Source organism: Alloprevotella sp. oral taxon 473 str. F0040 (assembly GCF_000318095.2).
GTDB lineage: Bacteria > Bacteroidota > Bacteroidia > Bacteroidales > Bacteroidaceae > Alloprevotella.
On sequence record NZ_KB290716.1, the window covers coordinates 280,549 to 325,730 of the forward strand.

Sequence of the window (45,182 nt, forward strand, 5' to 3'; positions counted from 1 at the left end):
ACATAACGCTCGCTCCCTAGCGTTTCGAGACTAACTTGTTGAATTTTGGCTCTATCCAGCAATTTAATGACCTGACCATAGACTGGCTGTCCGGTAAAATATGTACTTTTAATCATGTTACTAGTGTTTTTTTTGCAACTGGGAAAGCAACAAAACAGCCTGAAATCCTGCAAGAGGATTTGAACCTTATATTTTAACCCAAAAACTTTTATCGGACAGCAATACTTGTTTTTATATTGCGTTTACCACCACCTCCCTCATGGGGAAGTGGCGTTTTTTCGTGTTCTCAGATAATTGGTGAGCAAAGTCCTCAGAAGATAGGGCGCACAATTCAAACTCATCAGCTTTCATGCTACAGAGCATTCCGCAAGGGTAAGAGTTTTCTTAGGTTTTTCCCATCCCTCACGCGCGAGCGTGCGCGCGCACTACAGCAATTTTGCACTTTTTGCTTTCACAACCTTCACAGAAAATCCTTGTAAAGTATTGAATGACTACACATTAAGAGGGATTTTTAGGGCGAGAATCTCACTCTTTCGGCAAAACAGAAGAAAAGCTGTGGAAAAAGGCTCATAAAATAACAAGAAAAACCTGGAGAGTTTTCTAAAAAGAAGCCGATAAACTCAGAAAAAGCTACGAGTAAATTGAGAGAAAGTCTGAGAAATATAGAAGAACCTCCGAGTGTTTGGGGGATATCTCGGACGTTTCTAAAAGAAACTCCGACATTGGAGCTAAAACATCGGAGATTTTATTCGTGCACTCGAAGAAGTACGAAGCGACGAGTGCATCACTGCACTACACGGAACAAAAACCGCCTTTCAAACTATCACTTTTTCCTCACGAAAATCCCCTCATCAGCAGGCAAGGTGTGAAGGTTGTGAAAGCAAAAAATGCTAAATCCCAGGGAAGGCGCGCGTGTCACACGCGCGTGAGGAAAAAGCTCCAACGAAGGGGTGCAGAACTGGAGTGAAAGCGACCTTGCCTTTCATCCGACATAGCTTGTGCCCTACCCTCTAAACCCAAATCGGTCATTAGACCGTTATAGTGCAATTCGTTATAGAGAAGATAACTTCCTGCCATCTTCTCAACAATCCAATGAAATCTGTTCAGTATCTAATGACCACTTTGGGATTAATACTGGAAGAGAATGTGCAAGTCACAAGCAGAATCACGTAATTTTGTTAATCAGACAAAGCAATTTCACCTACAACAAAAGAAAAAACTGCACTTTTTCCTCTATTTTTCATTCTTTGCCTCATTATGAACCCATATATAGATAGGGGGGCAAGATTAAAGAATAGTAGAAAAAGTGCAGTAAGCAGGTTTTCCTTAGAACGGATAGCCGATGGCGAAGTGGAACGCTAGGCTTTCACGAAACGAGTTCATGTTGTAGAATCCGCTACGTTGAGTCTGATATGGAGCGTGAAGCCCGATGCCGAGGTCGAATCGAAGCACGAGGAATTGCATGTCATAGCGCAGTCCTACCCCCGTGCCAACCGCTACTCGGCGAAGATTAGAGAGATTGAGCTCCGACTGCGGACGTTGTGCATCGGGACGCATCAACCACACATTTCCTGCATCGAGGAATATGGCTCCGTGTAGGGATCCAAACAAATGAGCACGGAGTTCTGCGTTGGCCTCTAGTTTGAAATCACCTGTTTGGTCGATGTACGAATAGTTGGTGTGCGGGGCATTGTATCCACCAGGCCCGATGGTGCGCACACCAAAGGCACGAACACTGTTGGCACCTCCTACATAGAATTGATCACCAAAGGGAGCGCGCGTGCTATTGCCATAAGAGTAGACCGCACCAGCAAAGGCTCTCGTGGCCACTGAGAAACGATCGGTGATGCGATGCGTGTAGTGCATTTCGGCAGTGGCCTTGACAAACTGAGCAAAGGGAGAACCGAGCATCTCTTTATCAGTTTGACTAAAAGGTTTGCCCGCAAGAGCGTAGAGTCCTGAGGTGACGTTACCCGCTTCCTTCACAAAAAGCTGTAACCAGAAAGGGTGTCGCACCGATGCTGGCGAACTGTAGGTGAAGAGATAGCTGATAGAGGGTACAAACTGATTGCGCATGGAGATGTAAAGCGCAGGGTTGGCACGCGTGATAGAGTCGAAGACGGCGGTCTTGTTGAGCGTACTGTTGTATTCGATGGTGATGGGTGACAGTTCGTGACGTGTATTAGAAGAACGTGACCATTTATAGGTCATGTTTCCTCCGAAGGTGACGAACTGGAAGAAACTAGAACGATTGCGCCAATCGGCATTGAGCGCAAAGGTGGTTGTCCCATTGAGAGGGAGCACATCACTGAGGCGCAATGGGGCTGGCAGACCATTGGCAGCTGCTTCGGCACGAGCCAGTTTGAGCGCACGACGTGCGCGACGTCCCATCGCAGATGGATTGAACCAAGGCATCATGAGTCGAGGAAACTTGAAGCTCAACTGAGTTCCCAATTCAAAACTATTATTGTTGCTAGAAGCCCCTTTACCAATTTGCCATTCGTAGCTCCCGAAGATTTTCCAAGCCACCGTTTCGGCTCCACGAAAAGCATTGAGACGAGAGAGTTCGTAGCTGATACCAGGGCCGGCCTGGTCATTGCTCTTGAGCGTGGCATTCATCTCAAGCCCGGACTCAAATGGATAGCCCAATGTGGCGTTGATGCGCATGTCGAGCGTGTCGCAGGTGGCAGTGGTGTCGCGGGGATAATACTCAATGTCCAATGACGAGAAAAGACCTAAAGCATAGAGTTGCTCTTGCGTGGATTTTTGATCATAGAGTGCGAAGCGTTCTCCTTCAATGTGGGAGACAGAACGGCGCCACAGTCCTGAACGCAAGGGTATCTTTTTCCCAGGGAAGAAATAGGTGTAGCCTTCACGCTTGAGTTGCCCAGTGAGTGGACTATCTTGGTTGTCGCGAATCACTACGTAGGTGTGACCCATGTGCCATGGACGGCGCGTGTTGGCTGCACGATTAGGATTAGGTTGCACACGCAAGTCCACATATCCCGTTTGGCGCACGGTGTCCGCCTGAAAAGTGGTGGTGGCTGCCGTGTAAAAATAGTAGCCATTGTTGCGCATCAATGATTCGATGCGCGATTGCTCCCCAGAAAGCTGTGCAATGCTGAAGGGATTGCCTCTGCGCAAGAGTGACTTGTGGCGAGTGCGGGACAATAGCGAATCAGCTACGGGGTCAAAGTGCCGATATTCTATAGAATCGAGATAGAAAAGCAAGCCTGGTGTGACATCGTAGGATAGTTTGGCTTTGAGAGGGTTACTGCTGGTCAAGACGTTATAGTCTACTTTCCCACGCAAATAACCATAGTTGCGCAATGTGGTTGCGGCTACTTTAGTACGCATTTGAGGAGCCACTGTCGAAATGAGGACAGGAGGTTCGGCAAAGGCCTTAAATAACCATTTTCCCACCCATGTTTCTGCATCGACGAAGGTGTTATAAGCCCATAAACCAGGTTTCCACGGACTCACATATTTGGACGAGCCAAAGAGAGATCCATTGGGTGCATAGGCAAGCACTGCTTCTACCTCAGTGCGCATGGCTTCAAGGTTTTCTTTAGCTTGTGACTCTTTGTGTTCTAGCAGTTTGCGCTCAGCAGTATTCAGCGATTTTCTGTCGCGTTGCTCCAACTCTGCGACAGAAGGCTGAGCCTTTGTCGCTCCATTTACCGCACGATCTATAGCTTCCACCGCATTAGCAATGGAAGTGATGACTCCAGCACTGTCTGCCGTGGCCTTCGACGGTTGTCCACGCTTGGCTTTGGCAGAAGGAAGATGGTAGGTCACGCTTTTGATGCCCGTGTAGAGCTGTTCTCCCTCTGGAACTTTTTCGGTGAGGGAACAGGCATGCAACACCAAGATCACCAAACAAAGCGGTGTCATGGCTTTCGTGGCGCGCCAGACGAACTGGGGGGCGCGATGAAGACTGAGGAGTATAGAAGAGATTCGCATCATGAGCGATAATAATCTAGTTGAATATAGAATAAGCAAGATGGGGACACACCACTAACGAGCTCATTGTGCAGAGGTGTTTTGTGGTTTGACTATGGGCGACGTCTTGCGCGGTTTGAAGAGGAAGAGATCTACAAGTCTATTGGATTTGCGGCGCATCACTAGACCTACTCCCGTCTTCATTAGTTGTCCTTCCAGTGGATCTCGGCTATCGCGATCATAGAAGAGGCGCACATAGCGAGTGCTGTTGGGATCGAGACGATACTCTAGCGAGATATTATCAATCACAGACTCGGCAGTGTTGGTTTGATCAGCTCCAGAGGAGACTTTACCACCGATGACCACTCGCATGCGATTGTTCAAGAAACGCTTGGAGAACTGGAACGAATAGTCGGTGGTGGAAGCACCAGAGGCACTGACCCCATTCTCCATGCCGAACGACAGGTCTATCGTCGAGAGGGCTTTACCAGCGATATTCTGGATTTCGCTTTGCAAGAAGGCATTGAGCGCATTGGAGGCCTTAAAGCCACCTACGGACAGGTTGTCGTCGGTGATGTACATGCCCGTGGCGAGCAAAGCCACTGCGGCTTTGCCACGCTCCTCGGTGGTCATAGAAGCCAACTGATTTTTGATGGTCAAATCTTCAGGGGCTTCGATGATAAACTCTAAGCCCATGTCTTCAAGTGTACGCGAGATTTTCACACCAGCTTCGAAGTTGACAGCACGCTGATGGTCATTCTCGGTGACGATGCTTTTCAAACGCTCCGTTGCTGTGATGTTGAGGGTAGGATTCATCATCTTACCTGTAAACTCTACATAAGAGCCAGGTGCGAGGGTGAAGGTGCGCAGGGGGATAACGGGCAACTCATAGTTCATCTTGCCTTCATTGAGCGTGAGACGACCAGTGATTCGCATCTCTCCTTCTGGAGGCATGCGCAATTCTAGATTTCCTTCGCCCGAAACATCAACGTAGCTATCACCATTGGGGGTGAGGAAGCATTGGAATCGTGCTCCTTGACGTAGACGAATGGTAAGAGCGACATTCAAGCTCGAATTATTCTGCTGTTGCACAGGAGCTACAGCAGTGAGGGTGTCGGAGAAGTCTGTGAAAGTGACCAAGTCTGAAATATCACTGCCACTGCTGATGGGAGAATTGGTGAGCAGATAGGTCACATCGGTCTGATCTAAGACGGTGAGCAGACCTCGCACGGTCATCTTAGAGGGCGTGCCATAGATATTGGCTGCAAAGTTGGTGAGAACTTTGCCATAGACCAACGACTCACGCTTACGCTTCGTGTCGATGACGGGGAAGTTTTTCGCAATCATGTCGATATTGAGGAACACCGCTTCTGGACGTTCCATGTTGATAACTCCAGACATTTTAAGCGGACTTCCATCGGCAGTAGTGAGGGCAAAGTCTTTCAGTTGGATCAAGGAGTTGTGAATCTCCACGGGTTGGGAGGCTAGTGTGAGATCGACTCCATAGACATGGCTATAAAGATGGGCTTTATCAAAAGTGAGCGTGCCATTGACCACTGGTTTATCGGCCGTACCGACAATGGTCAGCTCTCCATTGAGTGCACCTTTCATCTTGGTTTGTGTACCTTCGAGGAAGGCATCCATCATGCTGAGAGGTAGCGACTTGAGCTTTACATTACCAGCAAAAGAACCTTCACCTTTCGCATAATAAGTGCCTGAGGCCTCAGCGACTTCAGTACCATTAAACGTGATGAATACATCGGCTTTGTGATCACCATCTTTCGTGGGTTGATAGGATAATTCGGCTCCTAGATTTCCCATCTCGACTCCTTGATAGGCAAACTTACGCGCCTCGGCCATACCCACAGCAGAGAATTGTTTGTCCTGCTCAACGATGTGGAAATCGGCATTGAGTATACCACTCACAGGAGGTAGATAGGGCATCACGCTAGCTAGTTCGCCGAGATTGAGACGATTGATTTCTACAGAAATATCGTTATTATAGATACTATCGGGTTCTTCAGCATGCAGCATCAGAGAGGTGCCATCATCTGCCAACAAACTGACGTTGGCTTTCAAACGGCGATCATCGCCCCAGAACACGAAGTTATCGGGATTGATGATGAACTCACGATAGGCCACTATGGCTTTCTCTGGGGTGAGATGGACACGCGTACCACCTTCTGCCATTTCTACCTGAGCACCCAGTTGGAGTCCTTTTTTATTATTAGCATCGGTGAAAGTAACCTCGGCTTTAACACCATGCTCTAAAAGGCTACTCTGCAGAGTTGCCGTGAAAGGATTGGGATTTTTGCGCTTGTCATTGTGGACGGTTGCAGAAAAATGCAAACGATCTTCTATATGCTGTAGTGTTCCGTGGATGGTGTCGATGACGAGAGCTCCATGTTTGAGTTGTCCCACAGCAAGGTGACCATTGACTCCTTCTCGAGCATTGGCATCTAGATGGAGCTTAAAGGTGGAAACTTCGTAATGAAGATAGCGCAAAAGATTGCTGATGATATTATTGTGACCACCCACTACATGAAGAGCCATGTTGGGAAGCTGCTTTCTCAAAGACAACTGATCAATGCTGCGGTGCTTCAATTGAGCTTGCACCACCTTCGCCAGTTCTCCTCCCTTTTTGCCTATCTGTTCTAAGCCTCCTCGAGCGGAGAAGTCGAGGAGCATGTCGCCAGAATAGGCCTGCAACGTTGTGGTGTCAGGCTGAGAACGGAATTTGAAATCTATGTCGCGAGCTAAAATGGCGCGCTCTGGAGCAATCAGACGAAGGTGGCGCATGGATCCTTTAGCCATCATGCGCTTCATATCGGGGGTTGCTTCAAAATTACCCTTAAAGCTAGCACCAAATGTAAGGGTGTCTTCCATGCCAGTGAGACGGCGCAGGTCGAGCTTGTCAAGTTGGACATCTACAGCTGCGGCATAGCGGCGATTGAGTTGAGCGTCTATGCTGCCACGTCCTTCGATAAGGGGGTTATGTGCAGAAAAGTCCACCAAAGCGTGGGTGCCGCGGAGTGAACCTTTCAAGCGGATACCATCGAGGGGATAGCGATCATAACGGAAACAGCGAATGTCTGCTGTGGCCTGAAGATTGGTGCGCATGGCTAGTGGCGCAAATCCTTGTCCGTGCACGCCGAAACTTCCTGTAAAGGGACTGAGAGGTTGATCCTTTATGAAATGATGCAGGGGGAAATTGCGCACATCGACTTCTGCATCGTAACGCTCTGTATCGGTATTGACCGAGGCACGTGCATTGATTTGACCTTGCGCGTGCTGGAAGGTGGCATTGGTGCGATAGTTGGCACCATTGAATTGTAGATGTCCTAAAGCAGAAAGTCCATCAGGAAGATGGAAAGTCTGGGCTAAATCGGGGGGGAGCAACGGACGGATGCGCTGAGAGGACTGTGAATTGAGGGAGAAGTGGAAAGCTCCGCTGCGGTTTTTCTCCATGGCATTACGCACAAACCCATCTGCTGCTATACGCGCCAAACCTGCCACTCCCATAGTAGCTCGCTGCACGGCAAGATGGCGCATATTGCCTTCAGCATCGAGCTGCATTTCGATGGGGTTGCCTCCCAATAGTTTCCGACTCATATCGGCTATTTGTCGATGTTGTGCCGTAGATATGTGCGGTTTCATAGCCGAGAGCACGTCTATCATACCTACACTGGCTTGAGCCTTGAGTGAGAAACGTCCCTTTCCAGCAGGTCGGAAAGCAGAGAAATCGGCTACGAGTGAGGCGGTGAGTTGAGAATTAGGGGTTGCCACACGCAGATTGGGAAGACTTACCCATGTGGTGTCTCCTTCTATTTTACCTCCTAAATGTGTCAAATAGAGGTCATGTTGTCCTTCTCGCAACGAAAGATGCTGCACATTGGCCAAAAAACGTCCTTGTGCATCGTAGCTCACTCCGCTAGCTTTGAGGTCTATCCCTGTAAGATCAAAAAGTGCATCGGCTGGCAATGGACGGCGCGTCATGTTCATGCTGGCTGTTCCTTGAGAGAGGGTGAGAGATTGCACACGATAGTCTTTCTTTCCCAGGTCGAAATGTCCCTTTGCCATGCGAGCATCCTGCAAAGAAACTGCTAGATGAGAACTATCTCCAGGCATGGATAAGGCTACCCTGCTCCGCTGTATATGAAGATCTTGCAAATCAACCACCCAAACCACAGGCTTGGAGGCTGTATCTTTTTGGGCTGTATCAGCAAGCGCAACGGTGAGATCCGCTCCATCTAAATGAGCACGATTGAGCGTGAAGATGCTTTGCTTCCAGTCTACTCCTTTTGCCTCGGCAGAAAAAGACTGGATGCGACCTTTCACTCCCACATCGGGGATGAGGGTCTTGGAGTTGATGCGCGCACCTTTCAAACCAAACCCTTCGACATCGGCTCGTCCATCTAGCAACGGCCAAAAAGCCACATCGAGATGCAAGTGGTCAGTCGCAAGAAGAGTGTCATTTTCACGATCTTGCGCAATCATGCCTTGTACATCTAAATTGAGGAAGGGAGTAAGTCGCACTTCATCCACTTTGACCTTCACTCCCATGGATTCCTCCAGAGAGCTAGACACACGTTCCACAGCCCACCGCTGCACGGGAGGAAGATAGAGTGCAAGGATGGGCAACAATATCAAGCCCAACAAGATGGCCAGGATAATGCCTAAGAATTTCAGTGTTTTTCGAGGAGAAATCATTAACGATATACGCAATTTGAGTTTTTAGTGTTGGGAAGAATCTAGCGCAACGAAGGAGGAAGCTCCTCACGAAAAGGGGCATCCTCCTTGCTGCAAACATGATTAGCCTTTGTAGTGGAGGTGGAAACCTGCCACGGCTGCAATGGCTTTACGGAAAATGTCGAGACTGAAGTTTTCATTGGGAGAGTGAATGGCGTTGCTCTCAAGTCCGAAGCCCATCAAGATGGTTTTCACTCCGAGCACGCGCTCAAACTCGCTGATGATAGGGATACTTCCACCACGGCGCACAGCAAGTGGTCGCTTGCCAAAGGCTTCGGTGAACCCTTCTTCTGCTGCTTTATAAGCGGGAAGTGTGATGGGGCAAACATAACCTTCGCCACCGTGCATGGGAGTCACTTTGATTTTCACCGATTTAGGTGCAAGACTTTCCACATAATCAATGAAGAGCTGTTGGATTTTCTCGTGCTTTTGGTGAGGAACCAAACGACAACTCACCTTGGCATAGGCTTTGGAAGGCAGCACTGTTTTGGAACCTTCTCCTTGGTAACCGCTCCACATGCCACAGATGTCGAAGCTAGGACGACAAGCATTGCGTTCGATGGTAGAATATCCCTTTTCACCACGCACTTCTGCTACATCGATAGACTTTTTATAGGCTTCTTCATCAAAAGGTATGGAAGCAATCATAGTGCGCTCTTCGGCTGAAAGTTCTTCTACATCGTCGTAGAATCCAGGAATGGTGATGCGTCCATCCTCATCCACCATCTTGGCAAGAAGTTCGCAGAGCACGAGGGCTGGATTGGCAACAGCTCCTCCGAAGTGTCCGGAGTGCAGGTCACGATTAGGGCCAGTGACTTCGATTTGCCAGTAGGCTAAGCCACGAAGTCCCGTGGTGAGTGAAGGAAGATTGGCAGCCAACATGGAGGTATCGCTCACCAAAATGATGTCGCTACGCAGGAGATCGCGATGCGCCTCCAAGAACCCCACGAGAGAGGGGCTACCGATTTCTTCTTCTCCCTCAAGAATAAACTTGACATTATGGCGCAAGAGGTCGTGCTTCACCAGATATTCAAAGGCTTTTACCTGCGTGAACGACTGTCCTTTGTCATCATCGGCTCCGCGTGCCCAAATGTGGCCATCGCGAATCTCGGGTTCAAAGGGATCGGAGTGCCAAAGTTCAAGAGGTTCGGCAGGCATCACGTCATAGTGTCCATACACCAACACCGTAGGAGCTGAAGGGTCTACGATTTTCTCACCATAAACAAAAGGGTTTCCCTCGGCAGGAATCACCTGTACGTTTTCTGCCCCCGCTTCGGTGAGTAATTCTTGCCAACGAACAGCACAACGCTCTATGTCGCCTTTGCGTTCGGGATGTGCACTGATGCTGGGAATGCGGATGAGCGAGAAAAGTTCTTCGAGAAACCGCGGTTCATTGGCGGCGATATATTCTTGTATCGTAGTCATAAGAGAGAATATTTAGGTTATGATGGACTATTTCGTGGGAAGGGGCGACCAAGTCAGGGTCAATTCATTGGTGGTGACGAGACTTCCAGAGAGGTAAAGTTCATAATGCACCTGCACTTCTGCCTGCGCTTCCGTCACTTCTTGATGTAAGAAGGTGGTTTGTGTAGACATGGCAAACTCCCCTTGTGGAGTCTTGTATATACTCTCCAAAAGATCGCCCACTCGAAAGAGGAGTCGCGACTTCGTGTCGCCATCTCTCGATACTGACACCCATAGATCTGCGCCTTGGATCGCAGTTTGTCCGTGATTCTCTGCATCAGTGTAACGCACCGACCAAGTGCCGTTCTCACGAAGCGCAGCCATAGCGCGACCTTCGTAGCGAATCTCATCGTGCTCGCCCTCGGTGTTGGTGGTGCGCAAAATAGTTTTGAGAAAAACGGGATAAATCATATTTGTTATTGGGAAAAAACAGCCTAATTGAAAATAAACTGCTCTTCTTTCGAGCTTAAATCACTCTATTTTTTTTATGATAAACTGCTCAACTTATTTTATTGAAGCGACAACAGCTGCTGCTATTGAACGAGAGTCTACAATAGTCTACAATCAAGATAAACGAGAGTCTACCGTCAAGACATTAGTAGCTTGTAAAAAGCACAGAATCTCTACCTCCTATCGCGCCATTTCAGCGGCAATATCGTTGGTCAACTGCACAAACTCCGCAACAGAAAGTTGCTCAGGACGTTTCGTCAAAAGTGGTTGTGCGAGAAACTCAGCATGATCGCGGCCGCAGTTACGCTCCGCATTGAGTTGCGCAAAGAGCGGTTTGAGACTTCCGCGCATCATCTTGCGACGTTGATTAAACGCTGTCTTCACCACACGGCGAAGCAAACGCTCATCGCAACCGCAGTCTTCCACATTGTTGCGGGTCATACGCACCACAGCACTCTTTACCTTAGGAGGAGGATTGAACACCCCTGGTTCGACAGTGAAGAGATATTCCACGTCATACCACAACTGCACCAAGACACTCAAAATGCCATACGTCTTATTGCCTGGTTTAGCCGCAAGACGCTCTGCCACTTCTTTCTGAATCATGCCTGTGCAACAAGGGATGAGGTGGCGATAGTCGAGCATTTTGAAGAAAATCTGGCTCGAAATATTATAAGGATAGTTACCAGTGAGCACAAACGAACGACCTTCAAAGACATGTTCGAGGTGCATTTTCAAGAAATCGTCCTCAATGATGCCATCGGCTTCGAGCTGTGGATAAGCCTCTCGAAGGTAAGCCACACTCTCAAAGTCAATCTCAGCCACTTTCACCTCACGTTCTTTCGGCAGAAGGTATTGCGTGAGCACACCCATACCAGGCCCCACTTCAAGAATAGGGAGATCGGGACAAGCATCCACCGTGTCAGCGATGGCACGTGCCACATTCAGGTCTTTCAAAAAATGCTGTCCTAGGAATTTTTTCGGGCGTACTGATTTCATTCTACGAAATAATTTGTATTTTTGCGGTAGCAGGGCAGCTAAACATCATTAGGTTACATCCTCCATCAAGCTCCCTTGTAAAAGCATCGCTGGCGAAATCTTACACAATGATTGTATTATAAGATGCGCTGCTACCGCAAAAATACAAAAAAACTCCGATTCGAGTGAAGCAACTCCTCAACATATTCAAGATTCTATTGCCTTTTGTCTTCAGCATAGGCATATTGTGGTGGATGTACCGCGAACTCGACTGGAAAAGCGTGCTCACAATGCTCCAAGCCACGCACTGGGGATGGATGTTCATCTCACTGCTCTTTGGCATTGTGCCCCTGGTGCTTCGCGCACTGCGCTGGAAGATTGCATTACAGCCACTACAAGAACAGCCCCCCACTCGCATTTGCATTGATGCCATCTTCGTGTCCTATGCAGCGAGCCTTGTCATCCCCCGAGTAGGAGAAATCACTCGTTGTGGCACCTTGAAGAACTATGCGGGCACTTCCTTTTCTAAAGCTCTCGGCACGGTGGTGGCAGAACGTATGATAGATGCCCTCTTGATGCTCCTCATTGCAGTGCTTGCCCTCTGCTTGCAATTGCCACAATTTTTGTCTTTCTTGCAGTCGACAGGTACCAATGCACACGACATCTTGGCGCAATTCACCTCCACAGGCTACATCGTCACAGCCATTTGCATCATTGTCGGCATTGGATTTGCCATCTTCCTACTGGCAAAAGTGCCCTTCTTCCAACGAGGCAAAGACAAGATGCGCGGTTTCCTAGATGGCCTATCCTCACTGCGCCACTTGCGCCAACTTCCACTTTATCTGCTCTATAGCATCGGTATTTGGGTTGGCTATTTTTTACACTTCTATCTTGCCTTTTTTGCTTATGAGAGCACCAGTCACATAGACATCATGGCAGGATTACTCAGCTTCAGCGCAGGCACTTTTGCCGTACTAGTACCCACTCCCAATGGTGCCGGTCCTTGGCACTTCGCCGTAAAGACCATGCTCGTACTTTATGGCGTGGCGCAAGCTCCTGCCGTATTGTTTGCCCTAGTCGTTCATACGATTCAAACTGCTCTTGTCATCCTCATGGGAGCTGTGGGTTGGGCAGACCTTTTCAACCTAAAGAAAACTCTCTAAATCTGAGAGCGCGTTCACACCACACTTCGAACGAACTCTCTTAATACCTATCACTTATGAGCGAAATTCTCAAATTGCAGCCCGAAGCTATCTGGCGCAACTTCCATCTCCTCACCCAAGTGCCTCGCCCTTCTGGACACTTGGAAAAGATTCAACAGTTTCTCCTCCAATGGGCTGCCGAACGCAACATTGAAGCCTCGCTCGATGATGCAGGAAATATCTTGATGTACAAGCCAGCTACGCCTGGCATGGAAGATAGAAAGACCATCACCCTCCAAGGCCACACCGACATGGTGCCCCAAAAGACACCAGACTCTCCCCATAATTTTGAAACCGACCCCATCGAAACATGGATCGATGGAGATTGGGTGCGTGCGCGCAACACTACTTTGGGTGCAGACGACGGTATGGCCATTGCCACCATCATGGCCATCTTCGAAGACGACACCATTCCTCACGGACCGCTCGAAGCCTTCATGACCTCCGACGAAGAAACCACCATGCACGGGGTGACTTACATGAAGGACGGTCTTTTGAAAGGCGACATCCTCATGAACCTTGACAACGAAGTGCATGGTGAATTGATGACCGGTTCAGCAGGTGGTATCAACCTAAGCGCAGAGCTCGAATACCAAGAAGTGGCTCCCGATGCCGAAGATGTAGCTGTGGAAATCGTGATTGGCGGTCTCCGTGGCGGACACTCTGGTTTGGAAATCAACGAAGGTCGTGGAAATGCCAACAAACTCTTGGCACGCATCGTCACAGATGCCATTGCCAACTTTGAAGCTCGTTTGGCTTCTTGGAAAGGCGGCAACATGCGCAACGCCATCCCCCGCGATGCTCATGCAGTGCTCACCCTCCCCAAGGAGAATGTAGCAGAATTGCGCGAAGTGGTGCTCGGAGAATGGCTCACCGACTTGACCGACGAATATGGTCTCATCGAGCCTAACCTCACCCTCCAAGTGAATGAAGTAGCTATACCTGCTGCCATCGTGCCCGAAGCCGTGCAAGACAATTTGGTCAACGCCATCCTCTCTTGCCACAACGGCGTGATGCGTTTCATCCCCCACCTTCCCCGCATCGTAGAAACATCAAGCAACTTGGCAATCATTGAGATTGGCGAAGGCAAAGCCTTCTTCAAAGTTCTCGTGCGCTCTAGTGCCGACTCCATGCGCCAGTATTGCGTAGACACCCTCGAAGCTGGTTTCTCTATGGCTGGCATGAAGGTCACCACCGATGGCGCATACCCCGCATGGCAACCTTCGCCCAAGAGCGAAATCGTGGAACTCATGACCGAGGTTTACAAGGACCTCTTCAACGAAGACCCCAAAGTCACTGTGGTACACGCTGGTTTGGAATGCTCCATCATCCTCACCCACTGCCCTGGCATGGACGTTGTTTCCTTCGGCCCCACTTTGCAGTCGCCCCACACGCCCAACGAGCGTTGCAACATCCCATCTGTGGAAAAATACTGGCGTCTTGTGCTCGAAACACTCAAGCGCGTGCCTAAGAAATAAGCACCTGCACTTCGCGCAGCTTTGCTTTTTATCCCATCGCCCTCTTCAGTCTTCTCGGCTGGAGAGGGCATTTTTTGTGAAATCCTTGGTTGTTTCATAGGGAGTTCGTAATTTTGTTGCAACAAACGAACGTGTGCTTGCGCTGTCGCTCCTTACCTCGTTGAGAGCGGCACATCGACCACGCTCACCCACCTCATAAAATTCATTCAGATGAAATCTATTCGCTTAGAAATCAACAACGCCACTTCTTTCCTCGCCGCTGGTGCACTCGATGAAGTGAGCGCAAACGTACCTGACGCTCAGAAGGCACTTGAAGAACAAACCTGCCCTGGCAATGACTTCCTCGGTTGGATGCACCTTCCCTCAAGCATCACTCCCGAATTCTTGGGAGAAATCAAGGCTTGCGCACAAACTTTGCGCGAAAACTGCGACACCATCGTCGTAGCCGGCATTGGTGGTTCTTACCTCGGTGCACGCGCCGTGATTGAAGCACTCGGCAACCAATTTGAGTGGCTCACCAACGACGGCTCAAATCCCGTGATTCTCTTTGCTGGTAACAACATCGGCGAAGACTATCTCTTCGAACTCTGCGAATATCTCAAAGGCCGCAAATTCGGTGTCATCAACATCTCTAAGAGTGGTACGACCACTGAAACTGCTCTCGCTTTCCGCCTCCTCAAAAAGCAATGCGAAGACCAACGCGGCAAGGAAGTAGCGCGCAAGGTCATCGTTGCCGTTACCGATGCTAAGAAAGGTGCAGCTCGCATCACTGCCAACCAAGAAGGCTACACTTCGTTCATCATCCCCGACAACGTGGGTGGTCGCTTCTCTGTCCTCACTCCCGTAGGTTTGCTCCCCATCGCTTGCGCTGGTTTCGACATCGACGCGCTCGTGCAAGGTGCCACCGACATGGAGAAGGAATGCAGCACCGACGATAACATCGCTACACAATACGCTGCTGTCCGCAACGCCCTCTACCGCGCTGGCAAGAAGATCGAAATCCTCGTCAACTATCAGCCTAAGCTCCACTTCATGAACGAATGGTGGAAGCAACTTTATGGCGAAAGTGAGGGTAAGGATGGCGTAGGCATCTTCCCTGCTGCCGTAGACTTCACCACCGACCTCCACTCCATGGGACAATGGATTCAAGAAGGTGAGCGCAGCATCTTTGAAACGGTGATTTCTGTGGAAAATCCTCGCCACAAAGTGCTCTTCCCCCACGACGAAGAAAACCTCGATGGTCTCAACTTCCTCACGGGTAAGCGTGTGGACGAAGTGAACAAGATGGCTGAACTCGGCACGCTTCTCGCTCACGTAGACGGCGGTGTGCCCAACATGCGTGTGGTGCTTCCCGAACTCAACGAATACTACCTCGGTCAGCTCATCTACTTCTTCGAGCGTGCCTGCGGTGTGAGCGGTCTCTTGCTCGATGTCAATCCTTTCAACCAACCTGGTGTGGAGGCTTACAAGAAGAACATGTTCGCGCTCCTCGGCAAACCCGGTTATGAAGCTGAAACAGAAGCTATCCAAGCTCGTCTGAAATAAGTTTCATTTTCCATCACTATACTGCGACCCCACCGTCCTCCCCAAGAGTGAGGTGGGGTCGCTGCTTTTATCTACTGATTTCTCGCACACGGTTCTTTTCATGTCTTCTATCTACGCTTCAGCCATCGCCCGATATTGGGCGCAACACTCTGATTTCTTAACACAAGCCAAAGCATCTGTATCTCAACTATCGGCTACGAATGTAGACTCCTCTACTACCACCGAAGCATACCCTACTCTCCTCCCTCTCCGCGCCACTCTCTTCGACATGGATGGGGTGCTTTTCGACTCTATGCCTGCCCACGCCAAGTCATGGGCACAGGTTTGTCACGAATTTGGCTTCGACATCGAAGAACAAGAGATTTACATGAACGAAGGGCGCACGGCCTTTACTACCCTCAACGTGTTTACACAACGTCAATTCGGACGTGACACCAACCCAGAAGAAGTGGAACGCGTGTATCAGCGCAAGTGCGAAATTTTCAACGCTTTTCCCACGGCTCCTAAAATACCGGGAGCACAAGAACTGCTCGACCAAATTGCTGCCGATCAACTCACCCGCGTGGTAGTCACAGGTAGCGGACAAGCTAGTTTGCTCGATCGTCTCACGCGACACTATCCTGGCATCTTCGCACCCGAACGCATTGTGTCGTCGATGGATGTGAAGCACGGCAAACCCGATCCTGAACCATATCTCATGGGGTTGGAGAAAGCTGGGGTGCAACCTTGGGAAGCCATCGTGGTGGAAAACGCGCCTCTCGGTGTGCGCGCTGGTGTGGCAGCTGGCATTTTCACCATTGCGGTCAATACGGGTCCACTGCCCGAAAGCGCGCTCTTAGACGAAGGAGCGCATCTCCTCTTCCCCTCTATGCAGGCTCTTGCCGAGGCATGGCCACAACTGCGCCAGCTCTTCGGACTTACGCCCCAAGACTAAACAGCGGCACGAATCAACTTGCCCTTACTCGCCTGTCCTTTCCCTTCTTCTAGCTCCCATGACTATGATACACACCATTGCGCTCTCCCTTTTAGAAGGACTCACCCAAAACAAGACACTCACCTTGTTGCGACAAACCAACGATGCGCAACTTATCTTTGAGCAACCTGATGTGGCTTTGGCTGATTTTGCCCCGAGTTTTCAACAAGAGGTGATACACCTGTTGCGCACCAAAGGGGCAAAGGCGCTGCAGAAGGCGCAAGCGGAATGGGAGTTTTGTCAAGAACACGGCATCCGCCCCATTTCCATCACCGCGAGCGACTATCCGCAACGGCTCAAAGACTGCCCCGATGCGCCTGCGGTGCTCTTCTATCGGGGTTCAGCGGAATGGAATGTTCCTCACGTGCTTTCCGTCGTAGGCACGCGTCGCATCAGCCCTTATGGAAAAGACCTCTGCCGGATGTTTTGCCAAGAACTGGCGCGCTTGTTTCCCGATACGCTTGTGGTTAGCGGACTGGCTTATGGCGTGGATGTGCATGTGCACAAGGCTTGTTTGGAACAACAACTCCCCACCATCGGGGTGTTGGCGCATGGACTGGATCAAATCTATCCTGCGGCTCATCGCAACACAGCCTGCGAAATGTTGAAGAATGGCGGTCTGCTCACGGAGCACCCACGCGGTGTGCGCCCCTTTGCGGGTAATTTCGTCCGCCGCAATCGCATCGTCGCTGGCATGGCAGATGCCACCATCGTCATCGAGAGTGCTGACCATGGCGGTGCCCTCATCACTGCGCGCTTAGCAGGCGAATACAACCGCACGGTGTGTGCCTTCCCTGGGCGAACCACCGACAAGTTTAGCGAAGGTTGCTTGCACCTCATTCGCCAACGTCGCGCGGAGTTGGTCACCTCTGCCACTGATGTTCTCGAACTGCTCAACTGGATCGAACCAGCTCAGCTCGATGCACCAGTGCAACTCGAACTTTTCGCACCTCAACTCACACCCGACCAACAACTGATGGCGCGTGTGCTGCAAGACAACGATGGTTGCACGCTCTCACAACTCATGCTTCACACGGGTTTTGACCTCCCCAAAATCAATACCCTCGTTTTTGAACTCGAGATGCTCAACTGCATTTCGCTCTCCTCTGGTAATTGCTATCGCTGGAAACCTCAATAGCCTTCCCCCTTTCTTCCCTATTTCCTCACCATACCCCCTACTTTATATGGGTACATATCGACCCAAAGAGTGAAAAATCGGCGAAAAAGTGACAAAACTTTTTGAGACACCGCCATTTTTGCAATACCTAGATTATAAAACACATTAATTTCGGCTATTTGTAGATTTCCGACACAAGGCTCCGTAACCTCATCGTTGCGGAGCCTTGTGTATCTTCTCCCTTTTCCCTAAATCTGCTCTACCGCGCATAAGCTACTTTTCGCTCCTGTCTAGAATTTCTAAGTCCCCTTCCTTTTGTCCTGCAAAATCCCTAGTCAGTTTTAATCCCAATCGGTCATTAGATACTGAACGGATTTTATTTGGTTATTGAGCAGATGGTTGATTGTGAGTTTGAAGGCGTAGCGGGCTACGTCGAAAACAAACGAGCAACAAGATGCCAACAAGATAATGAAAAATGGCAGGAAGCGATCTTTTCAATTTCGACTAGCACTATTGCGGTCTAACGACCGATTGGGGTTTAAGCCCTACGCGCGCGTACGTAACAGGGATTTCCATTTTTTTGCTTTCACAACCTTCACAGTACCGCACAAAAACTACCTCGAAAAGCGCTATTTCTAGCGTGTCTTCTTTCCTCCGAAAATCAGGTTTTTTCCTTCCCTTCCAGCACTCAAATACCACACTTTCACGAACATTGTTCCTATTACCCTCATAAACTCCTCACTTACTGCCTCTTATTCTCAATTTTGTGAAGGTTGTGAAAGCAAAAAGTGCCAAATTTCAGGATGTGCGCGTGCGCGCACGCGCGAGAGCCCCATTTTTAACCCTCATTTTGTTGTGAATTTCTCTCCTCGATTCCTTCTCCACTTTCCCTCCCATTTGAGAGCAAAAAATCACAGTTTCCACCTCAAAATACTCCAAATATTTCCTCGTAAATTATTCGATTACCCCAAAAGTTCATTATCATCCACCAAAAACTTTGCTCTCATCAAGCAAAAATACTCTCCCATCAAGCAAAATATTTTCTCCCACAAAACACAAAAAACGTCGGAGATAATTCAAAAAATCTCCAACGTTTTTCAAAAAAAGTCCGACGTTTTTTCGAGATTCTCCCACGTTATTAGAGCATTCTCAAAATAAAACTAGACGAAATATGCGTATTAATACTATCGCATTATAAAGTTAAGCACAAAACAACAGATATACAAGTTGACAAAACCACAGCAATAGAAGTCACATAAATCAAAGTTCTACGCGCTGTCTTCTTTTGTAATTCAATCAAACTATCAAATCGTTCTTGTTGAGCATTAAGTTGTTTGCTAAAATCTTCAGTAGCATCAGAAACTACGCTTTCAAGATTTTCCCTTGCCTCTGCGCTTATTTCAAGAAGTTTATTCTTGGACTTAGCAAACTCACACTCATTATTTTTAGCAATCGACGTAAGACTTTGAGACACATGATTTGACTTTTCATCCAATCTATTCTCATGCGTTGTAATGCTATCTTGTAAACACTTGCATTTTGAATCATAATCAGAAACAATTTGCTGTTCTTTTGCAATGGCTTGCGCCAATATCTGCTCACACTTTTGAGTTGAACTGCTTAATTCGTCCTTTGCATGATTGATATTTCGACGCATTTCCTCGCGTAGTTCTTCCCCTTTCCGTTGATTTTCTTGAAGACAACGACTAATCTCTTTGCTCTTCTCCTCAAACTCTTGAACAAGTTCAGCTTTGAGCTTCTCTGTTTCTTTAAGAAGTTCCTTCTTTCCTTCTATAAAAAAACGATTTTGTTCATTCTCAAGGCTGTCAATTCTTGCTTGAATCTTTTCTACAATATCATCAACACGAGCGTTAATCTTACCTTGCAGCATTCTCAGACGATCTCGAAGAGTATAAGTACGATTCTTTAAGCCTTCTAGCATCTCCACAAAATGCTTATCTTTAATACCACTTTTCTGGATTAGGTTATCAAAAAAGTATCGTATTTCAACATCATTCGTTTCTAAATCATCGAACTTACCATAAATATCAGACTCTATCTTGACAATCATGACAATGAATTCAAGGATTTTGCTTATATGATCATTAACACCAATAAGAGCTTCGCCACAAACTTTAAAACCCTCTGATAGATCCTTATACGTTGTTTTAAATCCTTCCTCGATACTACTTTTATCGATAGTAAGATACCAGTTACGACGTATTTCAATAGATGATGTATCTTTGAGTTTTTCTAGTTTTTTCGCTAGTTCGTCCTCGCCATTTTTAACAGACTGAATCACTGTGCTTAATCTATTCTCTATCTGAGAAACAGACAAGTCTTCAGACTGATTCAAGAGAGGATAATTTCTTTCTTGCAATGTACCTTTATCCATAATTAGAAATCTTCATCATTTACAGAATCATTCTTTAGTTTCTCAAGATTAGCAATGAAATCATCTTGCTGAACTAGAGCTCTTTTGACTTTCTTATTAACAACATTGACTTCACTTTGTTTCTGCACGAAACTTTCATGAGCTATTTTCATTGTTCCAAACTCAACAGCAACCTGCTCATAGGTAGCTTTCATTTTCATATTTACCTCAAGCGAAGAGAGGGTAATCTTTGCAGACTGAATATGAATCAGCTTAGATTGTTGCTGAATTATACGAGTAGATACGCTTGGACTGAAAAATTGAGTTTTGAACCTATCAAACAAAAGCAGAACCAAACCAGAAGTAATACCAGCAAACAGCCCCGCAAAACATTCTGCAATATAAGAAGAGAATGGAATACCTAGGCTCGTGAGCCCTTTATCTATAAGTTCATTGAGACCGAAACCTAAAAGAGCGACAACACCTGCAGTAAGTACTTTTGTAGCTTCATAGAGACGCTCACCAAAAGACACAGATTTGTCAGATTTAAAGATAATCTTAAATGCAGACTTAATGGAACCCCACATTTTTCGGATAATGCGAAGCGTATTCTTGAATGTATTGAAGACAAAATCATTCAACGCTGTGAAAATTTCTGCTATTACATTGCTCTTGAAACTTTCCCACGCTGATTTCAATGTCTGTTTTACTTTATCTTTTATGATTTGCCACGACTGCTTAAACGCTCTCTTAACACGAACAAAGAATTTATCGTCACTATCAGACGAGAATTCTTTGTACATCTCTGAGACAATTGTACCAACAACATCTTTGAGCAAACCTACTAGTACACTCTTACCAACTGAAACCAATGTTGATTTTGCAGCACGCTTTGCACGAATCTTCGCTTCATGCTTTATATATGCAATTTTCTCTTCTGAAATAAATTTATTCAGCTGAGCTTTTGTGGAATCACCATGTAGGTAGCTTGTCATCTCTGAACAATAACCTTTATGACGCGCACCATCATGCACATCACGAGGTACAAGCATCATACCATCAGGTCCTTCATGAATGGTTAGATTATGGTCCTTGCGCCACTTTTGAGCTTCAGCTTTACTTTTGAAACCATAGCGCGACATCAGCTCTGCATCAAATCTATCGAAATTTGTCTTACGCACAAAAGAAGCGGTTTTAGTTCTGTCGAGTTTATCTGGACATTGTGCACGAAATTTTTCCTCCATCTCGCTTACACTATACATAGGAACTACAGGACCTACTTTATAGCTTCTCAAACCAGCAAGAGACTCTAGATTGGCTTGTTTGTTCGTCTTATAGTCTATTGTATTCCCATCTTTTGATAGTGCAGTAATACTCTTAGTGCGTTGCTCATAAGCCATGAGATCACGCTCTAAGGTCTCCTTTCCACAATCAGACATTCCCTGTGTGTGTTGGTTTACATTCTTATCAAAAGGCGTGGTGCGAGCATCAGACATCTTTCTAGACTCTTTTGAAACATTAGGGTCTGCAGAAGGGTGTGATATATCTATATCAGTTTTATCCCACTTTGAGACATCTTGTGGATTGCGCAAGTTCTCATTCTCGACTGCTATGCCCGTCATGCCTTCTAAATAGTCTAAAGCACTCTTCTTAGCACTCTCAAGCACTTCTCTGAACAAGTCTTTTTGTCCTTGAGCTTCTTTTTCTAACTCTAGAATTTCTCGTAAAGCTTGCTCTTCTTCTGCTGACAACATCGTTTTAATGTCGTTCAAATCAGCCTCCGAATATTCCAACTCTATTTCAGGTTGGTAAATAAGTAAATCACTATTCATAAATAATCGAAATCAGATAAAGAAAACATGCGATAACACATGGGATGCTCTTTTTGCATTCCTACTGCAAATATACCAAAAGAGCCAAGAATAGACCTAAGCAAACTAAAAAAACTTATATTTCACACACAAAAGCAGGAAATAAGGATAACGCCTAAGGCTCATTATTATAAAGTACAGAATAATGCTCACGTATTACTTTAAACAATACTAAAGATACAACCAGTACCAAACAAAAAATCCCTCGCAACGGAATGTTGCAAGGGATTTCCTTGGGTGACCGATGGGATTCGAACCCACGACATTCAGAACCACAATCTGACGCTCTAACCAACTGAACTACGGTCACCATGTTGCCCTTTCATCTGAAAGGCGATGCAAAAGTACGGACTTTCTGCGAAACCTCCAAATCTTTTCGGGCTTTTTTTCGCTTTCAACGCTATTTTCCTACGTTTTGGGGCTTTTCCAACTCAAAACACCTTAGAAGTGGGCAAAGACTAGTCGGAAACTTCGTCAGAAGCCGAAGTGTCTTGGTTGGTGTCGCGCTCGATGGATGGGTTGCCTTGAGCACTGAGGGGAAGTGTGAGTTTGTAGATCAAACCGCCTTCGTCATCACCAGGGAGATTGAGTTGCGCACCGAAGTGAAAACCGCGCTCATCGACACTACTAAAGGCGATGCCACCAAGTATCAAGTTCTTAGAAGATGCTACTTCAGGTTGTCCGGCAAAGAGAGCTTTGGTGAAGACTCGCTTGGCAAGGGCTTCTCCATCGCGAGTGATGGTGATGGTGACTTGGTTGTCCAGGAAAGGATCTCCAAATCTGTCTTTCACCTGTGCAAGTGAATCGCCAGGAATGCGCTCCACAAGGATGTGATATTTGTGTCCACTCCACTCCGCATCGGTGGGAATGGTCTGGTTGTCGTCATGTCCTGGACCTTGCTCTTGCGCTAAGGCAATCTGACCTGTATCGACTGACGAACCGTTGTTTTTTTTGTCGTTTTTCCCACCGCAGGCTGCCACTGTGAGGAGGAGTGCGAAGAGAGCTATCACAGAATATTTGTGTTGCATAGTCGTCAACTCATGTTTGATTTAACAGCGAAGATAGTAAATAAATCCAAGATGACAAGGCAGAACGAAAATAATTCGTTATTTTTGCTCTTCATAGGTATAATACACGCATGAAGAAATTATTCATATTGGGACTGCTTGCCCTCATGATGGCTTGCCACTCTGCAAGTGCTCCCTCCGACTCCCCTGCTGACTCCTCAAAGACGGCACAAAAGGAGACTCCCATCGACACGCTCGCTACGCTCGTGGCAAGAGTGCAACAACAAAGCAGGCTCTATGCTGCCGACTGCATGGTGCATAAGGTGGTGCTCTTCACCGATAAGAGTCAGATAGATGGCGGTTTGGTCAAATTCAACAAAGTGGGTTACCGCAAAGTAGCCATTCCCATAGATGTGACCCTCAAGGGCTACATTGATTTTGCAGATTTCACAGTCGACAACGTGTCGCGCGAAGGAGATTTGCTGGTGATTACGCTGCCTGATCCGAAGGTGATGCTCACCGCCTCAAAGATAGACCACAAGAAAGCCCGTCAATATGTGTCGCTCACGCGTTCCAACTTTTCCAGTGATGAAGTGACCCGACTCGCTCGCCAAGGGGTGGACAGCATCCGTCGCCACGCTGCGAGTTTTGGAATTGTGGAATTGGCACGCACCTCGGCAGCACACACACTGGTGCCTATCGCCACCCGACTGGGATATGCAGAAAACAATGTAGTAGTGCGTTTCCGCAAAGATTTCAACGAATCTGATTGGAAGAAGATTGTTAAACCGCTCAATAGTGACCGCTCATGAACGAGAATTTGACCACAAATCCCGAAGAACTGCAAAGTACGTTCTCGGACCCTCAAGCGGAAACAACGGAAAAGGCGGAACAGACCGCTCAACCCTCGGAAGTGGCAGACAAGAATGCGGAAGAAGGAGAGAACATCCCAGCTAAAATTGCCTCCCCTGCGGTAGTCACTGCCACTCCTCCCTCTCCTCCACTGCCTCCCGATGGAAAATCGAAACGCGGATGCTGGAGCATCTTGTGGTGGTGTCTTAAAGCGATGGTGCGTCACTGGCGCATCACCTTCTTCGTTCTCCTAGTCGCCTTGATTGGCTATGGAGCGATGGTGGCTTATCGCACACTCACCAACTCGAACGATGCTGTGGAGAAGCCCATCGAGCAATCTCCCGAAGAAATCGTGCGCCTACAAGCCATCGGTCAGTGGGAGTTTCTCTCTGTAGAATCGGAAGAACTGGTGGAACGTCACTATTCGGGACTGATGAGCGAGCGCGATTTGGTGTGCATCTACCGCGGTACGCTTCGCATTGGTGTCGATATGCGCAAACTTCCTACGGACTGGGTGGAAATGCAAGGGCGCAATGCGATTTTACCCCTCCCACAACCATCTTTATTAGACGAAGATTTCCTGGACGAGAGTCGCACGACAGTTTTCTTTGAACAAGGTGTCTTCCGCCCCGAGGAGCGCGATGCAATGCGCACAGAGGCAAAGGATAAAATGAAAAAACGCGCTATTACTGCAGAAAATCTGAGTATAGCGCGCAGAAATGCGGAAGCTCAATTCCAAAAACTCTTCCTCGCTATGGGATATGAGGATGTAGTGGTGGAATTTGAGTCTTCAACTCCAACAGAAACAAACTAAACAAAATATGACTAAACAAATTATTTTCCGGTTCTTCCCCATTGTGGCAATACTCCTTGGGGTATTCTCTTGTGGAGATGAGCCAGAAACACCATCATATCCACCAGGCAGCACTTTCAAACGCACCGTGATGGTGTATATGGCTGCGCAAAACACTTTAGGTGCTTCGGGATTTGCACGACAAGACAGTGCAGAAATGGCAAACGGTATGCGATATCTTCACGCTGGAGAGCGCGTGCTGATGTTTCTCGACGACAATAAACCACCGCGTCTCTACGAGCTGCGCAAGGGTTTGTCTGCTCCTCGATTAGTAAAAGAATGGAAAGAGGACGTGAACTCTGCCGATCCCAAAACGCTCACCGAATTGCTCACTACGATGCGCACGGATTTCACTTCCGAAAGTTATGGTTTGGTACTCTGGAGTCACGCCACGGGGTGGATACCCAGTCCTAAATCTGTGGCGGAAGAGAAGAATAATGTGGCGACAACCCACAACATAACAGCTGGCGCAGCAGAGGATTTGGCAAGTCGTGCGGCTTCATCGGTACCAAATGCTTCGTTGCTCACGCGCAATGATTTATGGCAGCCTGAAAGCACTACAACTGCTGACAACGCTCCAGCCTCTACCACAAGCAAAGAGAACTCCACTTCTCGCAAAAAACCAGCTTTTTCTGCGAAGAGCTATGGCATGGACGTGGGTAAGAACGGAAACTGGAATGCTGACGTCGCAGTCTTAGGCGCGCATCCTGATGAAATCAACATTGATGATTTGGGCAAAGCCATCGCAGCTGCAAATATCCCCCTACGCTTCATCCATATGGACTGTTGCTTGATGAGCGACATCCAAAGTTTCTACGCTTTGCGACACTCAGCTGACTATATCGCAGCTTCTCCCATTGAGATTTCTGCAATCGGTGGTTTCTATACCGATATGCTCCACTGGGGATATTTCTCCGAAGAAATCAAAGATTTGGGTATCACTTATGCCAACTATTACCTTGGCAAAGGCAGTGAACCCTATACAGATAACTTCGGTTTGGTGTTTGCCATCGTACGCTCCGACAAACTGCAGGCGGTGGCAGAGGCAATGGCAGCGGAATTGCCTCAACATCTCCCAGCCTTGAAAGCGGATGGTTCGAAGAACTTCCCCAACATGACGGAGACACAAACGTATGCTCGCTACTCTGCACGAAAGTTTTGGCGTCCTCACTACTACGATATGAACGATGCGCTTCGTCGTGCACTGCCTACAGAAAGTTGGCAACGTGTAAAGCGAGCACTAGATGCAGCGACAGTGTACAAATTCACCACACCTCGATTTATGACAGGCTTGACTGTGCTTTATCAAGGACAATACGCTGCTGATGTAATAGCAGTGGACGAAGCCAACTTCTGTGGTATCTCCATGTTTGTGCCACAAGAGACTTACACAGAGCATGCTGTGAGCAACCCTCCTAGCTGGTATCGTGCCTGCCCTCATGGTGACTTCAATGAGGAATTCCGCAAAACGGAGTGGTACACCGCTGCTGGATGGAAAGCTGCTGGGTGGTAATGCTAACAACTTCTGACACATTGCTCTACAACCTTTCCGTAGGCTAGAACCAGAATTTGAGCGTGAAAAAAAGAAGAGAAAGCGTCGAATAAACTCAACGACTTTCTCTTCGATTATTCAGACTGTGACAACCGAAAATAAAGATTTTCAAAACAAGATATAAATAGGTATATACACAATATGGGCGAAATCATCGCGTGGGTGCTCAATCACCTCAACTATTGGGTCATCTTTTTGGGCATGACCATCGAAAGTTCTTTCATCCCCTTCCCATCGGAAGCCGTCATTCCTCCAGCCGCTTGGATGGCAAACAATGGAGCACTCAACATCTTCTTGGTGGTCATCGTTGCAACCTTAGGAGCTGATGCAGGCGCACTCATCAATTATGGTTTGGCTTACTACCTAGGTCGCCCTGTCATCTACTCGCTAGCAGACACACGTTGGGCGAAGTTACTCCTCATAGACCGAGAGAGTGTGGAAAAGTCGGAGCGTTTCTTCCGTCATCATGGTGTTATCTCCACGCTCATCGGACGTCTAGTGCCAGGGGTTAGACAACTCATCAGCATTCCTGCTGGTTTGTCACGCATGCACCTGGGTAAGTTTATGATTTACACCACACTTGGCGCTGGAGCTTGGAACATTGTACTCGCTTTCTTGGGTTTTTATCTCATCCCTACCCTCTTCCCCACTGTCACCACGCCCGAACAGGTGATGGAAAAGGCTAATCAATACAGCCACATCATCGGGTATATCATTGGTGGAGTGGTGATTTTGGTGCTCATCTACCTTATTTATAAGGTGGCTTCCCACAAATCCAAGAAGCAACCTACTGCTTAATCTCTCCTTTCTGCCTTCGCGATGAGAGTTGTTCCTAGATTTCCATTGAAACTCAATGCAAGTCTTGCTCTTCCCACGAGCAAGAGTCTCTGCGCGCGCGCTTTGGTGATCAATCATCTCTGCGAACAACCCGTCCACCTCGAAGGTTTGTCAGACTGCGACGACACGCAAGCCATCCTCCAAGGCTTGGAAGCACTCCGCAACTCGGAGGATACTCCACTTCGCGTGGACGTTGGTGCAGCCGGCACTGCGATGCGCTTCCTCACCGCGCTATTTGCAGCCACCCCTCAGCTCGATGTGCTGATTACGGGTAGTCAGCGCATGAAGGAACGTCCCATCGGCGCGCTCGTCACTGCACTTCAGGCGGCAGGAGCTGACATAAGCTATGTGGAAAAGGAGGGGTATCCTCCTTTGCGCATCCGAGGTAAACAACTCAAAGGTGGAAAGATAGCCCTCCCTTCTAATATCAGTTCGCAATATGTAAGTGCGCTCCTAATGATCGCCCCCACGATGCGCGACGGACTGCACCTAGAGTTGGTGGGAAAAGTGGCTTCAGCTCCCTACATTCGCATGACGATACAGGTGATGAAAGCCTTTGGCGTGGAAGCAAAGTGGGAAAACAATCTCATCAGCATAGAAAGTGGTCAGCGATACGTTCGCACGCTCTCCCCACGCTGCGGAACTACTGAGGAAACAGAACAAGCAGCGTCCTACGCCATTGAAAGCGATTGGAGCGCAGCTTCTTACTGGTACGAAATTGTTGCACTACATCCTGACAAAGCTGCGAGAGTCTTACTACGAGGACTGAGAGAAACCAGTGAACAAGGCGACTCCGTCTGCGCAAGATGGTTTGAAGCACTCGGAGTGACGACAACTTTCACCGCAGAAGGAGCTATTTTGGAAAAATCATCCATCTCTCCGCAAGCTCAAAGCAAGAATGATAGTAGCTTATCGAAAGGCAACACACATTCTTTGCAAACTGATGATAACTTCTCCGAAAGCAACGAGTGTTTATCGAAAATAGATTGTAGATTATCGCAAGCAACTAGTAACTCATCGCAAGCCATTTGCCATTCATCGCAAACTAATCATTCTTCCTGCAAGGATGCCACTCCCCTCTTGCTAGATTTCACGGCAGCTCCCGACCTCGCTCAAACTTTTGTGGTCACTTGCGCTCTGCTCTCACGCCCCTTCCATTTCAAAGGTTTGGAGAGTTTACGCATCAAAGAGACTGATCGCATCGTAGCCCTCATAGCAGAACTGCAGAAATTGGGCAAGCACATCGAAGCAATCGGGGAAGGAGAACTTCGATATACGGCTCAAAACGACAGTTCTCCTACACAACCCATCACGATAGCCACCTACGACGATCACCGCATGGCACTAGCCTTCGCTCCAGCAGCGTTGCTTTTTCCACAGCTCTCCATTGAGCATCCAGAAGTAGTGGCAAAATCCTATCCCCATTATTGGGAACATCTCTCCGAATTACACTAAATATCAAATTCAAAAACCTATCATCGTGCTATATCTCATCCTACTTTTAATCTCCCTTGGCATCATTGCTGCTGTGGCTGAAGCCATCCGACAATGGTGGCTCAGACAAAAAGTGAAGAAAGGCGAACTTGCTGAGATACCCGCCATACAAGAGAATGCTGCAGCAGGCTGTTGCGGACTCCACGAAACCTGTGAATCGGAAAGCCTCTTGGCAGGAGTAAGCAAGGGTATTGAATATTACGAAGACGAAGAACTCGACCGCTTCAAAGGACGCTCGGGAGAAGACTATAACGATGCCGAAATCGAGGAGTTTGCAGACGTCCTCACCACCCTCAAGACAGAAGAGGTGGCTGGTTGGGTGCGCTCATTGCAATTGCGTGAAGTCAATCTTCCCATTGAACTCAAAGACGATGTCATCCTCCTTGTGGGAGAACAGCGCGAACTCTCGCACGCTTCGTAAATCACCGCGCTAGCCTCTCACCAGCTTGTAAGTAATCTCAAACTCTCCCTTCCTTTGCTGTTTAGAAAGAAAAACTCTTCTTCCAGCCTCACTACGAGAGTGGCATAAGCATCTCGCTTCTTCTACCCTATTATTCCATCATGCTATCAATCTTTAGCTACACCTTTTTCCAAAATGCCCTACTCGGTGCGCTGCTCTCTAGCGTGCTCTGCGCCTGCATCGGCACCTATGTGGTGACTCGCCGCTTAGTCATTGCCGGTGGCGGCATGGCGCACGCCTCACTGGGTGGTGTGGGGATGGGCGCATATTGGGGATTCTCCCCCATCTTCGGTGCAGCCTGCTTTGCCCTCGCCAGTGGTCTCGGCATCGACTGGTTGAGTCGCAAACGCGAAGTGCGCGGCGACAGTGCCATCGCCATGATATGGACACTCGGCATGAGCATCGGCATCCTGTTTGCCTATCTTGCCCCTGGTTTTATGACCGACCTCCCCACCTATCTCTTTGGCGACATCCTCAGTATCTCCCATAGCGACCTCCTCGCCATGGGACTTCTCACCGCAGGCACCCTACTTTTCTTCTTCCTCTTTGAGCGCAGCATCATCACCCTCGCCTACGATCGCGATTTTGCACGCACACAAGGTTTACCCGTCCGCACTTTAGAAACCATACTCACAGCTCTCACCGCCCTAACCATTGTCGGGTGTTTGCGCATGGTAGGCATCGTCATGGTCATCTCCCTGCTGTCCATTCCTCAACTTACAGCAGCCGTGTTCACGCGCACCTTCCGAGGCATGATTTTATGGTCTATGGTTGTAGGATTTGCAGACTGTCTAGGCGGTCTCTCCCTCTCCTATGTTCTCAACGTCCCTTCGGGAGCAGCCATCATCGTAGTGAGCGTAGTGCTTTACTTCGTGGTACGTGCAATAAAAGCCCTATTTCAGCGTTTTTCTTCATAGCGTAGTTTTATCCAAAAGGGCTATTAGACCGTAATAGTACTACTTGTTATTGAAAGAATCATTTTTTGTCATCTTCTATTCTCTGGTTGGGTTTAATCTTGCTCTCTAATCTCATCTAAATTTCTATATTTTTCCACGTTGAAGCGACTTTTCTATCTCCTTCTCCTGTTATTTGTCGTCACTGCTTGCAGCACCAGCCGCAACACTGCAACGACACGATGGTGGCAAGCCTTTGTCACCCGCTACAACGTGTATTACAATGCCGCCACAGCCTACCGCGAAGGAGAAGCTGCCCAACGCAGTGGACTCAAAGACGACTACACGCAGATGTTGCCGCTCTTTGGGGTGGCGTACCCTCAACAACAAAACCTCGGCAAAGGCAACTTTGAAACGGCAGTGACCAAGTGTGAGAAAGCCATTCAACTACACAGCATCAAAAAACGCCCACAAATCGCTCCCGGTCGCAACGCTTCTCCCCAGCTCAAAGCCTATCTCTCGCGCAAGGAGTTCAACCCCTTTTTGAAAAATGCGTGGTTGCTCATGGGGAAGTCCCAGTTTCAACAAGGCGACTTCCTTGGTGCCGCCTCCACTTTTGCCTACATCACCCGCTTCTATGCCCCCGAACCGCTTGTAGTAGCCGAAGCTCGCTTATGGTTGGTGCGTTCGCAAGTGCGCCTCAACTGGATGTACGATGCAGAAGATGCCCTCCGCCAAGTGGCCAAGATGGAACTTCCCAAGCGATTGCAGCGCGAGCGCGATTTGACCATGGCAGATTTCCACATCGCCCAGCAGCAGTATGCCGAAGCCTTGCCCTATCTAGGCCGTGCCGCTCGTCAGGCTTCTCACAATTTCGACCAAGCGCGATGGTATTATCTTTTGGCACAAGTCAATATGCAATTGGGACGTAAAACAGATGCTTACAATGCCCTCAACCGCTGTCTTGCGCAAAATCCCCCCTATGCTCTAGCCTTCCAAGCGCGCATCTTGCAGACCGAAGCCCTCACCACGCGACAAAATGTGGCATCCATGCTGCGCCGTCTAGACCGCATGACGAAAGATCCCAACAATGCCGACTATCTCGACCAAATCTACTACGCACAAGGCAATATCTATATGGCTCAGCGCGACACTACCGCTGCCATAAAATCTTATGAAACGGGAAGATTTCGCGCCACACAGTCCACTCCTGCCAAGGGCGTATTGTTGAACACTCTAGCCGACATCTACTGGCAACAACAACGCTTCGACAAAGCCCAATCGTGCTACACAGAAGCCATCGGTCTGCTCGACAAAACGCAGCCATCTTACAACGAAATCCTCCGCCGTTCTGCGATTCTCGACCAACTTGTCCCATCTACCACTATCATTTTTGAGCAAGACTCTCTGCTCCATCTGGCATCTCTTCCCGAAGCGCAACGCAATGCGGTGATTGATGCCAAAATCACCCAATACAAAAAGGAGCTTGCCGAAGCCAAGAAGGCAAAAGCAGACAGTGCCCTCCGCGCTGCCCAAGAAAATGAAGGCATAGACCTGCCTCAACGTCCATCGCTCCCCTCTACCCGTCCCAGCAGCAGTGGCGGTGGCTGGTATTTCTACAACACCCAAGCCGTGCAACAAGGTAAGCAAGCCTTCGCTCGACAATGGGGACGGAGAAAGAACGAGGACGACTGGCGACGTGCCAATCACACTGTCGTTGCTGACAACGACCAAAAAGGTTTTGACTACGCAGCCGACGACAGTATCAACAGCCTCCTCCGTCATCGCCGCGATAGCCTCACCTTAGCTGGCGTGGCACAGCGGGACATCGATACGCAAATCCGCGACTATGCTCAGCAACTGGCAGAGGGCACGTCTGCCGCTCCTGCCGATTCTACTGCAAGCGCAGGAAAAGCCGACAAAAAGGAGCAAGACCCCACGCAGCGTGCTTATTATCTAGCGCAACTTCCCCTAACGGCTGAAGCCCAACAGGAAGCTCGCAGCAAAATTCACGATGCCCTCTTCGAAGCTGGTTTGATAGAGAAAGACGAACTCGAAGATTTCGGTCTGGCTCGCCGCACCCTCCAGCGATTTGTGCGCGAAGCCCCAAAGCACGATCGTGAGCCCGAAGCCTACTACCACCTCTTCCTCATGGCGCAGCGCACTCAACAACGCGCAGAAGCCGAAAGATTGAAGAACATTCTGGCGCAGTCTTTCCCCAACTTCCCGATGACACGCGTCATCTCCGATCCAGATTTTGAAAACAACCTTCGCTATGGTCGCGAGCACGAAGACTCACTCTACACGGCTGCCTATGCTGCTTATCTAGCAGGCAATAAAGCCGAAGTATCACGTCTATTCGATCGCTCGACACAGCAATTTCCCACGGGTGCCAACCGCCCCAAGTTTATCTTACTCCATAGTTTGGCGCGCTTGCAAGAGGCACCGCGCGACACACTCCAACGCGAGCTCACCGACTTGGCCAAAGACTACCCCAAATCTGACGTAGCAGAACTGGCAGGTATGATAGCTCGCGGACTGCAAGAGGGTCGCACCATCGGGCAAGCCTTCCGTCCCACCGATTTGTGGAATCGCCGACTCAACGATGCCAAGGTGGAAGCTGCGGCAGCTGGTGAGAGCACGCAGCTCTCCGACGACCGCAACGTGCCCTTCGTTTTCCTCGTGGCCTATCCCACCGATTCGCTCGACAACAACAAGGTGCTCTTTGCATTGGCGCAATTCAACATCGAACATTTCACTTCGCGCAATCTAGACATTGCCCAAGAACGTGGCAACGGATTGACTCAATTTCGTGTGCAGGGCTTCCGCTCTTTTGCCGATGTGCACCACTATGCGCAACAACTCTATGCGCAAACCAAACTGCGCGGCCTCTTCCGCATGGCGCGCACCGAACTCATCAGTGCAAGCAATCTCCGTTTACTCGGCACCGTCATTTCGTTTGAAGACTATCGCAAGTTCTACAACGAACACTTTGCTCCACTCAAGATTAAGCCCGAACTCCCTCTCGAGTTTGAATCTGATGATGTGCCTAAGCAAATCTACGAAGACGAATTGCCGCAAGGGCAAACCAATCGCAAGGTACAACCTAAGCAACAGCCCGACGACAACGAATATGAATATGAGGAATAAGTGCACCAGTGCGTGAACTCAACTCACCAACGAGGAACCTCTACGCCGAGTGTTCCTCGTTTCCTCTTTAACCCCAAAAACTCAATATATGACTCTCCAAGAAGCTCAAAATCAAGTGGACGAATGGATACGCACCTATGGTGTTCGCTATTTTTCCGAACTCACCAATATGGCAGTTCTCACCGAAGAAGTGGGAGAACTGGCGCGTGTGATGTCGCGCCGCTATGGTGACCAATCTTTCAAAGCTGGAGAAAATCAAGATCCAGCCGATGAAATGGCCGATGTGCTGTGGGTGCTCCTCTGCCTCGCCAATCAGACTGGGGTGAATCTCACAGAAGCCTTTCAGAAAAATCTTGAGAAGAAAACCAAACGCGACCACGATCGTCATCATAACAACCCCAAACTCCAATCATGAACATCATCATCGTAGGAGCTTCTTCGGGCATCGGCATGGCCACGGCTCGCGAATTTCTCCGTCTAGGTCATCGTGTTGGTGTGGCAGCTCGCCGCTCAGCTCCCTTACTTGCTCTACAAGCTGAATATCCAGCGCAGGTGGTGTGTGCCACCATCGACATCAATGCTCCAGAAGCCTCTAGCCAGCTTCTCCAACTGGCAGAAGACCTCGGTGGTATGGACGTGTATCTCCATAGTTCGGGAGTAGGACACGAAAACAAGGAACTGGATCCGGGCATCGAGCTCGACATCGTGCAAACCAACGGTTCTGGCTTCATGCGCATGGTCACAGCCGCTTTCCGCTACTGGACGAGTCGCGGACAAAGGGGGCATCTGGCGGCTATCACTTCGGTAGCTGGCACTCGAGGTTTGGGCATCTCTCCTGCTTATAGCGCAACAAAGCGCATGCAGAGCCAGTATCTCGAAGCTTTGTCGCAAATCTCCCACCAGGGTCATCACGACATCGCCATCACTGACATCTTGCCAGGCTTCGTGCGCACCGATTTCATAGCCCAACGCAACTACCCCATGGTGATTTCTCCTGAGAAAACTGCTCACCACATTGTCAAAGGCATTCTCCTTCGTCGCCGCCGCATCGTCATCGACTGGCGCTATCGTGTGCTCATCACCTTGTGGTCTGCCCTCCCTCGCTGCATCTGGGAACGCTTACCTTTCCCTTAAACTCATATCCCTGTTTTAAACCGTGATGCTCTCCTCCAACTCGTGCCACATTCTGCTCCCTCTTTGCGTGATGTGGCATGATGCAGTTTGAAATGCCTCGATGCTCACGCCCCATGACCCATGCCCCTATAAAGATATGGGAGGAAATTGCCCTAAAGAGTGAAAAATCGCACTTAAAAATTCTAAAACAAGCTATTTTCTAAGAGAAACGAGTTCTACAATACGTATTTGAAAGGTGAAGGTTGCATTTCTCAACACTTCTTTTACGGGCTACTCTAGATGTTTGCAACTGGAAATCAGAGTTGCTGGCATGGGCAGTTTGCTCACGCGCGCGTGACAGGCGCGCCTTCCCTGGGAATTTCGTTTTTTTGCTTTCACAACCTTCACCTTTGCCCTTCCCAAGGTAAGAATAAGAATAAAAAAACTAGAGGTGCATTTTCTGTGGAAAATGCACCTTTTTGTATAGATTTAGAGGACGAGAAGTAAACACCGTTCCTAATACACCGATAAATCACTAGATATAAGCAAATTGCAATGAATTCTGTGAAGGTTGTGAAAGCAAAAAGTGAGAAATTGCTGTACGCGCGCGCGAGGGAGACAAAAAAACAGAAAACTTAAAGGAGAATTGGAGAGCGACAGAGCAAAGTGGTACATGCTGCTACTAAGCGAGGGACGTAGTTGGCGAACAAGGTAGAAAGAAAGGGTTTGCAAGTGGCTAGGAAGTCTAGCTCACAATCGTGGGATATACTTTCTAAACTCTCGGAGATATTCTAAAGAATGTCGGAGATTTCTGGTATTATCTCGGAGTTTTCCCGAAGTATGTCGGATACATTTTCACAATCTCCGCAGATGATAAAACAACACTCGCTTACTTCCGATGGTGAAAGTAGGCGAGTGTTGAATTGAGTTGTTGCAGGGAAAGAGGAAAGCCACAAATGCTTCTGAAAAAGATAGGGATTCTCATTCAAAAAACAGCGAACCTATGAACAAAGAAGAAATTCACATCAAGTGAACTCACTTGTTGAACCACACGGGCACAGTGACCATCACGGGTGAGGGCACGCCCCCACGGCGGCCGGGCTTCCATTTGGGCATATTTTGAATCACCGAAATGATTTGGTGCTCCAAGGGATCGTCGAGGTGCTTGGTGATTCTCACATCGGAGATGCTGCCGTCGCGCTGCACCACAAAGGAGACTTCTATGATTCCACGCACTCCGCGGCGTTGCGCACCACCAGAAAACACGATATGGTCGTCGAGATATTTGGCTAAGGCGATAAGTCCACCAGGGAATTGGGGCATCTCTTCCACCACCTGCGTGGCGGTGAGTTGTGGCCCCTCAACTGGCAAATCCGTTTGTCCAGCATTATGGTGCACATCCTGATCGGTCAAATCATCGTTAGGCGTGATCTTGCTATCGTCAGGGCCATCTATGCCTATGGGCGAGGAAGTCACAGCTTCATCTACGATGACAGGAGCTCCAGTTTTACCTCCAGGAGTGGTGATGACACGCGACACCGCACGACCTGCCGACACTCGTTTGCGCTCGAACCCATCGCGCGCCTCCAAAGGACGGAGCTGTTTCACCTCTTCTTGGATTTCAGTCGCCATTTCTTGCACTTTATTGTAGGCCACATAGCCTAGAGATGCTCCAAAAGCGAGTACTACCATCAAGATAGAAAGAAATACATACATGACACGACGATAACGACGCCCTGTCTCCTTGCGGATGACATAGGCACCGTATGCTTTGTTGCGGCCTTCAAAGACCACTTCGCACCATTGTCGGGAAAATAATTCTGTATTCCTCACGTTAGTTTGTTATGAATACCTTTTGCGATGGCTAGAATCGGTATTAGTACAAAATCCGCAGCGATAGTTTTACCACGGAATAGGACGATGAACGATTATTCTGCAAGGGGCATTCAGCATATAGCCCTTCATTGCGCAACTCGCATCGTTTTTCGAAGCAAAAGTACGCCCAAAAAGGAAAATAAGTACTACCTTTGTCCCTATATTTTATCGTTGAAATGAAAGAAAGTCTAATTCTCGCGCTCTTTTCTGTCCTTGTGCTCAGTCTGCAAGCTCAAGAAAGCAATTCGGCCTATCGGGTTTTGCAATTGCCAACCTCAGCACATGCACTGGCAGTGGGAGGAGAAAACATCACGATGAACGACGATGACCCTGCACTCGTGCAGCACAACCCTGCCCTACTCACCAACGTCACTCCCAATCGTTTGGGACTCTCCTTCATGTCACTCGGCGAACTGGGCACATGGAGTGGTGCACAGTATGTGCGTGCTTTTGGCGACCGACACACAGCTGCGGCTTTTGCGCAATATCGAGGTTATGGTGAGATGACTGCACGCGACGAACAAGGCACCGAAATGGGTACTTTCTCTGCTAAGGACATCATTGCCGGCATAGGCTACGGCTATGTGCTGAGCGATAACTGGGCAGGTGGTGCCAACCTGAAAGTGGTGCACGAGAGTTTGGGTGAGTTTTCGGCGGCTGCTTTGGCAGTGGACGTAGGCTTAAACTACTATAATGAAAATGAGGGGCTTTCTCTCTCAATGGTGTTGCGCAACGCTGGTGCTCAATTCAAGAGTTTCAATGGACGCAACGAATTTGTACGTCACAATCTCCAATTGGGTGTGTCGAAAGAATTACTCCACGTGCCTCTACGATTTCATGCTACCCTCACGGATTTGACACGCTGGAGCAAATCGGACTATATCCAAGCAGACGAGAAGCCACTGAGCACGGCTCGCCTTCTCACTAATCACTTGGTGTTGGGCGTGGACTGGATGCCCAGTGACTTAATCACCCTATCTGCGGGCTACAACTTCCGCCGCGCCTATGAGCTTTCTACGCTCGGTGGCGCACATGGGGCTGGTTTCTCCCTCGGTGCCGGACTGACTTTCTCACGAGTGAAAATTGATTTGGCATGGAGCAAGCAGCACGTTGCGGCTTCGAGCATCATGGGAACGCTATCCTTCGCACTTTGATTAGGTGGGAAGCTGTGATTTCTACCTTGTTTAGCAAGTCGCAATAGTGCATCATGAGCTTCAAGGCTCTTTCTCGTGGCTTGCGCCATGATTTTGCCTCTAAACTACACAACTACTAGACTATAACAACTATGCTTCATATCGAAATCGACACTGGTTCGGGCTTCTGCTTTGGGGTGACAAGTGCTATCAAAAAAGCGGAAGACGAACTCACCGAACGCGATATTCTTTACTGCCTTGGCGACATCGTGCACAATAGCCGCGAATGTGAACGCCTGCGCGAACGTGGACTGGTGATGATTGACCATGCCACCTTTGAAAAACTTCACGATGTGAGAGTGTTGCTCCGTGCACACGGCGAACCTCCCTCGACTTACGAAACAGCGCGCCGCAATAACATCACGCTTGTTGATGCCACTTGCCCCGTGGTCTTGAATCTCCAAAAGCGCATCCGACGGGTGTATCACGAAATGGGCAATGATCCCCAAATTGTGATTTATGGCAAGCACGGACACGCGGAAGTTCTCGGACTCGTGGGACAAACCAACAGCGAAGCCATCGTGATTGCCGACATCAGTGAGGTGGATAAGGTGGATCTCACGCGCAACACGTATCTGTTTTCCCAAACTACCAAACCTCTGGAGGGTTTTCAGACGTTGATCAATTACCTCACCGAACACATCAAAGCTCCAGCCGAATTCAAATGCTTCGACACCATCTGCCGCAGTGTTTCTAATCGTCTGCCAGCAGTACAAGATTTTGCGCGCAAACACGATGTGGTGCTCTTTGTTTGCGGTCTCAAAAGCAGCAACGGACGTGTGCTCTATGAGGCCTGCCACAAGATCAACGAGCACACTCATCTAGTGGACGACCCAACGATGTTGGATGCTGCGTGGTTTGACGGTGCTCAAAGCGTGGGCATCTGTGGGGCAACGTCTACTCCCAAATGGCTCATGGAGAAATGTGCCGAACGCGTGCGTGAAATCACGGAATAGTGCGATGCGCACCAAGACTTTAAGGTGAAATATCACCGAGGAGTGTTATACATAGCACGACTTTAAGGTGAAATATCACGGAGATGTGTTACACATAGCACGACTTTAAGGTGAGAAATCACAGAAATTCACGAGAGTTTCACGAGAATTTCTCTCAACAACGACAAGACTTTTCCAATCAATGAATATAGCTCTTTTGCTCTCGGGCGGTGTAGATAGTGCCGTCGCCACCCACCTTTTGGTGGAGCGCGGACTTCGCCCCGACTTGTTTTACATCAAAATCGGCATGGACGATGACGAAGATCTCACCTGCACCGCAGAGGAGGACATCGAACTCTGCCAAGCCATTGCACGCCGCTATGGTCTTCCCCTTGAAGTGATTGATTTACAAAAGGAATACTGGGAACGTGTGGTGTCTTACACCATGGATCATGTGAAACAAGGACTGACTCCCAATCCCGATGTGATGTGCAATCGCCTCATCAAGTTTGGAGCTTTTGAGGAGAAAATCGGACATGCCTACGACCGCATCTGCACAGGACACTATGCTCGTGTGGTGCGCGACGATGAAGTCTTCGCAGATCCTCGTTCGGGAGAGAGCATCGACTTGTCGAGCAGTGCCTCATGGTTGGGCACAGCTCCCGACCCCATCAAGGATCAGACGGACTTTTTGGCACAACTCGATGCACACCAAGTGGGAAAAATCATGCTTCCCCTCGGACATCTCCGCAAAGAACAAGTGCGCCAAATTGCACTCGACAATAAACTCGCACCTGCACGCCGCAAAGACTCACAAGGCATCTGCTTTTTGGGCAAAATCAACTACAACGATTTCGTGCGCCGCTTCCTCGGAGAACGAGTGGGTGATGTCATCGAACTAGAAACGGGCAAGAAAGTGGGAGAACACCGCGGATATTGGTTTCACACCATCGGTCAGCGCAAAGGTCTAGGACTCGGTGGTGGCCCTTGGTTTGTGGTGAAAAAGGATTTAGAGCAGAACATTCTCTATGTTTCCCACGGTTACGACAACTTGCTCCAATATGGTCGCTCCTTCAACATCGCAGGATTTCACTTCCTCACAGGCGATCCTTGGCCATCTTCAGGCAGCATAGACGTGACTTTCAAAGTGCGCCACACCGATCGCTGGCGCACAGGTGTCTTGACACGTACTGAAGAAGGAGGCTTCCACATCGATGGTGACGACCCCATCCAAGGCATCGCCCCTGGTCAGTTTGGAGTGGTCTATTCTCGCGATGGCCGCATCTGCATCGGTTCGGGAGAGATAGCCATTTAGTGCGCTGCTTTCTCTTATATACTGCTCAGTATCTCTGAGTCACTACTGAAATTCTCAGAAATCCTATTATAAGAAATGAGTGGCTAATGCTGCGAAGCTACAAAACTCTCTGCTTATCTTACGAAGTCGAGGCTACTCACGATGCTCAGCAGCTAGCAACAACTCCTCTACGTCTAACCACAATGTCATAGTCTAAGGATGCCCAAGCCCTACACTTCCAACTTCAACGCGGAACGCATGGCACAAATCTACATAGATGTCTTGCGGTTACTCCAACTCAAACGTATGTCGCGCAATCCGAAAGTGTCGGCTCGCGACATTGCTAAGCAGATTGGTTGCGACCACCGCGCCATCAGTGCTGCCATCTCCACCCAAGCTGGCTTAAACTTTCACCAGCTCATTGGAAAGATTCGCAGCAACGAGGTAGCACAACGATTAGTGGATCCCAAGTTCTCCGATTACACCGTCGAAGAAATCGGACTGCACTGCGGGTTTTCCTCGCGACAATCCTTTTACAATGCTTTCCATCGGAGCTTCAACATGACTCCAAGACAATATCGCCTGCAACAGCTCAGCAAATCCTGAGTCGTTGCAGGCGATAGCCTTTTTATCCTCTCACGTAAGTCATAAACTCATCGTAGGGTAAGAACTTACCTCCTAGTGATTGGAGGTGATTCGTATGTAATTGGCAATCGATCAACCAATTGTCACGCTCTTTCAAGCGATCTGCCAGAGCAGACAACGCCACTTTTGAAGCATTCGGAGCAAACGAACACATGCTTTCTCCGCAGAAAGTGCGACCAATCTCCACGCCATACAAGCCGCCCACGAAGTCATCGCCCTGCCACACTTCGACACTGTGAGCAATCCCTCTGCGGTGTAAATCTACATATACTCCGATGAGATGTTCGCCCAACCAACGACCTTGTTCACGGCTGCGCCCATTAACTTCACCACATCCGCGCATCACGCGCTCAAAGTCTTGGTCAAAAGTGACCCGATACTTACCACTCCGCAACAACTGCCGCATGGAGTGCGAAATGTGCAGTTCATCTGGAAAAATCACAAAGCGTTCAGGCGGACACCACCAGTAAGGCTCTTCCTTATCTTCATAAGCATACCACTGAAAAATGCCCAAACCATAACCAGTCATCAGCCAATCATGCGTAATGTCTCCCCCGATCGCCAAAAGTCCATCATCATCGGCATCATGTGGATCGGGAAATTCTACGTGATTCTTGTCTAGATAGTATATCATGAGTGCGTGAATTATTCGTCAGACTTCTTAGTCGTTTTCTTTGTCGTCTTGCGAGTGGTGCTGCGAGCAGCCTTCTTCCCAGGGGTTTTCTCCTCTTTCGATGCAGACAAAACCGCCTTTTCTGGAGCACTCTCCGATGGTTCAGCTGGAAGTACCAAAGGCGTGGTGGAAAGCACCAATTTTTCAGCTGCTACATCCACCTTTGCCTCCCCCCCATGCTTCAAATCGCCAAAGAGCAACGAGCGAGTGAGCAGCGGTTTGAGTTCGCGCGCCACGATACGTTCAATTTCGCGCGCACCATATTCAGGTGTATAACCGAGATTGAGCAGATGAGATTCAGCTTCTGGAGAAAGCACCAATTCCACACGGCGTGCCAAGAGTTTTCCACGCAGCGCATCTACCTTCTTGCGGAGAATCAAGTGCGCCATCTCCGTGTTCATCGCGTTAAACACCACCGTAGCCGAAAGACGATTGAGAAATTCGGGCTTAAAGGTGCGTTTCACCTGCGCAAGCATCGCCTGCCCAGCCGAAACGCCACCCCCAAATCCCACTGCCGCTTGGTGAGCGTGCTGTGCCCCAGCGTTAGAAGTCATCACCACCACCGCATGGCGGAAATCCGCTTGTCGTCCGCGGGTGTCAGTGAGCGAAGCATTGTCCATCACCTGCAAGAGGAGGTTGAAAATATCGGGGTGCGCTTTCTCGATTTCGTCCAAGAGCAGCACACAGTGTGGCGTACGGCGCACTGCATCCGTTAGCAGTCCACCATCTTCATATCCCACATATCCCGCAGGAGCACCGATGAGTCGTGCCACCGTGTGCTTCTCCGCATATTCGCTCATGTCGAAGCGCAACAGTTCCACACCCATTTCTTCTGCCAGCACCTTCGCCACTTCCGTCTTTCCCACACCAGTAGGTCCCACAAATAAGAGCGAAGCCACGGGTTTATGCTCGTCAGTGAGTCCAGCGCGTGACAAAAGCACCGCTTCAGTCACCGCAGCTATCGCCTCATCTTGACCAAAAATTTGTCGCTTCATCGCTGGTTCGAGCGACTGCAAATCTGCCACTTCGCTCGTTTCCACATCACGCAAGCTCTCCACTTTGCAGATGCCAGCCAGCACTTGGTCAATGAGTGCCTTACTCACCACCTGATTCTCGGCAGGATGCACCTCTCGATAGGCCGCAGCCTCGTCGATGAGATCAATCGCTTTGTCGGGAAGGCGACGATCATTGATGAATCGGGCTGCCCGATGCACAGCATGGCGCACTGCATCGGGAGCAAACGTGACGTTGTGGAAAGATTCGTAGCGCGACTGCAAACCTTCGAGGATGCGCACCGCCTCGTCTATCGAGGGTTCGGGCACTTCTATCGTTTGAAAACGGCGCACCAACGCCCCATGTCCTGCAATGTGGCGGTTAAACTCTTCGTGCGTGGTAGCCCCCACAAAGCGGATGCGCCCTTCTTCGAGGAAAGGTTTGAGCATATTGGCAGCATCCATCGCCCCATCGCTCGTGCGCCCAGCCCCTACGATCGTGTGTATCTCGTCAATGTACACAATCGCATTGGGAACAGTGAGCAATCCCTCCATAATCAACTTCCAGCGTTTCTCAAAATCACCGCGATATTGCGTACCTGCCAAGAGTGTACTCACATCGAGTGAGAATATCTGAGCATCCTTCAAGCGTTCGGGCACCTCGCCAGCCTTGATTTTTTCTGCCAGTCCATAGATTAGAGCCGTCTTGCCCACCCCAGGGTCACCCACGTGGAGGGGATTGTTCTTATCGCGACGACAGAGCACACGAATCGTGCGCTCCAATTCGTCCTCACGACCGATGAGCGGATTTCGATTTTCCAAATGCTCATTCACGCATGTCACCCATTGTCGCCAATCTTCTCCTTTTTTCTTTGCCCCCTCTCCCGACTGGTGGTCTCCCATCTCACCACTCACTTGTTCTGCCATTTCATTGAAATGCTTCCCTAACTCTTGAGCAAAGTCAAGAATTCCCTCTCGTGCTTGCACAAACTGATGATAGCGATCTATCTCCTCATCATTATAGGGAGTTTCTCCGCAGAGCACGTTGAGATCTGCCAAAAAACCATGAAGATCCTCTAAATGCTCACGCAAGAAAAAGTTAGCCCAGCACTCATCAGTGCACAAGATTTCGCACAGCACATGGGTTGCAGTGAGATCTTTCGCCTCCAACTTCTTCTGCATTTCTTGTGCACGGATGAAACACTCGCCCAACTGATAAGAGAGTTCTATCGACTCTTCATCTGGAGCTTCAGGCAATTCCTCCATCGTCTCGTTGATGTAATAGAGGAGTTCGCCCATCACATCTTCGTAGTAGAAGTCTTGATCAATCTTGCACCAGTTGTCCAGCACATGATACACAAACATTTCTGGAGTGATGCACTCATAGTGCCGCTCCATAGCATAGGCATGCGCATCCGAAATGACCGATTCTAGGGTAAGCTGTGTTTTTTTCTTTCTAGGCATAAATCGTGAAAAAGGATATAGAGGGGGAGAGATTATAAACAGGAAGATAAAGCGAGTGCTAGACTAATCTTCGACGATGGGTTCTATGGAAAAGGCTAAGGGAAAACCCTCTTGTTCTGCCGCCTGCATCGCGCGGCGCACCTTAGTCTGCGCCATATCGAGCGAGCGATATTTCGCCACCTGACACTGCCCCTCCTTGTGCACTTTGAGCATCACTTTCATGCTCTGCTGATAGTTCAACCGAAAAATTTGCATCAGCACTTCCACCACGAAGTCCATGGTGGTTTGATCATCATTGTGCATGATAACTGCATAAGAATGTGGAGGACGTAGTCGAGTGCGCTCAAGCACACCCGAGGAAGTACGAGGTTGTGGCATGAAATAAAGGGAAACTAGGACGGTGAGCCACCCCATTTGGTGGTTCATCCGAAAAGATGTATCTTTGCAAGAGAAGGAATCAAGCGGAATCTCTGCTTCGTTTTCCATCGCTATATTCTCCTTTCTACTGCAAGTTCTATGCCGAAGACCTCTAAAACCCGACTATTCTTCCAGCAACTCCAGCTCCGCCTCTCGCGCCTCTCCTTTCGCACTGGCCTTTGGGTGCTCGCTGGTTGCGCCTTGAGCTATCTGTTGGCTTTCGCTCCCATCCTGCTCCCTCTCTCATTGTCCACCAAGGGAGTACTCTGGTTCATCTTTTTCGGTCTTGCCAAAACCCTGCAATACACCGCTCTTGCCATCATCGGCAAAGAGGGCATACAGCGCATCCGCCTATGGTGGCGCGAGCGCAAAACCAAACTCTCGCAAAAGAAATGAGAAGAAGCGCGTAAATCACTCGGAGTTTTTCAAGATTATGTCGGAGATTTCACCACAAATCTCCGACTTTTTTGTATCCTTCTCGGAGAAGTTCCGCACACTTCTCCCTACTATTTTGTCACCTCCACGTTCCCTACTTTTTCAGCCTCCTTTTCTCACACTTTTTATTCCTTCCTCACGCGCGCACATACAGCAGTTTTACACTTTTTGCTTTCACAACCTTCACAAAATTCTTCACAACTCACTTTTAAACAGCGTTTTACACATGTATTAGGAACATTGTTTACTCTTTCATATTGGCAAGCAGCAAAACGGACGACTTTTTACGGCAAAAATAACGAAGAAACAGTCTCACCTTGATAGGCACAATCATTGGTCTAAAAAACTGCTTCGGTGAAGGTTGTGAAAGCAAAAAATCGAAATTCCCAGGGAAGGCGCGCACGTCACGCGCGCGTGAGCATTCGCCCTCCTCCTCGTGTGGTTTACTGCGCCCCCACCATCAACTTTACAGTATCCTCGGTTTCGACAGAAACGTCTGTTGATTGATATTACAACACTGCAATCTAGACCTAGCAAAATCAGGCTATAAAATCAATATCCCAGAGAAAAACGTGCCTTTTCAATTCTTTTAACTCAATTTTTCTCACTTTCGGGCGATTTCGACCCACTATTAATTGTAGGGCTTTCCCAATTGGAAGAAAGCTCCATTTCATTTTTACCTACCCAAATCGGTCATTAGCTCCTGAACAGATTTTATTGGTTTGTTGAGCATATTGTTTGTCGTTAGTCTTTGGTGTAGCGGGCTACGGCGAGAACGAACGTTTTAGTTAAGCCAAATGAGCAGAACCGAGCTTGCTCGAGTTATGCCATGGCGAGAAAACGAAGGATGAAATCCAACGAAAGACAAGAAGCCAACAAGAAAATGAAAGAGGTCAGGAAGTTAT

32 protein-coding genes and 1 tRNA gene are annotated in these 45,182 nt (G+C 48.8%); 20 read left to right on the forward strand and 13 right to left on the reverse strand.

Going from position 1 to position 45,182, the window contains the following annotated elements:
* Nucleotides 1-1,326: 1,326 nt before the first annotated feature.
* The 5 genes from HMPREF9999_RS05280 to rsmA form a co-directional block, all read right to left on the reverse strand.
* Nucleotides 1,327-3,966 (reverse strand): BamA/TamA family outer membrane protein, encoded by a 2,640-nt coding sequence (locus HMPREF9999_RS05280; protein WP_009437429.1) that lies wholly within the window; start codon nucleotides 3,964-3,966, stop codon nucleotides 1,327-1,329.
* 60 nt (nucleotides 3,967-4,026) lie between these two features.
* Nucleotides 4,027-8,652 (reverse strand): translocation/assembly module TamB domain-containing protein, encoded by a 4,626-nt coding sequence (locus HMPREF9999_RS05285; protein WP_009437430.1) that lies wholly within the window; start codon nucleotides 8,650-8,652, stop codon nucleotides 4,027-4,029.
* Between the two features lie 102 nt (nucleotides 8,653-8,754).
* Entirely contained in the window at nucleotides 8,755-10,116 is a 1,362-nt protein-coding gene (locus HMPREF9999_RS05290) for a dipeptidase (RefSeq protein WP_009437431.1), read from the reverse strand.
* Nucleotides 10,117-10,143: 27 nt separating this feature from the next.
* Nucleotides 10,144-10,566 (reverse strand): DUF1934 domain-containing protein, encoded by a 423-nt coding sequence (locus tag HMPREF9999_RS05295; RefSeq protein ID WP_009437432.1) that lies wholly within the window; start codon nucleotides 10,564-10,566, stop codon nucleotides 10,144-10,146.
* 219 nt (nucleotides 10,567-10,785) lie between these two features.
* Nucleotides 10,786-11,604, reverse strand: a complete 819-nt coding sequence (rsmA, locus tag HMPREF9999_RS05300) for a 16S rRNA (adenine(1518)-N(6)/adenine(1519)-N(6))-dimethyltransferase RsmA (protein WP_009437433.1) — start codon at nucleotides 11,602-11,604, stop codon at nucleotides 10,786-10,788.
* A 164-nt stretch (nucleotides 11,605-11,768) separates the two neighbouring features.
* Here rsmA and HMPREF9999_RS05305 point away from each other — a divergent pair, with 164 nt between their 5' ends.
* From HMPREF9999_RS05305 to dprA, 5 genes are all read left to right on the forward strand, one after another.
* Nucleotides 11,769-12,746, forward strand: a complete 978-nt coding sequence (locus tag HMPREF9999_RS05305; protein WP_009437434.1) for a lysylphosphatidylglycerol synthase transmembrane domain-containing protein — start codon at nucleotides 11,769-11,771, stop codon at nucleotides 12,744-12,746.
* Between the two features lie 56 nt (nucleotides 12,747-12,802).
* Complete coding sequence (locus tag HMPREF9999_RS05310) at nucleotides 12,803-14,263, forward strand: aminoacyl-histidine dipeptidase (RefSeq protein WP_009437435.1); 1,461 nt, start codon at nucleotides 12,803-12,805, stop codon at nucleotides 14,261-14,263.
* Between the two features lie 210 nt (nucleotides 14,264-14,473).
* The gene (locus tag HMPREF9999_RS05315; RefSeq protein ID WP_009437437.1) at nucleotides 14,474-15,808 is read left to right on the forward strand and encodes a glucose-6-phosphate isomerase; all 1,335 of its coding nucleotides are present in this window, start codon (nucleotides 14,474-14,476) and stop codon (nucleotides 15,806-15,808) included.
* 100 nt (nucleotides 15,809-15,908) lie between these two features.
* Nucleotides 15,909-16,742: an HAD family hydrolase gene (locus HMPREF9999_RS05320; protein ID WP_009437438.1), complete on the forward strand. Its 834-nt coding sequence runs from the start codon at nucleotides 15,909-15,911 to the stop codon at nucleotides 16,740-16,742.
* A gap of 64 nt (nucleotides 16,743-16,806) precedes the next feature.
* On the forward strand, nucleotides 16,807-17,919 hold the full coding sequence (dprA, locus tag HMPREF9999_RS05325; protein ID WP_052316482.1) for a DNA-processing protein DprA: 1,113 nt from the start codon (nucleotides 16,807-16,809) through the stop codon (nucleotides 17,917-17,919).
* Nucleotides 17,920-19,090: 1,171 nt separating this feature from the next.
* Here the strand turns inward: dprA and HMPREF9999_RS05330 are convergent.
* From HMPREF9999_RS05330 to HMPREF9999_RS05345, 4 genes are all read right to left on the reverse strand, one after another.
* Nucleotides 19,091-20,293 (reverse strand): hypothetical protein, encoded by a 1,203-nt coding sequence (locus tag HMPREF9999_RS05330; protein WP_009437443.1) that lies wholly within the window; start codon nucleotides 20,291-20,293, stop codon nucleotides 19,091-19,093.
* A 2-nt stretch (nucleotides 20,294-20,295) separates the two neighbouring features.
* Nucleotides 20,296-22,104 carry a hypothetical protein gene (locus tag HMPREF9999_RS05335; RefSeq protein ID WP_009437444.1) on the reverse strand — a complete coding sequence of 603 codons (1,809 nt, stop codon included), beginning with the start codon at nucleotides 22,102-22,104 and terminating at the stop codon, nucleotides 20,296-20,298.
* A gap of 275 nt (nucleotides 22,105-22,379) precedes the next feature.
* Nucleotides 22,380-22,453, reverse strand: a tRNA-His gene (locus tag HMPREF9999_RS05340).
* Nucleotides 22,454-22,601: 148 nt separating this feature from the next.
* Nucleotides 22,602-23,171 carry a DUF4738 domain-containing protein gene (locus HMPREF9999_RS05345; RefSeq protein ID WP_009437447.1) on the reverse strand — a complete coding sequence of 190 codons (570 nt, stop codon included), beginning with the start codon at nucleotides 23,169-23,171 and terminating at the stop codon, nucleotides 22,602-22,604.
* A 110-nt stretch (nucleotides 23,172-23,281) separates the two neighbouring features.
* On the opposite strand from HMPREF9999_RS05345, the gene HMPREF9999_RS05350 reads away from it, so the two are divergent.
* The 10 genes from HMPREF9999_RS05350 (at nucleotide 23,282) to HMPREF9999_RS05395 (ending at nucleotide 34,375) form a co-directional block, all read left to right on the forward strand.
* The gene (locus tag HMPREF9999_RS05350; RefSeq protein ID WP_009437448.1) at nucleotides 23,282-23,962 is read left to right on the forward strand and encodes a DUF4230 domain-containing protein; all 681 of its coding nucleotides are present in this window, start codon (nucleotides 23,282-23,284) and stop codon (nucleotides 23,960-23,962) included.
* Complete coding sequence (locus HMPREF9999_RS05355; protein WP_009437449.1) at nucleotides 23,959-24,816, forward strand: DUF4230 domain-containing protein; 858 nt, start codon at nucleotides 23,959-23,961, stop codon at nucleotides 24,814-24,816. The genes HMPREF9999_RS05350 and HMPREF9999_RS05355 overlap by 4 nt, the downstream gene beginning before the upstream one ends.
* Before the next feature lie 7 nt (nucleotides 24,817-24,823).
* A complete protein-coding gene (locus HMPREF9999_RS05360; protein ID WP_009437450.1) occupies nucleotides 24,824-26,368 on the forward strand; it encodes a clostripain-related cysteine peptidase in 1,545 nt (514 codons plus the stop codon).
* A 171-nt stretch (nucleotides 26,369-26,539) separates the two neighbouring features.
* Nucleotides 26,540-27,205, forward strand: a complete 666-nt coding sequence (locus HMPREF9999_RS05365; protein ID WP_198144626.1) for a DedA family protein — start codon at nucleotides 26,540-26,542, stop codon at nucleotides 27,203-27,205.
* Between the two features lie 21 nt (nucleotides 27,206-27,226).
* The gene (locus HMPREF9999_RS05370; protein WP_009437452.1) at nucleotides 27,227-28,699 is read left to right on the forward strand and encodes a 3-phosphoshikimate 1-carboxyvinyltransferase; all 1,473 of its coding nucleotides are present in this window, start codon (nucleotides 27,227-27,229) and stop codon (nucleotides 28,697-28,699) included.
* 25 nt (nucleotides 28,700-28,724) lie between these two features.
* Nucleotides 28,725-29,159 (forward strand): hypothetical protein, encoded by a 435-nt coding sequence (locus HMPREF9999_RS05375; RefSeq protein WP_009437453.1) that lies wholly within the window; start codon nucleotides 28,725-28,727, stop codon nucleotides 29,157-29,159.
* Nucleotides 29,160-29,299: 140 nt separating this feature from the next.
* Nucleotides 29,300-30,115 carry a metal ABC transporter permease gene (locus HMPREF9999_RS05380; RefSeq protein WP_009437454.1) on the forward strand — a complete coding sequence of 272 codons (816 nt, stop codon included), beginning with the start codon at nucleotides 29,300-29,302 and terminating at the stop codon, nucleotides 30,113-30,115.
* Between the two features lie 138 nt (nucleotides 30,116-30,253).
* The gene (locus HMPREF9999_RS05385) at nucleotides 30,254-33,241 is read left to right on the forward strand and encodes a tetratricopeptide repeat protein (RefSeq protein ID WP_052316484.1); all 2,988 of its coding nucleotides are present in this window, start codon (nucleotides 30,254-30,256) and stop codon (nucleotides 33,239-33,241) included.
* 88 nt (nucleotides 33,242-33,329) lie between these two features.
* Complete coding sequence (locus HMPREF9999_RS05390) at nucleotides 33,330-33,656, forward strand: nucleotide pyrophosphohydrolase (protein WP_009437456.1); 327 nt, start codon at nucleotides 33,330-33,332, stop codon at nucleotides 33,654-33,656.
* Nucleotides 33,653-34,375, forward strand: a complete 723-nt coding sequence (locus HMPREF9999_RS05395; RefSeq protein WP_009437457.1) for an SDR family NAD(P)-dependent oxidoreductase — start codon at nucleotides 33,653-33,655, stop codon at nucleotides 34,373-34,375. The genes HMPREF9999_RS05390 and HMPREF9999_RS05395 overlap by 4 nt, the downstream gene beginning before the upstream one ends.
* Nucleotides 34,376-35,389: 1,014 nt before the next feature.
* Here HMPREF9999_RS05395 and HMPREF9999_RS09950 read toward each other — a convergent pair.
* Entirely contained in the window at nucleotides 35,390-36,187 is a 798-nt protein-coding gene (locus tag HMPREF9999_RS09950; protein WP_157049618.1) for an energy transducer TonB, read from the reverse strand.
* A gap of 218 nt (nucleotides 36,188-36,405) precedes the next feature.
* On the opposite strand from HMPREF9999_RS09950, the gene porQ reads away from it, so the two are divergent.
* The 4 genes from porQ (at nucleotide 36,406) to HMPREF9999_RS05425 (ending at nucleotide 40,257) form a co-directional block, all read left to right on the forward strand.
* Nucleotides 36,406-37,383, forward strand: a complete 978-nt coding sequence (gene porQ, locus HMPREF9999_RS05410; protein ID WP_009437463.1) for a type IX secretion system protein PorQ — start codon at nucleotides 36,406-36,408, stop codon at nucleotides 37,381-37,383.
* 131 nt (nucleotides 37,384-37,514) lie between these two features.
* Complete coding sequence (locus tag HMPREF9999_RS05415) at nucleotides 37,515-38,378, forward strand: 4-hydroxy-3-methylbut-2-enyl diphosphate reductase (RefSeq protein ID WP_009437465.1); 864 nt, start codon at nucleotides 37,515-37,517, stop codon at nucleotides 38,376-38,378.
* 181 nt (nucleotides 38,379-38,559) lie between these two features.
* Nucleotides 38,560-39,672 carry a tRNA 2-thiouridine(34) synthase MnmA gene (gene mnmA, locus HMPREF9999_RS05420; RefSeq protein ID WP_009437466.1) on the forward strand — a complete coding sequence of 371 codons (1,113 nt, stop codon included), beginning with the start codon at nucleotides 38,560-38,562 and terminating at the stop codon, nucleotides 39,670-39,672.
* A gap of 198 nt (nucleotides 39,673-39,870) precedes the next feature.
* Nucleotides 39,871-40,257 (forward strand): helix-turn-helix domain-containing protein, encoded by a 387-nt coding sequence (locus tag HMPREF9999_RS05425; RefSeq protein WP_009437467.1) that lies wholly within the window; start codon nucleotides 39,871-39,873, stop codon nucleotides 40,255-40,257.
* Between the two features lie 22 nt (nucleotides 40,258-40,279).
* On the opposite strand, the gene aat is transcribed toward HMPREF9999_RS05425, so the two are convergent.
* From aat to HMPREF9999_RS05440, 3 genes are all read right to left on the reverse strand, one after another.
* The gene (gene aat, locus HMPREF9999_RS05430; RefSeq protein ID WP_009437468.1) at nucleotides 40,280-40,930 is read right to left on the reverse strand and encodes a leucyl/phenylalanyl-tRNA--protein transferase; all 651 of its coding nucleotides are present in this window, start codon (nucleotides 40,928-40,930) and stop codon (nucleotides 40,280-40,282) included.
* 11 nt (nucleotides 40,931-40,941) lie between these two features.
* Complete coding sequence (locus HMPREF9999_RS05435) at nucleotides 40,942-43,425, reverse strand: AAA family ATPase (protein ID WP_009437469.1); 2,484 nt, start codon at nucleotides 43,423-43,425, stop codon at nucleotides 40,942-40,944.
* A 63-nt stretch (nucleotides 43,426-43,488) separates the two neighbouring features.
* On the reverse strand, nucleotides 43,489-43,911 hold the full coding sequence (locus HMPREF9999_RS05440) for an ATP-dependent Clp protease adaptor ClpS (RefSeq protein ID WP_009437470.1): 423 nt from the start codon (nucleotides 43,909-43,911) through the stop codon (nucleotides 43,489-43,491).
* A 30-nt stretch (nucleotides 43,912-43,941) separates the two neighbouring features.
* Here HMPREF9999_RS05440 and HMPREF9999_RS05445 point away from each other — a divergent pair, with 30 nt between their 5' ends.
* Nucleotides 43,942-44,238 (forward strand): hypothetical protein, encoded by a 297-nt coding sequence (locus HMPREF9999_RS05445; RefSeq protein WP_009437471.1) that lies wholly within the window; start codon nucleotides 43,942-43,944, stop codon nucleotides 44,236-44,238.
* Nucleotides 44,239-45,182 lie beyond the last annotated feature (944 nt).

What these genes read in the sequence shown, in the direction of transcription:
- HMPREF9999_RS05280 (WP_009437429.1), bottom strand. Translation starts at nt 3,966, where the DNA reads ATGATGCGAATCTCTTCTATACTCCTCAGTCTTCATCGCGCCCCCCAG.
- HMPREF9999_RS05285 (WP_009437430.1), bottom strand. Translation starts at nt 8,652, where the DNA reads ATGATTTCTCCTCGAAAAACACTGAAATTCTTAGGCATTATCCTGGCC.
- HMPREF9999_RS05290 (WP_009437431.1), bottom strand. Translation starts at nt 10,116, where the DNA reads ATGACTACGATACAAGAATATATCGCCGCCAATGAACCGCGGTTTCTC.
- HMPREF9999_RS05295 (WP_009437432.1), bottom strand. Translation starts at nt 10,566, where the DNA reads ATGATTTATCCCGTTTTTCTCAAAACTATTTTGCGCACCACCAACACC.
- rsmA (WP_009437433.1), bottom strand. Translation starts at nt 11,604, where the DNA reads ATGAAATCAGTACGCCCGAAAAAATTCCTAGGACAGCATTTTTTGAAA.
- HMPREF9999_RS05310 (WP_009437435.1), top strand. Translation starts at nt 12,803, where the DNA reads ATGAGCGAAATTCTCAAATTGCAGCCCGAAGCTATCTGGCGCAACTTC.
- HMPREF9999_RS05315 (WP_009437437.1), top strand. Translation starts at nt 14,474, where the DNA reads ATGAAATCTATTCGCTTAGAAATCAACAACGCCACTTCTTTCCTCGCC.
- HMPREF9999_RS05320 (WP_009437438.1), top strand. Translation starts at nt 15,909, where the DNA reads ATGTCTTCTATCTACGCTTCAGCCATCGCCCGATATTGGGCGCAACAC.
- dprA (WP_052316482.1), top strand. Translation starts at nt 16,807, where the DNA reads ATGATACACACCATTGCGCTCTCCCTTTTAGAAGGACTCACCCAAAAC.
- HMPREF9999_RS05330 (WP_009437443.1), bottom strand. Translation starts at nt 20,293, where the DNA reads ATGGATAAAGGTACATTGCAAGAAAGAAATTATCCTCTCTTGAATCAG.
- HMPREF9999_RS05335 (WP_009437444.1), bottom strand. Translation starts at nt 22,104, where the DNA reads ATGAATAGTGATTTACTTATTTACCAACCTGAAATAGAGTTGGAATAT.
- HMPREF9999_RS05345 (WP_009437447.1), bottom strand. Translation starts at nt 23,171, where the DNA reads ATGCAACACAAATATTCTGTGATAGCTCTCTTCGCACTCCTCCTCACA.
- HMPREF9999_RS05350 (WP_009437448.1), top strand. Translation starts at nt 23,282, where the DNA reads ATGAAGAAATTATTCATATTGGGACTGCTTGCCCTCATGATGGCTTGC.
- HMPREF9999_RS05355 (WP_009437449.1), top strand. Translation starts at nt 23,959, where the DNA reads ATGAACGAGAATTTGACCACAAATCCCGAAGAACTGCAAAGTACGTTC.
- HMPREF9999_RS05360 (WP_009437450.1), top strand. Translation starts at nt 24,824, where the DNA reads ATGACTAAACAAATTATTTTCCGGTTCTTCCCCATTGTGGCAATACTC.
- HMPREF9999_RS05370 (WP_009437452.1), top strand. Translation starts at nt 27,227, where the DNA reads ATGAGAGTTGTTCCTAGATTTCCATTGAAACTCAATGCAAGTCTTGCT.
- HMPREF9999_RS05380 (WP_009437454.1), top strand. Translation starts at nt 29,300, where the DNA reads ATGCTATCAATCTTTAGCTACACCTTTTTCCAAAATGCCCTACTCGGT.
- HMPREF9999_RS05390 (WP_009437456.1), top strand. Translation starts at nt 33,330, where the DNA reads ATGACTCTCCAAGAAGCTCAAAATCAAGTGGACGAATGGATACGCACC.
- HMPREF9999_RS05395 (WP_009437457.1), top strand. Translation starts at nt 33,653, where the DNA reads ATGAACATCATCATCGTAGGAGCTTCTTCGGGCATCGGCATGGCCACG.
- porQ (WP_009437463.1), top strand. Translation starts at nt 36,406, where the DNA reads ATGAAAGAAAGTCTAATTCTCGCGCTCTTTTCTGTCCTTGTGCTCAGT.
- HMPREF9999_RS05415 (WP_009437465.1), top strand. Translation starts at nt 37,515, where the DNA reads ATGCTTCATATCGAAATCGACACTGGTTCGGGCTTCTGCTTTGGGGTG.
- mnmA (WP_009437466.1), top strand. Translation starts at nt 38,560, where the DNA reads ATGAATATAGCTCTTTTGCTCTCGGGCGGTGTAGATAGTGCCGTCGCC.
- HMPREF9999_RS05425 (WP_009437467.1), top strand. Translation starts at nt 39,871, where the DNA reads ATGCCCAAGCCCTACACTTCCAACTTCAACGCGGAACGCATGGCACAA.
- aat (WP_009437468.1), bottom strand. Translation starts at nt 40,930, where the DNA reads ATGATATACTATCTAGACAAGAATCACGTAGAATTTCCCGATCCACAT.
- HMPREF9999_RS05435 (WP_009437469.1), bottom strand. Translation starts at nt 43,425, where the DNA reads ATGCCTAGAAAGAAAAAAACACAGCTTACCCTAGAATCGGTCATTTCG.
- HMPREF9999_RS05440 (WP_009437470.1), bottom strand. Translation starts at nt 43,911, where the DNA reads ATGGAAAACGAAGCAGAGATTCCGCTTGATTCCTTCTCTTGCAAAGAT.
- HMPREF9999_RS05445 (WP_009437471.1), top strand. Translation starts at nt 43,942, where the DNA reads ATGCCGAAGACCTCTAAAACCCGACTATTCTTCCAGCAACTCCAGCTC.